This is a genomic window from Paenibacillus sp. JT22N7 (assembly GCF_059383875.1).
This window is the reverse complement of the sequence record NZ_JBXENY010000001.1, coordinates 806,712-864,382: the sequence shown is the minus strand read 5'-3', so window position 1 is coordinate 864,382 and position 57,671 is coordinate 806,712. Positions and strand designations below refer to the sequence as shown.

General features: G+C 47.8%; 46 protein-coding genes and 1 tRNA gene (2 of these 47 cut by a window edge). 11 read left to right on the top strand and 36 right to left on the bottom strand.

Annotated features, from left to right (window positions below; all coding sequences use genetic code 11):
* Positions 1–687: the 3' portion of a glycoside hydrolase family 88/105 protein gene (locus tag AC50Y5_RS03750; RefSeq protein WP_494858506.1), read on the top strand. It extends 411 nt beyond the left edge of the window; the window shows 687 of its 1,098 coding nt (coding positions 412–1,098); the start codon falls outside the window, past its left edge; the stop codon is at positions 685–687.
* A gap of 132 nt (positions 688–819) precedes the next feature.
* Here AC50Y5_RS03750 and AC50Y5_RS03745 read toward each other — a convergent pair whose 3' ends face one another.
* On the bottom strand, positions 820–1,380 hold the full coding sequence (locus tag AC50Y5_RS03745; RefSeq protein ID WP_494858503.1) for a methylated-DNA--[protein]-cysteine S-methyltransferase: 561 nt from the start codon (positions 1,378–1,380) through the stop codon (positions 820–822).
* A gap of 3 nt (positions 1,381–1,383) precedes the next feature.
* The gene (locus tag AC50Y5_RS03740; RefSeq protein ID WP_200931579.1) at positions 1,384–2,439 is read right to left on the bottom strand and encodes an LLM class oxidoreductase; all 1,056 of its coding nucleotides are present in this window, start codon (positions 2,437–2,439) and stop codon (positions 1,384–1,386) included.
* Between the two features lie 158 nt (positions 2,440–2,597).
* On the opposite strand from AC50Y5_RS03740, the gene pdxR reads away from it, so the two are divergent.
* Positions 2,598–4,031 (top strand): MocR-like pyridoxine biosynthesis transcription factor PdxR, encoded by a 1,434-nt coding sequence (gene pdxR, locus AC50Y5_RS03735; RefSeq protein ID WP_494858501.1) that lies wholly within the window; start codon positions 2,598–2,600, stop codon positions 4,029–4,031.
* Positions 4,032–4,160: 129 nt separating this feature from the next.
* Here the strand turns inward: pdxR and AC50Y5_RS03730 are convergent, their stop codons facing one another.
* The 3 genes from AC50Y5_RS03730 to AC50Y5_RS03720 form a co-directional block, all read right to left on the bottom strand.
* Positions 4,161–5,021: a TetR/AcrR family transcriptional regulator gene (locus AC50Y5_RS03730; RefSeq protein ID WP_494858500.1), complete on the bottom strand. Its 861-nt coding sequence runs from the start codon at positions 5,019–5,021 to the stop codon at positions 4,161–4,163.
* Positions 5,022–5,110: 89 nt separating this feature from the next.
* Positions 5,111–5,353, bottom strand: a complete 243-nt coding sequence (locus AC50Y5_RS03725; protein ID WP_494858499.1) for a ferredoxin — start codon at positions 5,351–5,353, stop codon at positions 5,111–5,113.
* Between the two features lie 29 nt (positions 5,354–5,382).
* On the bottom strand, positions 5,383–6,597 hold the full coding sequence (locus AC50Y5_RS03720) for a cytochrome P450 family protein (RefSeq protein WP_056029097.1): 1,215 nt from the start codon (positions 6,595–6,597) through the stop codon (positions 5,383–5,385).
* A gap of 560 nt (positions 6,598–7,157) precedes the next feature.
* Between AC50Y5_RS03720 and AC50Y5_RS03715 the strand changes: the two genes are divergently transcribed.
* Positions 7,158–7,529, top strand: a complete 372-nt coding sequence (locus tag AC50Y5_RS03715) for an iron chaperone (RefSeq protein WP_056029099.1) — start codon at positions 7,158–7,160, stop codon at positions 7,527–7,529.
* 172 nt (positions 7,530–7,701) lie between these two features.
* On the opposite strand, the gene AC50Y5_RS03710 is transcribed toward AC50Y5_RS03715, so the two are convergent.
* A complete protein-coding gene (locus tag AC50Y5_RS03710) occupies positions 7,702–7,959 on the bottom strand; it encodes an S-layer homology domain-containing protein (RefSeq protein ID WP_056029101.1) in 258 nt (85 codons plus the stop codon).
* Here AC50Y5_RS03710 and AC50Y5_RS03705 point away from each other — a divergent pair.
* Together AC50Y5_RS03705 and AC50Y5_RS03700 are read left to right on the top strand one after the other, a co-directional pair.
* Entirely contained in the window at positions 7,952–8,239 is a 288-nt protein-coding gene (locus AC50Y5_RS03705; RefSeq protein WP_494858802.1) for an FG-GAP repeat domain-containing protein, read from the top strand. The two genes, AC50Y5_RS03710 and AC50Y5_RS03705, sit on opposite strands and share 8 nt — an antisense overlap.
* Positions 8,240–8,392: 153 nt before the next feature.
* On the top strand, positions 8,393–9,259 hold the full coding sequence (locus AC50Y5_RS03700; RefSeq protein WP_056029105.1) for an S-layer homology domain-containing protein: 867 nt from the start codon (positions 8,393–8,395) through the stop codon (positions 9,257–9,259).
* Positions 9,260–9,512: 253 nt separating this feature from the next.
* On the opposite strand, the gene AC50Y5_RS03695 is transcribed toward AC50Y5_RS03700, so the two are convergent.
* Together AC50Y5_RS03695 and AC50Y5_RS03690 are read right to left on the bottom strand one after the other, a co-directional pair.
* A complete protein-coding gene (locus tag AC50Y5_RS03695; RefSeq protein WP_494858496.1) occupies positions 9,513–10,205 on the bottom strand; it encodes a DUF4367 domain-containing protein in 693 nt (230 codons plus the stop codon).
* Positions 10,186–10,746, bottom strand: coding sequence for an RNA polymerase sigma factor (locus AC50Y5_RS03690; RefSeq protein WP_056029109.1), 561 nt, complete (start codon positions 10,744–10,746; stop codon positions 10,186–10,188). The genes AC50Y5_RS03695 and AC50Y5_RS03690 overlap by 20 nt, the downstream gene beginning before the upstream one ends.
* Before the next feature lie 646 nt (positions 10,747–11,392).
* On the opposite strand from AC50Y5_RS03690, the gene AC50Y5_RS03685 reads away from it, so the two are divergent.
* A complete protein-coding gene (locus AC50Y5_RS03685; RefSeq protein WP_081418573.1) occupies positions 11,393–13,333 on the top strand; it encodes a S8 family serine peptidase in 1,941 nt (646 codons plus the stop codon).
* Positions 13,334–13,696: 363 nt separating this feature from the next.
* On the opposite strand, the gene AC50Y5_RS03680 is transcribed toward AC50Y5_RS03685, so the two are convergent.
* Positions 13,697–13,772: transfer RNA gene (locus AC50Y5_RS03680), tRNA-Ala, on the bottom strand.
* A 32-nt stretch (positions 13,773–13,804) separates the two neighbouring features.
* Entirely contained in the window at positions 13,805–14,983 is a 1,179-nt protein-coding gene (locus AC50Y5_RS03675) for an MFS transporter (RefSeq protein ID WP_494858494.1), read from the bottom strand.
* Positions 14,984–15,109: 126 nt separating this feature from the next.
* Between AC50Y5_RS03675 and AC50Y5_RS03670 the strand changes: the two genes are divergently transcribed.
* Positions 15,110–16,000, top strand: a complete 891-nt coding sequence (locus AC50Y5_RS03670; RefSeq protein ID WP_494858492.1) for a LysR family transcriptional regulator — start codon at positions 15,110–15,112, stop codon at positions 15,998–16,000.
* A gap of 134 nt (positions 16,001–16,134) precedes the next feature.
* Here AC50Y5_RS03670 and AC50Y5_RS03665 read toward each other — a convergent pair whose 3' ends face one another.
* Positions 16,135–16,515 (bottom strand): immunity protein PIM1 family protein, encoded by a 381-nt coding sequence (locus tag AC50Y5_RS03665; protein WP_056029116.1) that lies wholly within the window; start codon positions 16,513–16,515, stop codon positions 16,135–16,137.
* 425 nt (positions 16,516–16,940) lie between these two features.
* Between AC50Y5_RS03665 and AC50Y5_RS03660 the strand changes: the two genes are divergently transcribed.
* Positions 16,941–17,558 carry a TetR/AcrR family transcriptional regulator gene (locus tag AC50Y5_RS03660; RefSeq protein WP_235533021.1) on the top strand — a complete coding sequence of 206 codons (618 nt, stop codon included), beginning with the start codon at positions 16,941–16,943 and terminating at the stop codon, positions 17,556–17,558.
* A gap of 54 nt (positions 17,559–17,612) precedes the next feature.
* Positions 17,613–19,985: an MMPL family transporter gene (locus AC50Y5_RS03655; RefSeq protein WP_494858487.1), complete on the top strand. Its 2,373-nt coding sequence runs from the start codon at positions 17,613–17,615 to the stop codon at positions 19,983–19,985.
* A 132-nt stretch (positions 19,986–20,117) separates the two neighbouring features.
* Here the strand turns inward: AC50Y5_RS03655 and AC50Y5_RS03650 are convergent, their stop codons facing one another.
* The 11 genes from AC50Y5_RS03650 to AC50Y5_RS03600 form a co-directional block, all read right to left on the bottom strand.
* Positions 20,118–22,544: a glycosyl hydrolase family 95 catalytic domain-containing protein gene (locus AC50Y5_RS03650; protein WP_494858483.1), complete on the bottom strand. Its 2,427-nt coding sequence runs from the start codon at positions 22,542–22,544 to the stop codon at positions 20,118–20,120.
* Positions 22,545–22,587: 43 nt separating this feature from the next.
* Entirely contained in the window at positions 22,588–23,739 is a 1,152-nt protein-coding gene (locus AC50Y5_RS03645; protein ID WP_494858480.1) for a glycoside hydrolase family 88/105 protein, read from the bottom strand.
* Positions 23,740–23,758: 19 nt separating this feature from the next.
* Complete coding sequence (locus AC50Y5_RS03640; protein WP_494858478.1) at positions 23,759–24,901, bottom strand: oligogalacturonate lyase family protein; 1,143 nt, start codon at positions 24,899–24,901, stop codon at positions 23,759–23,761.
* A gap of 37 nt (positions 24,902–24,938) precedes the next feature.
* Positions 24,939–27,014: a glycoside hydrolase family 65 gene (locus tag AC50Y5_RS03635; protein ID WP_494858476.1), complete on the bottom strand. Its 2,076-nt coding sequence runs from the start codon at positions 27,012–27,014 to the stop codon at positions 24,939–24,941.
* A 45-nt stretch (positions 27,015–27,059) separates the two neighbouring features.
* Complete coding sequence (locus AC50Y5_RS03630; protein WP_056032700.1) at positions 27,060–29,339, bottom strand: helix-turn-helix domain-containing protein; 2,280 nt, start codon at positions 29,337–29,339, stop codon at positions 27,060–27,062.
* Positions 29,340–29,437: 98 nt separating this feature from the next.
* Complete coding sequence (locus AC50Y5_RS03625; RefSeq protein WP_494858474.1) at positions 29,438–31,633, bottom strand: glycoside hydrolase family 88/105 protein; 2,196 nt, start codon at positions 31,631–31,633, stop codon at positions 29,438–29,440.
* The gene (locus tag AC50Y5_RS03620) at positions 31,633–32,991 is read right to left on the bottom strand and encodes a Gfo/Idh/MocA family protein (RefSeq protein ID WP_056029128.1); all 1,359 of its coding nucleotides are present in this window, start codon (positions 32,989–32,991) and stop codon (positions 31,633–31,635) included. Before AC50Y5_RS03620 ends, AC50Y5_RS03625 begins: the two co-directional genes overlap by 1 nt.
* Before the next feature lie 53 nt (positions 32,992–33,044).
* A complete protein-coding gene (locus AC50Y5_RS03615) occupies positions 33,045–34,589 on the bottom strand; it encodes an extracellular solute-binding protein (RefSeq protein WP_056029130.1) in 1,545 nt (514 codons plus the stop codon).
* A gap of 89 nt (positions 34,590–34,678) precedes the next feature.
* A complete protein-coding gene (locus AC50Y5_RS03610) occupies positions 34,679–35,548 on the bottom strand; it encodes a carbohydrate ABC transporter permease (protein WP_056029131.1) in 870 nt (289 codons plus the stop codon).
* Positions 35,548–36,450 (bottom strand): ABC transporter permease, encoded by a 903-nt coding sequence (locus tag AC50Y5_RS03605; RefSeq protein ID WP_056032702.1) that lies wholly within the window; start codon positions 36,448–36,450, stop codon positions 35,548–35,550. Before AC50Y5_RS03605 ends, AC50Y5_RS03610 begins: the two co-directional genes overlap by 1 nt.
* A gap of 188 nt (positions 36,451–36,638) precedes the next feature.
* Positions 36,639–36,782, bottom strand: coding sequence for a hypothetical protein (locus tag AC50Y5_RS03600; RefSeq protein ID WP_155972725.1), 144 nt, complete (start codon positions 36,780–36,782; stop codon positions 36,639–36,641).
* Between the two features lie 265 nt (positions 36,783–37,047).
* On the opposite strand from AC50Y5_RS03600, the gene AC50Y5_RS03595 reads away from it, so the two are divergent.
* Both AC50Y5_RS03595 and AC50Y5_RS03590 read left to right on the top strand, forming a co-directional pair.
* The gene (locus AC50Y5_RS03595; protein ID WP_056029133.1) at positions 37,048–37,827 is read left to right on the top strand and encodes a copper amine oxidase N-terminal domain-containing protein; all 780 of its coding nucleotides are present in this window, start codon (positions 37,048–37,050) and stop codon (positions 37,825–37,827) included.
* 412 nt (positions 37,828–38,239) lie between these two features.
* A complete protein-coding gene (locus AC50Y5_RS03590) occupies positions 38,240–39,724 on the top strand; it encodes an Lsa family ABC-F type ribosomal protection protein (RefSeq protein ID WP_056029136.1) in 1,485 nt (494 codons plus the stop codon).
* A 121-nt stretch (positions 39,725–39,845) separates the two neighbouring features.
* On the opposite strand, the gene AC50Y5_RS03585 is transcribed toward AC50Y5_RS03590, so the two are convergent.
* The 14 genes from AC50Y5_RS03585 to AC50Y5_RS03520 form a co-directional block, all read right to left on the bottom strand.
* On the bottom strand, positions 39,846–40,625 hold the full coding sequence (locus AC50Y5_RS03585) for a metallophosphoesterase family protein (RefSeq protein ID WP_063892459.1): 780 nt from the start codon (positions 40,623–40,625) through the stop codon (positions 39,846–39,848).
* A 306-nt stretch (positions 40,626–40,931) separates the two neighbouring features.
* Positions 40,932–42,290 carry an FAD-binding oxidoreductase gene (locus AC50Y5_RS03580; protein ID WP_494858469.1) on the bottom strand — a complete coding sequence of 453 codons (1,359 nt, stop codon included), beginning with the start codon at positions 42,288–42,290 and terminating at the stop codon, positions 40,932–40,934.
* A 137-nt stretch (positions 42,291–42,427) separates the two neighbouring features.
* Positions 42,428–43,876: a serine hydrolase domain-containing protein gene (locus AC50Y5_RS03575; protein ID WP_494858467.1), complete on the bottom strand. Its 1,449-nt coding sequence runs from the start codon at positions 43,874–43,876 to the stop codon at positions 42,428–42,430.
* A 47-nt stretch (positions 43,877–43,923) separates the two neighbouring features.
* Positions 43,924–45,006, bottom strand: a complete 1,083-nt coding sequence (locus AC50Y5_RS03570; RefSeq protein ID WP_494858465.1) for a sensor histidine kinase — start codon at positions 45,004–45,006, stop codon at positions 43,924–43,926.
* Between the two features lie 11 nt (positions 45,007–45,017).
* On the bottom strand, positions 45,018–45,692 hold the full coding sequence (locus AC50Y5_RS03565) for a response regulator transcription factor (protein ID WP_494858463.1): 675 nt from the start codon (positions 45,690–45,692) through the stop codon (positions 45,018–45,020).
* 172 nt (positions 45,693–45,864) lie between these two features.
* Entirely contained in the window at positions 45,865–46,806 is a 942-nt protein-coding gene (locus tag AC50Y5_RS03560; protein ID WP_494858799.1) for a carbohydrate ABC transporter permease, read from the bottom strand.
* Between the two features lie 22 nt (positions 46,807–46,828).
* Positions 46,829–47,740, bottom strand: coding sequence for a carbohydrate ABC transporter permease (locus AC50Y5_RS03555; RefSeq protein ID WP_494858461.1), 912 nt, complete (start codon positions 47,738–47,740; stop codon positions 46,829–46,831).
* Entirely contained in the window at positions 47,737–50,289 is a 2,553-nt protein-coding gene (locus AC50Y5_RS03550) for a DUF5696 domain-containing protein (RefSeq protein ID WP_494858459.1), read from the bottom strand. The genes AC50Y5_RS03555 and AC50Y5_RS03550 overlap by 4 nt, the downstream gene beginning before the upstream one ends.
* A 16-nt stretch (positions 50,290–50,305) precedes the next feature.
* Positions 50,306–50,941: a YIP1 family protein gene (locus AC50Y5_RS03545; RefSeq protein ID WP_494858457.1), complete on the bottom strand. Its 636-nt coding sequence runs from the start codon at positions 50,939–50,941 to the stop codon at positions 50,306–50,308.
* On the bottom strand, positions 50,922–52,385 hold the full coding sequence (locus AC50Y5_RS03540) for a hypothetical protein (RefSeq protein WP_494858455.1): 1,464 nt from the start codon (positions 52,383–52,385) through the stop codon (positions 50,922–50,924). Before AC50Y5_RS03540 ends, AC50Y5_RS03545 begins: the two co-directional genes overlap by 20 nt.
* Positions 52,386–52,401: 16 nt before the next feature.
* On the bottom strand, positions 52,402–53,271 hold the full coding sequence (locus AC50Y5_RS03535) for a carbohydrate ABC transporter permease (RefSeq protein ID WP_056032706.1): 870 nt from the start codon (positions 53,269–53,271) through the stop codon (positions 52,402–52,404).
* A gap of 8 nt (positions 53,272–53,279) precedes the next feature.
* Positions 53,280–54,239, bottom strand: coding sequence for a carbohydrate ABC transporter permease (locus AC50Y5_RS03530; protein ID WP_056029162.1), 960 nt, complete (start codon positions 54,237–54,239; stop codon positions 53,280–53,282).
* A gap of 16 nt (positions 54,240–54,255) precedes the next feature.
* Positions 54,256–57,030 carry an extracellular solute-binding protein gene (locus AC50Y5_RS03525; protein ID WP_494858453.1) on the bottom strand — a complete coding sequence of 925 codons (2,775 nt, stop codon included), beginning with the start codon at positions 57,028–57,030 and terminating at the stop codon, positions 54,256–54,258.
* A gap of 210 nt (positions 57,031–57,240) precedes the next feature.
* Positions 57,241–57,671: the end of an extracellular solute-binding protein gene (locus AC50Y5_RS03520; RefSeq protein ID WP_494858451.1), read on the bottom strand. The gene runs 982 nt beyond the window's last position; only the last 431 of its 1,413 coding nucleotides appear in the window; its start codon lies off the right edge, out of view; it ends in the stop codon at positions 57,241–57,243.

Below are 57,671 nucleotides of genomic sequence, written 5' to 3'. Positions count from 1 at the left end.
GGCTTATACATGGCGGGCCCTATTGCCGTCCAGTTCGGCAAGACGTTCGGCGAAAGCGAATATTTTGACTTGATGACCTTCCAAGCGCTTATGATGGCAAAACACACCAAGGACCCGAAAACCGGCTTATTGTACCACGGGTGGGATGAAACGAAGGAAGCCGCTTGGGCTGATCCGGATACGGGGCTTGCTCCAGAGTTCTGGGGTAGAGCGATCGGCTGGTACCCTGTCGCCTTGCTGGAAATGTTCGAATACCTGCCTGAGGATCATAAGGATAAAGCAGCGCTAGTCCGTATTCTACAGGACCTGCTCCTTTCACTGACTAACTTCCAAGATGCTGCGACCGGTTTATGGTATCAGGTTGTCGACAAGCCAGAGCAGCCGGATAATTGGCTGGAAAATTCCTGTACCGCCCTGTTCGTTCATGCCATTGCCAAAGCGGTAAGATTCGGTTATCTGGATGCCAAGTATTTGCAATATGCTTCGAAGGGCTATCAGGGCGTTATTGATACGCTGAAGCTTGATGAGAATGGCAACGTCATCATTGGCCAAATCTGTATCGGCACAGGAATAGGTGATTACGCCCACTATATCGCCCGTCCTACCAGCGAAAATGATCTGCATGGCGCAGGCGCTTTTATTCTCATGTGCGTGGAAATGAGCTTGGCGGAAAAGATAGGTAAATAATACAAAAAAGCTGGAGCCTCTTTATGGGCTTCAGCTTTTTGCTGGATGAAAATCCTTTATACTTCCGCGGCATATTCATACCGTGCGAGGCATTGGATATCGATTTTCAGGAAATGGACTATGAAGATCCGTTCAAAAGTCAAAACGAGCATGGCCCGAAACCGTGTAATCAAAATAACCTTCTAAACGAAGCAGCTTTTCTTTCGCCTGCAAGCCTCCACTGTACCCCGTCAATGTGCCGTTCTTCCCGATAACACGGTGACATGGAATGACAATAGGAATCGGATTGGCCCCGTTGGCGCTTCCCACTGCGCGTGTGGCCTGGGGATTATTTATCATCTTCGCAATATCAAAATAACTGCGGCTTTGCCCATATGGAATTTTCATCAGCGCTGTCCAAACAGAAATCTGAAAATCAGTCCCCTGTAAATCAAGAGGGATCTCGAATGACGTGCTTTCCCCCTCACAATAGGACTGCAGCTGCTCCAGATATGGAGAAAGCCTGCTCTGATGTTCAATCAGCTTCGCATTAGGAAACTTCTTTCCTATCCATAACTTCAGGTTCATATGTGTGTCATCTGGCAACGCGATTAGACATAACCCTCGCTCGCTCGCCGCTACCTGCAGCGGCAAACCATTGAACAGGGAATGGGTAAATGTTGTCCAGTAAATTTCCGTTTGAGCCCCCATCATCCTCTACCACCCAGTAAACAGCGGCTTCGGCCCAGCATGCGTAGGGAAAAGCGGCAATACTTCCTCTGCCAACTCCTGAATGACTTCGGCAGGCGGCCGGCTCGAAAATTGGATGCCAAGCGCAGCATGATTGACGCCAACTGTCTGCCATTCCTCCAAAAGCTGGATCAGCCCTGCTCGCCCTGTACGCAATATGTATCCGCCACGAAGCGGCATTCGAGGATAATTAACATCTTCAACAAGATCAATCCATTCGTTGGTCATATGCGGCTTGAACATCCCGCCAGGGATTTTTTCCCGCCAAGCATTGATCTTACGTCCGAGCATTCGGGGACCTGTCTCATTTGCCGTAGCTTCGGGATAAGTGAGCCAGCCGTCACTGTGCTCTGCAATCCAATCTAAAGACTGCCTGCTTGAACCCGTCACGATAAGTGGAATACCGCCAGTTGCAGGCTTAGGCAGCAATTCAAGCCCTCCCATTCTACCAAGCGAAGATTGAATTTCAGAACTTCCCTGATGAATCAGCTCACGAAAAAATGCCACCGTCTCCCGAAAACGCACATCACGATTATCCGCATCTAGCCCATAAGCTGGAAACTCAGCAGGGCGGTCTCCGGAAGCAATCCCTAGCACAAGCCGTCCGCCAGAAAGTACATCTATGGATGCGGCGGCCTTGGCCAAATCAATGGGATGGCGAAGCGTGAAGATCGCGCTTCCTGTTACCAAGGATACGTTTTTTGTCCTTGCAGCAAGATAGGCCAGATAAACGAATGGATCGAATACTTGCCCAGCATCCCGGAAACCGGGATCAAATAGCGGAACATCACGCACCCAGACGGCTGCAAAATTATTTTGATCAATCTTCTCAACTAGATCAGCTTGGCCCTGTAAAACATCCATCTGACCTGTATAAAATTTAAGTGGTAAAAATATGCCGATTGTCAGTTTGTCTGGGGCAAACATCCGGCCGAAACCCGGGTGATCATGAAAGGTCTCCATTGCCAACGTTGACTGGTGACCTGTATCTATTTTTTCATTGGAATCTATTTGTTTGTTCAATTCATTCTCCTCCTCAAGCGATAGTGTTCCTGGCATCTGGCATTCATCCAAATTCGACTGACTGGAAGTGATATAATTGTATTAAGCAATTGACCCCATAAGTAGTGACAAAACTAAACTAGATTATAGGGTCAATTAAGGTTACAAGGAGGATATGAATGATCGATTTGACGATATTGTTGAACAGAGATTCTGGAGAGGCGTTATACTCCCAGCTTTATCAATATATTAAGCAAGAAATTTTGAGCGGAAAGCTGGCCGCTGAGACACGGCTGCCTTCTATTCGGTCGCTGGCTGCCCACCTCCATATTAGCCGCAATACGGTGGATTTGGCCTATCAACAGCTGTTAGCCGAAGGTTATGTTCAAAGCAGGCCAAGGAGCGGCTTATATGTTATTGATCTGGAGCTGGAGTCGCTGCCTTTGTCGCATCAAATGAATAAGAAAGGGTTGAAAAATAGTACACAGGTTAGCTCGGCGATTCGATATAATTTTCGCTATGGCGATGTTGATGCTGCGCATTTTCCGTTTGCCACTTGGCGAAAGCTAGCCAATCTAAGCTTGCATCAGGATCAACTGGACTTGTGTTCATATGGCGATCCGCTCGGAGAACCTGGACTTCGAGAAGAAATCGCCAAATATTTGCATGGCTCCAGGGGAGTAAATTGTACGCCTGAACAAATTATGATTGGAGCTGGTGTTCAGTATCTACTGGGCGTGCTATCCCGCTTAATAGGTGGGGCGAACAACGGCAATGGCATGGCGATGGAAGAGCCGGGATATGACGGGGTACGGACGATTTTTTCACATCATGGTTTTCACATCCACCCAATCCCGCTGGAAACGGATGGGCTGAATATACAGAAGCTTTTTGAAAGCCAATCTCGCATCGTGTACATCACCCCGTCCCACCAGTTCCCCTACGGGATGGTTATGCCGCTCCCCAAGAGAATGCAATTACTGAAATGGGCAGCAGAACAGAATGGGATCATTATCGAGGACGATTACGATAGCGAATTCAGATATATCGGCAAACCAATACCGTCCCTGCAGAGCCTCGATACTCATGATCGCACGGTTTATCTAGGGACATTTTCAAAATGCCTGCTCCCTTCCTTGCGCATTGCCTATATGGTTCTGCCTCAGAAGCTAATCGAACTGCACGATGAGCATGACTACCGATTATACGACCAAACGGTATCACATTTTCACCAAAAAACGTTGGAGCTGTTTATGAAAAATGGGCATTGGGAAGCCCACATTCGCCGGATGCGCAATGTCTACCGAGAGAAGCAATTCACGTTGATTTCAATGCTTCAGCAGCTGATGGGCGCTCAAGTATCCATAATCGGCCAGGATGCCGGACTTCATATTTTATTGCGTGTACATAATGGTATGGATGAACATCAGTTGATTGCCACTGCAGAGGAGGAAGGCGTCAGGGTCTACCCTGTATCTCCCTTCTGGGCACAGCGGGATGAGGCTGAGAAAACCATGGTGCAGATCGGTTTCGGTGGTTTGAGCAAGGAGGATATAACAGAGGGGGTTCGCATGCTATACCGCGCTTGGTTTGGGAAACGCCGCGACGTATGAATGCAACCGAAAATGAAACGCCATAACCGAAAAATTTATCGGCTATGGCGCATTGGAATGTGGTGTTATTAACCTATAATAGCTATTATACCTTCAAAGTAGTCACACTTTTATTTGTTCTAAAAACCATCAGCAGGATCGTGCTATTTGACTAGCCTCCGTACGATGCTTGCTGGATTCGAATTCCTTCTGAAGGGCCTTTACGACAACTTCAATAAGCGAGACATTCAACTCTTCCTGGGCTTGAAATAAAGCCAGAAGGCCTTTTGAGATTTCTTTTAATTTCGTTGATTCGTTTGATTTTTGAATCATTTTATTGAAATCGTGAAGCTCCTCTAGCAATGCCTCTTTATCTACATGACCCGTACGCGCAAATTCACTGGGATGAAAGAGGGCCAACGTTTGAGGATCAAGAATATGTTCTTTTCTTTCATGCATCGTGTGCAGCAATACCTCAACATAGGACAGCACCTTCGGTACAAGCTCGTTCCATACAGGCTTTTGCCCATGAAAGCTTCTCCACGCATTGGCGATTTGATGCAGCATACCGTAGAAAAAAATAGAACCTTCGCTTGCATAAGGCCGGATCTCTTCTCCATATAACTGAGTCAATCGTTCAGATAACCACTTCAACTGCATATTCGCTAGGTTTGATGAATTAATTTCTCCTGAATAGAAACCCGTCCAATACAGCTCCCAAACGCGCTCTCTCTCAGGCAATGTCATCGGTATCGAAATTTGATCCACTAGCAGATCATATTCAGAAGCATAATGATCGTTTTCCAAGTTTTTTCGAATAGCGATATCCTCTTGCATCCGCTGCTCTAAAATGGCTTGCAAGCAATCATCCTTCGAATTAAAAAATTTGTAAAATGTCCCTTTCGATACGACTGATTTGTCTAAAATCATCTGGATCGTTGTATTAGCAACGCCATGCTCAATAAATAGGGTAAGAGCGGATTCTAATAGCAATTGTTTGCGACTACTCATGTCTTGTCCCCACCAAATGTTTTTGCCCTTATTGTATCACGCTTCGGCTTCTCCGACATGGTTGCTATTGTGAGTACAGTTCTCCATAATTAGCTCAATGAGAATGGTTTATCCTCAGCTTTGATCGAATCGGTCGGACATCCGTCCTGCGCATCCTGAAAATCATTCATGAGTTCGTCATCTTCGATTGCAGTAACACCACGATTTCCATCTCCACCGTAGAACACCTCAGCAAGCCCATCTCCGTCATAATCAAAAATATCTGGAGCCGCAGAACCGCAAGCACCACAAGCGATACATGTCTCTTTATCCACCCATGTGTATATGGCCATGATCAGTCCTCCTTTCTTAATTGGCTAATTTAAAACACGAGCGGAATTTCTTTCAAGCCGCGAATAATGATGCCATGACGCCAATTCAGTGACTCGCGATTTGTTTTCAATCTAAGTTCAGGCATACGCCGAAGCAATGTGCTAATGGCAATTTCCCCTTCTAATCTTGCCAAAGGAGCGCCCATGCAGAAATGAATCCCTTTGCCGAAAGCAAGATGGTCGTTCACTTTTCGTGTAATGTCGAACGTATTGGGATCCGTAAAATGATTGTCATCTCGATTCGCCGAAGCTAGCGCAACAAACACCATTTCCCCCTTGCGGATTTGCTTGCCTTGAAGCTCGACGTCTTCCGTTGCCAATCTCATATTATTGACCTCAACGGGCCCGTCATAGCGCAAAATTTCTTCTATCGCCGAATGGATCAGCTCAGGCTCGTTTTTCAGCTTCTCCAGCTGCTCTGGATGCTCCAATAATGACAGCACGCCGTTGCCGATTAAATTCACCGTCGTTTCATGGCCGGCTATGATAAGCACGAATATCATCGCATACAGCTCATGCTCGCTAAGCATATCCCCATCTTCCTCGACACGAATGAGGTCGCTGATCAAATCCTGCTTGAGATCGCTTCGTCTTCTAGCAATTAAGTGCTGCAAATAATCGATGAATGCAATCAACGCTTGCTCGCTGCGTTCGGCATGCTTCGGATTATTAAAACCTTCCATGATGGCGCTCGACCAATCACTGAATTTATCCTGATCCTCAATCGGAACCCCTAGCATTTCGCAAATCACTTTGATCGGCAAAGGGAATGCAAAATCCTCAATCAAATTCATTTCTCCCTTTGCCTGAACTTGATCAAGAAGATCATTAGTCAGCTCCTCAATTCGCCCCCTAAGCTGATCCACCATTCTTGGGGTAAAGGCTTTTTGCACCAAACGCCTAAGTCTGCGGTGATCGGTTGCATCCACATTGCTTAGGTTTCGGGAAATAATCTCCACATGGGACGGAAGTTCTACTCCTTCCTCTACCGGATGGTTGGTCACAAATCGCGAATCGCTTAATACTGCTGCAACGTCCTCATACGCCGTAACAATCCACGCATAGTGACCACTGGGCAAAAGAAAACGGGATACTGATTCTTGCTCGCGTACCTCTGCATAGATGGGATGAGGATTTCGAATAAACGCTTCGTTCAAATAATCGATTTTCGACTGGGCGGGTTCCTTATGCTGATTTGTTGTCATTGGGAGTCTCCTTAGGCAATTAGAATTTATTTACAATTCAATTTTATACTATTCGTTCATTTTTTATCAATGATTCGTTGGAACTAATGTAACAAACCTATTAAAACGGGTAATTTTTAACTATACTACCAGTTCATTTTAACGAAGACCTCAAAGAATGATAATGGGAATTGAAAAAAGATGACTCCTATTCAAAAGTTCAAAACAGGAATCATCACTTATTAACTGGCTAATATTTTAATACGGTCAAGCCATTTAGGCAGATACCAAGCGGTTTTCCCCAATAGGCCCCATAAGTTTCATGGAATTCCTCTTGTTATTTTGGCAAGGACGGGTGGCCAGAAAGAATCTTCTGAAAACATTCCCTAATATCGCTACCATTGGCCCTGCCATAACAGGCCCATCTGGAAAAGTAGCATTGATTAGCGTCCTCCGCCTGTAAATCTGCTGCTCTGGAAAGTTGATTCTTTCATTGATATACTTAGTCTAAATTTGTTTATTCCTTTTGTTGTTTGGGAGAAGCTAGAACATTACTGGGGTTTGAGCCCGGAGGTAAAAACATGGAAGTTTTTGCAGAATATTTAGCGAATATAGATAACCCGATCCATCGGGCTAGAACCGAAGAGGTTTTGGCTTGGATAGCTGCGAAATTTCCAAATTTAATGCCAAAAATCGCTTGGAATCAGCCTATGTTTACCGATCACGACACCTTCATTATTGGCTTTAGCATAGCTAAGCAACATATGGCTGTGGCCCCTGAAAAGGCAGGCATTAATCATTTTTCTGATGCCATTGTGCAAGCTGGCTATGATCACACCAGTCAGTTGATGCGTATCAAATGGGATAGTCCTGTTGATTTCTCATTACTGGAGGAAATGATTGAGTTTAATATTTTGGATAAGGCGGATTGTTCGACTTTTTGGCGGAAATGAAAAATAGGGCCACCTCTGATACGGGTTCGTCTCGGGTACGTTTGCAAGCAAAATAAATGTCCAATGCAATTCAGGGCTGATGCCGCTTAACAACTTTTATTTATTGTTCGGTCTACTTGACGGGGTGCAGTTCACATTTCTGTTGTTGATAACCCTCTTTGAAAAACATGTATTAAATAAGATCAGATTTTTGAAGCAGTCGTTGAACGATTAAGGCAACTTCAGCTCTTGTAATGTCCTGCTTCGGTGCAAGCCTTGCACCCGGCATTCCAGTAACGATACCAGCCTGCAAGGAGTCTGCGATGCTGTTCAGCGCCCAATCGGAGGCTGCTGCTGCTGCATCTTTGTACGGATGAATGATCTCATCTGTCGACTTGGCAGCAAGTTTGTCTTTTAATTCAGTGATTTTCATCGCCTTGGCTATGATCACTGGATCAAACCATCTAAGCGTGTTGCTTGGAGACGGCAATGGGGAATTTCAGATAGAAGATCATTCAGTTGATGATAATCGAATCTCCTCACCCAATTCCATCGTTTCAGGTCATTTTAATGATGATGACAAGATCGATCTGGCTATAGCTAACAAGGGAACGAAGAAAGTATATATTTTGTATGGACAAGGGGATGGAACATTTACCACTGGTGACGAATATGGGGGCATCAACGAACCAAGCGCGCTTGCTACAGGTGATTTTAATCGTGATGGATAGGCTGATATAGCGGTTGCTAATAATGGTCCGTCAGAATATTCACTTCATATTCTCTTTGGTGATCAAACGGGCACATTTCGAGAGGAAACGATTTCTACATTTTCGAATCAGTTTTTTTCACTAGCAGTTGGTGATTTTAACGGTGATAAGAAGTTGCTTGATTCTGCCGCTACAATCCAAAATGTGACTTTGGCTGCTCCAGCGATTAATTTTGAAATTATAGCTATGTATGGAGATCGTACCATTAAGATCGATCGATTCGATCGTTATGTGTCACGTGAGATTGTATTGCCGAGTTTAATCGATCCCACTCAAATAACAACTGCCGTTGTATTAAATGAAGATGGAACAATATCCCACATCCCAACAAATGTCTTTACAAAAGACGGCAAACTACATGCCGTAATGAATAGCTTAACGATTAGTACCTATTCAATTATATGGAACTCGAAGAAATTCGCCGATGTGCAAGGACATTGGAGTCAAAATGATGTCAATAATATGGCTTCGCGCCTCATTGTTGATGGTGTTACAGCAACAACCTTTCAACCTGATCAAGATATCACCCGTGCAGAGTTTCTCGCGATTGTTGTTAGAGCCTTGGGCTTGAAGTCAGTTGAGAAAATTAACTTGCCACAGGATGTGAAGTCCTCAGATTGGTATGCATCTGTTGTACAAACGGCTTTAGCTTATCAACTTGTTCAAGGTTTTGAGGATAATACGTTCAGACCAGATCAGACGATTACAAGGCAAGAAGGAGCTGTGATCTTATCTAGAACGATGGCGATCACTTCGCTTGCGTCGACCGTGACGGATGCCGAAGCGAACCATGCATTAAGTTCGTTTGAGGACAGTCAACAAGTTTCTGGTTGGGCGAAGAAAGCCGTAGCACTTATGGTCATAAACAATATCATGCAAGGCCATAATCAACATCTTACAGCAGCAAGTCACCTATCACGTGCACAAACTGCTGCAATTGTAACAAGATTCTTACAGCAAGCAATGTTAATTAATGAGTAATGGCATAATGAGAGCCGCGGACTTTTCCCCGGCTTTTAATGGGACGGCGAAACGCCTTCTGAAGACATTCAACTAACAAAGAGAAACTGCCCAAACCTGGCTGTGGCCGGGTCTGGGCAGTTTCTCTTTGTTATAGTTGAAAACGGCTAATCTCATCTGCACGTCTCCTATGGGGATATTACATTACCCCAATTTATCTAGCATTCGACGGGTGGGGCGTTCCATTCATTCACGATATACACGCATCAACTCATTAAGGCTCCACCGATTCGGCTACCTTCATGGCCTCGTCGCCCGAAATCGGACCGGACACGCCATACTGAATGCCGTCAACCACCCAGAACAGCTCCGTGAACTCGGCTTGCTCGAAAATAAAGCCGTCCGCTCCGCCCACTTTGGTCTGTGTGAACAGGTCCGTCGGGAACGCCGCCGGCATGCGGCTCGCGCTGAACGTCACCGTCTTATCACCCGAGCCATATGTGAAGTTTAAATCTCTGAGCGGTTGGTCCTTCATTCCCACGCCGACGATCTCAGCCAGCTTGAAGCCTTCCGGGGCGACTTGAGGAACAAGCACACCGGAACCGAAAGCTGCTTTCGCTGCCTCCGCCGTTCCTAACGGAGTTGTAATCAATTGGGACAACTCCGAACCTGTGGCTCCTCCGTTTCCGGGCAGTACAATTCCGGGCGAATGATCCGCTGGGGTCAAAACTGCGGCGGGCTCTTGCAGCATCGGCAATGCCGTCACTATGACGACTGCCGCGACCAGCGCTGCCGATCCTGCAAGCCAGGCTTTCGGGAGAACGAATCGGCGGCGGCTCCTCTGCTCCGCGGCGGCTTGTTTCCTGATCTTCTGTTTAACGCTATCGCTCAATTCCATTTTAGAAAACAACATATCATCCGACTCCTTTTGCAAATGTTGTCGTAAATTACGCTCCATGTCCGTCATCGGTTGTCTCCTCCTTGCGCATTTCCCGAGCCAACGCCTCGCGCGCCCGGTGCAGTCTGTTTCTCACGGTGCCCTCGGGCGACGACGTCGCTTTCGCAATTTCCCGTGTGTCCAAGTCCAGATAATAATATAAATACAAAGCCTCCTGATACGGCAGAGGCAGACGCAGCATATGCCGCAAAATCTCGCTTTTCTGCAATCTTTTAAGCGCTTCTTCTTCCACGTTGAATATCCGTCCCCGCTCCATCCGGCTGGGATCGGTCGGCTGTTCCGTAAACATCCGCACGCCCATCTTGTCCCGGCAAACGTTGATAGCGATCGTCGTCAACCAGGTTTTAACCGCGCTATCTCCACGAAACGAGTTCCAGTTGCGATAAGCGCGAAGAAATACCTCCTGACTGATATCCTCGGCAAAATGCTGATCGCCGGTATAAAAATAAGCGGTGCGCATGATCGTCGAGCCAAAGCTTTCCATCAGCTGCTCTAGAGCTTGAGAGGGATCTTTCGGGAAATTTTCCTTGTTATTCGAGCCGGCCGGCATCACTGAATTATCACCTCCACCTATTAGACGGCCTGAGCGCATTTTTCGCTGCACTGCGCTTTAAATCTGACAGTCCAATAAAGATTTCGCGAATTTAAGCTTAATTCCCCAAACTCCTTCTAGCTTGAATTTCAAACGATAAAGGCCACATGAACAGTATGCCTGTTGATGCGGCTTTTCGACTTCATCTTTGGTTTAAAAGAACCCCAATATCCGTTTATACTAACACTATTTTCTCTAGATGACCTCTTCGCTGCCAGCGACGTGCTCTACCGGATTAGTCGGTTTCTTTTTCAAAATTAGGAGTTTAGACTCAGCTCACAACAATAAATTACATTAAAGTGGGAATTATTCGACATTATCTCCTACTGAACCTATGGGAAAGAGAGTAAATAGAAGTTTCAAGCTGATATCTGTATATTACTGTCTTTGTTTACGCTTACCTCAGATTTGATCCAATATTCGCCTTAACTTACACTGTAAATTGTTAGTCTATTCATCCAGATAGAAACAAAAAGTTAAATATATTGAATAAAAGGGGATGATAGACTTGTATTCGCATTTAATCAGAACGTAACCTATCGCACTCGTCTACCCTTTATTACTAGCGTTCAGCTTTTTGATTACTTTTAATTTCTAAACGGTAGTGCTTGGAACTAAAATAAAGAACGATTACAAAGGAGAGATTACTATTATACATACTTATTCCCAATTAAAAAAAACGTTGTCCGTCGCTCTAGCCTCGACCTTGCTTTTATCATTAGGTACTTTGTCAAATGGAGCATACGCTTCAGAGAGTGGACAGTCCTTTCCGACGAGTACATCATTCTCAAACCCTGCAACTTCAATATTCGAAGAAAAAATTGTTGTCAAACTTAAACAACAAGCCTTCCTTCCAAGTAAAGAAGGAAAACTTCAATTGCAACAAGAAGTATCGCCGCTATCAGCTGTCCCAGAATTATCGTTTGACCCGCTAATCTCGCAGCAATTCTTACCGTCAGCTAACAAAGGCATTACTGATAGTCCGTTTGAATCCGTATTTGATCGCTATTATTATTCCAAGATTCCTGCTGGCGCTGACGTCGAACAGTTGTTACAAAAGTTGCGAAGCTTGTCGCTCGTTGAGGAAGCGTATTTAAGCAAAAAACCAGAATTAGCCAATGCACCTTTTCCAAACACAACAACTGTCCTTCCAGATAACAATCCACGCTTCTCATTTCAAAGATATGCGCAAGCAGATCCTCTAGGTATTAACGCTCCGTATGCTTGGCAATTTGAAGGTGGCGATGGTAAAGGCACCCAGTGGGCCGATATCGAGTGGAGTTGGGCATTAAATCATGAAGATCTAGCTGCTCATAACATACAGCTTTTGCCAGGTGGCATTAATGATGGAGATGGTAGTCACGGTACGGCTGTACTCGGGGTTGTATCCGCGGTTGACAATGCTATCGGCAATATCGGGCTAGCTAACAAAGCAACGCCCATTGTATCCTCTTTAGTTCGTTCAGGTGGCGCAGCAGAAGCCATTTTAGCGGCCACACAAGTATTATCTCCGGGTGACGTTATTCTGCTTGAAATACAGATCGGTTTTGGCGGTCCTTGGTTACCTATCGAAACACAGCCAGCAGAGTTTGATGCCATCCAATATGCAACAAGCTTAGGTATTGTCGTTGTAGAAGCGGGAGCCAACGGTGGTGCTGATCTCGATCAGTACCAGCATTGGGATAATAAATACATCTACAATCGGGATCTCCCAGATTTCAAAGATTCTGGAGCAATACTTGTAGGAGCGGGATCATCAACTGCGCCTCACTACAGACTCGACTTTAGTAGCCATGGCAATCGAATCGACGTTTTCGGTATTGGTGAGAACGTTGCTACCTTAGGTGCAACAAGTACTGCTTCGACAACTGGTTATACCGACTATTTCAATGGAACATCTTCCGCTTCACCTGTCGTTGTAGGCGCGATTCTACAACTGCAAGGGATTGCTAAGGCTAATTTCGGCGAGCCGTATTCGCCAGCTGAAATTCGTAGAATACTGAGATGGTTACCGTTCAATACCCCGACTTCCGATATGGCTAATGATAGAATCGGCACCCTACCCAATTTGAAACAAATTATATCAAATTTACCTACGCCAGGTGCCGTACCTAACGACACAGAAGCACCACTAGCACCAACCAATCTAGTTGTTAGTACTATCACTGACACAGTTACCTTGAATTGGACAGCTTCTACGGACAATGTTGGATTGATCGGTTATGACATTTATGTGAATAACGATCCATTTGCTATAGCAAGAACGACTAGCAACTCCGCTACGATCAGTGGATTAACAAGTGGTTCATATACATTTACTGTCAAGGCTCGGGATGGCTTTAGTAATTTGTCTACGGAAAATAACTCGGTGACGGTTCAAGTTGACGCTTCCTTTACTCCATGGAGCGCTTCCTCCATTTATGTTCAAGATGACATTGTTTCTTATAACGGAGTGAAGTATAAAGCCAAATGGTGGACGCAAAATCAACCTCCAGATCTGAATAGTAATCTCTACGATGTTTGGACTGTGCTCGGTCCTTACTAAAAAGATTAAAAACTTGATTAAATAATAGAGAGGTAGGGGCATACCAATTCCCAACCTCTCTATTATTATCTTTGATAACCCCATACTTCTGCTCTGTAAGTAAACTCCTATTTTAAAAAATCAATTGTCTTAAATAAAATATTTACATATTCACAATTTACTTATAAAAAAAAGGATCAAGATGCGATGGCGATTACTTTCTATTAGGATGCCTGCCTTATAGCTACCCGGATTACGCATCGTTTTTAGCGTGTTTTTAACCGATACGTGGTCGATTTGTTCTCCCAACTCACCATCTGCCAAAACCTTCAATAGCAACTTGAACATTCGGTGAATTGTCGTACCACTTTGACATTTATATTATGGTGGAGCCTAGGGGGATCGAACTCTTGACCCCATCGCTGCCATCGACGCGCTCTTCCAGCCGAGCTAAGGCCCCTTATTAAATCTTTATGCTGGTACTCAGTATATTCAGGCACTTACCTCTCCCTCACTCTTCCCCCCCGTAATAACCACCTGCACCCCAATCATCACCACTATAACAGCAAGCATCGCAAGTAGCGCAGCCATAAAGCTCCCACTACGATCATAAATCGCCCCAATTAATAATGGCCCCATTGCTCCTATGATGTAGCCGCCACACTGAGACATTGCCGACCATGCTCCTGCTTCCTCTGGCGTATCCGTCTCGACAATCGGCAGCATAAGCGCCAGTGGAAACAACCCGCCCGCCCCAATGCCCAGCAATATTACAGCTGGCAGCATTGGCAGATGGAATAGCAGCATAACAATCCCGATTAGCTCAGACACACTGCAAAGGATCAGATAAAATCTCCGTTTCCCAGACCTAGCTACAAGAAAAGGAATCGTTAACGATACCGGAATTTGAATAATCGTAAAGACGGTAAGGAGCATAGCCGCGCTGGCTGCGCTGTACCCGAAGTTGAGGGCAATCGGTGAAATCCACGCCGTAACCGAATAAAAGACACTGGCCATTAATCCAAAAAATAAGGTCAACATAACCGCTTTTTTATTGCGGATTGGCAGCTTCGAACTAGATCGCACTAAGCCTTCTTTGCTCCCCTTGTTCTCCTTACTCCCCCTGTTTCCAAGAAAAGCCGACCAAACGATTAAGGCCGCCACGCCGAAAATAGCCCAGCATGACAAAGTCAGCGTTAAGCTGTGATTGCTGCGATTGTATAAAGGTATAGCAAAGGCAGAGGCAATGGCTGCCCCTACGGTCATCGAAGCGGAATAAACACTTACTATGCCGGGCTTTGTGGGGAAATACTTTTTAATAAAGCCAGACAGCAGCGGCCCTGCCAAGCTGATCCCGATTCCGCCAACTAGTGCACTTACAACCAATATAAAGACGGAGCTCACGATCCCCCGCAAAGCGGTTGCCCCTGTAATGAGAAATAATGCAATAAAAATAGTTCGCTCAAGCCCTATTCGATCACGCAATGCGGTTGCTGCTGGAGCAAAAATCCCCATGCATAATACAGGCAATGTCGTCAGCAAACTTGCGGTTAGCCCACTCATTGCCAGATCATTTTGCATCGTACGAAGCAAAGGGGCTACCGATGTAATAATCGGTCTTAGATTTAAAGCTGCGATAAATATAGCTAACAGTAAAAAATATTTTTTCATACGTGCTGCCTCTCTCTATTTAGCTTTGTAACACTTCATCAAGTATATGGCGCCACATTTCATTGATCAATCCTATAATTTATATTATTATGATAGTAAAAAACTATCATTCAAAGGAGCCTCTGCATGGACAATCGCAATATACAGTACTTTATGGCCGTATTTGAGCTGCTTCATTTTACGAAGGCTGCCGAAAGGCTTGGCATCTCACAGCCTACATTAAGCCAGCAAATTCGCATCCTTGAAGCTGAGCTCGGCACGCCGCTTTTTGACCGCATCGGTAAAAAGGTTGTGGCAACGGAAGCCGGCAAGCTCCTGTCGCATTACGGGGTTAAGATGCTGCAAGCAGAGCGAGATGCCAAAAATGCGATAAAGGAGCTTCTATCTGGAGAAGGCGGCACTGTCCGTCTGGCCGTGCTGCCCTCGGATTTGGATTTTCAGCTCGTCCCGCTGTTCGTTCCATTTAAGGCGAAGTATCCTCACATCCAGCTGCAGGTTTTCTCGACTATCCATGTCCAAGAAGAAGTGCTTAGCCATAAAGTCGATATCGGTATTGGCCTGCAAGGCCTGCCTGATAAAAGATTAATTCAAATCCCGCTTGGCTCGGAGCCCTATCAGCTCTTCGTTCATGCAGCAAGCGAGCTTGCTAAACGAAAGGAAATTACGCTGCAAGAGCTGGTGCAGCATGCATTAGTTATGTATCCGAAAGGCTTTCTCGGCCGTGATTTAGTGGATGAGGTTTGCATCAAAGAAGGCTTTGAAATAGCTACCGTTATGGAAACCAGTTCGGCCCATTCCTTGCTGCAATTAGTTTCTGCTGGGATAGGCGCTACTATACAGCCGAAAGGCTTGCTTCGTCAATTTCCAGAACGCCTGGACATTGTAGCTATACCCTTTAAAGGTCCTACACCTGTGCGCCATATGGAGCTGATGTATTGTACGGATCGCTTTATTAGCCGCTCGCATCAACAATTAACGGATGGGCTGATTGATTTTTTTCATGGAAAAAATGGCTAGAGCGACTATGCCTTCAGGCAGCCGCAATGATGCAAACAAAAAAGACAGCTGTGCACAAGGGTTGTCCCTTGTTCTAGCTACCTTAAATGAAACGGTTACGATTCGGCACATCACGATTATTCCATCTCCAGCATCTAGCTTAATAAAGGCAATTGGCCTTGCAAATAGGACGATAGCATATGTTTAATAACCGGATCTTCGCCCCCGTCCTGCCTTAAAGCCATACAGATCAAACGAATATCATCGCTTATATACCCGGCGAGATCATGGTTCCCTGTCAAGCGGAATGCTTGCTTAAACGCTTGTTCACGCCCCGCATGTATTTGTTCACTCTCTTCCACATCAGAACCATCAGCATCGAGCTCCCATCGCTTTGAAGCCGTAATCCATTCGTCATCGTTCGCATCACGTATATCTAAATATTGGTCAGCATCCAGTTCAGAAAATGTTTGTTCTGTAAGCAGGCTCCCTGCCTCCAAGCCCTCTAGCAATATATCCAATTGTGATTGACTCACCAAAATCCGCCTCCTAATTAAAGTTCATTCAAAAACTCATGTGAGATTGCAACAACATAAAATAACGGCAAAACAAGTAACAGCTTAACTATAGTAACGCAATTAAAAATCGATTTTGAATAAACCTTCTCGCAAAACACTTTACTTACTTAATATATATTAACCTAAATACTATATTCAAAGGAACACACCTAAGGTCGTGCTCCATACATTTGGCAGGTAGCGAGTATAAGATTATCTGTCAATATTTATAAAATTTGCAATAGTTGCTTCCTAGAGAAAATCACTACAATTCTCTAAGTAACGTTCACAATTTCGAAAAACTTGCCCATTGTGCATTTTTGCATATTGGGCAATAATATTTATGACAGTTGTATAAAATACGCTTTTTCCATGTATACGAATTTACAAAGGAGGTGTAGTCATTGATTGCTAAACAAACCTTGCGTGATAGGAAAAAAGAAGCCACCGCCTCTGCCCTGGCCGAAGCCGCATTCGAGCTCGCGCTTGAAAAAGGTTTGGATGGCTTCGTAGTCGACGACGTCGTGCAGCAGGCCGGATATTCGAGACGCACGTTCGCCAACTATTTTTCCTGCAAAGAAGAAGCCGTTGCTGCCGTCGCTGTCCCAACAACGAGTGTAGAGGAATATGAGAAATTACTTGCGGGCTTGCCACAAGGAGCAACACCGCTTGATGTGTTGTACAGCCTGATGCAGATGCAGTTTACTGCTGAGTTTCTGCTTAAAATACGCAAATTCATCTCCCTTTCGAAGCAGTACCCTACACTTGAGCCGTATATCTTGGGTGTGTTCCGCCGTTTGCAAATGGCAGCTCAGGAAGCATTGGAACCATTCGCCCGCGGACGTTATAAGGACGGTTATACCCATCTTCTAGTCGGCGCCGTTTATGGAGCGTTTGTACCAATACTTGACGGCAGTCTGAACGTCCTGCTTCTGGGCGAGACAGAAGCAGAACCGACAGCTGCGATCCCATTCGATCAATATTTAAATTCGATGTTTGAGTATTTGCGAAAGGGCTTCTAGCCACTACTGACCACTAACCACCATTCATCATGATATAAAGGAGATTAACATCACATGTCAACATTTTTGTACAAGTTAGGAAAATCCGCTTATGACAAGCCATGGCAGTTCCTCATCGGCTGGATCGCCATCCTTGGCGTCGTAATCGCTATGCTCGCAGTCAACGGCATCCATTCCAGCTCAGAAATGAAAATTGCCGGTACAGAATCGCAGAAGGTACTCGATCAACTAACGAAAGAGCTTCCCGAAGCTTCTGGCGGACAAGCCAGTATTGCCTTTACGGTACCAGTTGGTGAACGTTTGGATACACCAGAACGTTTAGCTTTAATCCAGAAGGCTGTTAATGACGTTTATAATGTAGACTATGTCATTAATCCTGCCAAATTGGCTGCGGAAGCTGGTCTTTCGGCTGCTGACAGCAGCCAAATGGGCGCCGCGGCTGCAGGGGCGAGCCAAGAAACACAAGCAGCCCAAGGAACACAAACGAACCAGCCAAGCGCCGCTGAAATACCTCCTTATGGCCCTTTGATGGTAGATGGCGTTCCGGTAATAGGAGTGATGCTCTCATCTGATGGCAGTCTCGCCCTGTTCCAGTTCCAATTCACCGAGCAGCAGGCTTCACTGCCCAAATCCGTACCAGACGCTGTAATCAACGCCGTCGCAGCTGTTGAGCAGAACAATTCCGGCATTACAGCTATACCTAGTGATTCGCTTAAGAGCACGCCAGCCATAGGCTCGACAGAAGCAATCGGGCTTCTCGTTGCAGCCGTTGTGCTCATTATTACGCTTGGCTCTGTTGTTGCTGCGGGTCTGCCGCTGCTTACCGCTCTTTTTGGCGTAGCGATCAGCATTGGAGGCGCGTATGCCCTCTCAAAATTCATTTCGATCAATGACATAACGCCTATTTTGGCGATCATGATTGGACTCGCTGTCGGTATCGACTATTCCCTGTTTATTGTGAATCGTCAGCGCCGCATGATTTTAGACCAAGGCTTAAGTGCGCGTGAAGCTGCGAGCAGAGCTGTAGGTACAGCTGGCAGCGCGGTATTTTTTGCAGGCTTAACGGTTATTATTGCTTTGTTCGGCATGCTCGTTATTGGCATTGAGTTCTTGTCTACGATGGCAATGGTCGCTGGTGTGACGGTTTTCGTCACTGTGCTGCTAGCCCTGACTCTGCTGCCTGCTCTGCTTGGATTCGTAGGTGAACGTATTTGCTCGCCTAAAGTCCGCATGAAAAACAACAGCTCTGACCAGAAAGCTAAGCATGGCTTCTCGATTCGCTGGGTTAAGGGAACGGTGAAATACCGCTGGCTTATTATTATCGGAGTGATCATCGTTCTAGGCACGGCAGCCATTCCGGTTACAAAAATGGAGCTCGGGATTCCCTCTGGCGCCTCGGCAAACCTCGATACGGCTGCAAGGCAAAGTTATGACGCGATTTCCAAAGGATTTGGAGAAGGCTTCAACGGTCCCCTGCTTCTGGTGGGCGAGCCGCAAAATGCCTCCGATACATTTACTCCTGAAAAACTCGGCAATCTCGTCCAAGAGCTTCAAAAGCATGACAATGTTTCACTCGTAACATTGATGGGTGTGAACAAAACGGGCGATATGGCGATTATTAGCCTGATTCCCAAAACAGGCCCAACGGACTTGGCAACGAAGGATCTAGTAAACGATCTGCGTGCCCCAGAATCAAGCATTGCGCAAAATACGGATATTAAGCTGGGCGTGACCGGATTCACCGCTATTAATATTGATATGTCGTCAAAGCTGTCGGAGGCGTTCCCTCTGTATGTGGGCATCATTGTCATTCTGTCCATCATTATTCTGCTGCTTGTGTTTCGCTCGATCATCGTTCCCATTAAAGCGACGGTCGGATTTATTCTCAGCATACTTGCGACGTTCGGCCTTACTACAGCCGTTTACCAGTGGGGATGGATGCATTCACTCTTCGGCTTTGACACAGGCGGCCCGCTGCTCAGCTTTATGCCTATTCTTGTCACTGGTATTCTTTACGGACTGGCGATGGATTATCAGGTCTTCCTAGTAAGCTCTATGCGTGAGTCTTACGTGCATGGTCATAGAGGAACCGACAGTGTCGTTCACGGCTATGATCTAGCAAGCCGCATCGTTCTAGCCGCTGCTGTCATTATGGTATCCGTCTTTGCCGGATTCATTTTCGCACCTGATGCCATGATCAAACAGATCGGCTTCGCGCTGGCTATAGGCATCCTTATCGATGCTTTCATTGTCCGTATGACACTGGTTCCAGCCGTCATGGCTGTCTTCGGAGACAAAGCTTGGTGGCTGCCAAAATGGTTAGACCGCATTCTGCCTAACCTCGATGTCGAGGGTGACAAGCTGATTACCGCACTGAATGCTCAGGGCAGCATCGACAGCAAAAAGAAGGCGAACAAGCCCGCATAACGTTCAACATTTTCACTCTATCTATATTGAAATTTCGTTTATAAAAGGAGGGTGAAGCTTGCGCCACACCCTCCCCACGGCATTCCGCCAATAAAGCAAAAGAACCACGTCATAGGATGTGGTTCTTTTGCTTTATTGATTTAATGATTCGGATTCAAAAACAACCGTTGGCGCCCCACTCTTCATTCGCAACGTAAAGTACGCGGGACCTAGCGGCGAAGGCTGGACTTCTCCGCCGGTTATGCTGCAGGCTCCCGCCCAATCCGGCAGCTTGACGATTATGTCGGTATCCCTATCTGCCGTCAACTCTGCTCTGAACGAACCCGTTTCTTGATTCCACGATAGCGCCACTTTGCCTGTGTGGAATCTCCAATCGGCCAGACGCCCCCGCTTCCAACGCTTCGGCAGCGCCGGCAGCAATTTAATGAGTTTGTCGGATACCTGAAGCAGCTGCTCCTGCACAGCATTCACCCACCCCATATTGGCATCCAATTGCACCGGAGCCGTAGGCATTTGCATCGATAAGCCCATTCCCCGCCAGTCGTTATGGAGCGTGAACAGATTAGGCAGCAGACTCGATCTGGAGAGGATATCCAGACAATTCAAGGAGCTGTCCCCATCTCCAAAACGAGCATAAATAGCAGCCATATGAGCTAGCGACCACCCGCTTTGGGCTCCAATCTCGCGCCGCTGCACAGCCTTTTCAAACGCGCCGAACAAGGTAGGATCACTCTCTTGCGTTAATTCCTGCCCAGGGAAAACGGGGTACAGATGAGATAGATGACGGTGCGCATACCGATCCTGAAAAGCAGGATGGAGCCACTCTCTGACCGCGCCATCCTTATTCAGCCGATACGCGGGTAATCGCTTCAGCATGCGGCTCCATTCCTTCTCTGCCTCCGGATCGCCGCCCACCTTCCGATTCGCTGCTATTAGGTGCTGCAAAAGCTCTTTCAGAATGGCAACATCCATCGTCGCATTGATCGCCGTAGGCATCGGGTGCGCAAGCGGTTTGCCATCAGCCGGCATGAAGTTGAGCGGAGTATTTTCCGGCGATACAGAGGGATATATTTTGTAAAAGCCGTCCGCGTCCGTAACCAAGAAGTCCTCGTAAAAAAGCAACGCCTCGAGCATGAACGGCAGCGCTGTCTCCTGCAGAAATTGAACATCTCCGGTAAAACGGAAATGCTCATAATAGTGCCGGGCCAGCCAACCAGCTGCGCCGATCCAATTCAGAATGACAGGCACTATCTGATTAGGAACGCCGATGCCCGGCGTGGAGCCTGCTGGGATATAAATACCGCGGCAGCCGTACAGCTTGCTTGCATTTTCACGAAAGTCTTCCATTAATCCCTCATAGTAACGGAATAAGGAAGGGACCAGTTCGCCCAGACCTCCAACATGCGCATGCCAATACATCATCTGGATGTTCTCGTTCGCCATGTTATGGCACCATACCAGCCTATAATCGCCTCCCCACAGCCCATACAGGCCGAAAGGCTCCGCCTCTTCCGCAGATGAGGTACCGCTTAAGAACAAATAACGGCCATAGGCCCACATCTTGCGAACAAGTGCCGGCGGCGCCTCCCCCTCATACGCATCCAACAGCAGCCGCTCATTAGATCGCAAATCATCTTCCGCGTCATTGAGCTCCAGCGAGGCTGAATGGTATAACGGCCGATGCAGGGCGATATGGCGCTCAAGCAGTATTTCGTAGGAGGAATCGACAACAAGCTCGGCCAGTTCCTGCTTCAGCCGCTCCCATTCCTTGGAGCGCTCGCCCAGGACGAACAGCTTCACAAGCACCAGCAGCCGCCTCGCTCCCTCGAAGCGGATGACGCTTCCCGCCGCTTCCATGCTGCCGCCCTCCGGAATGACCAACATGACCGCTCCGAAATCTGTTCCATCGTCATTCGTTCCGGCAAACCAGACGTAAGCATCGCCTGCTCCTGTTTCAATCGATTGCTCGAGCTCCTTGAATTCCGGCGTATCCGCCCAGCGATCACTCGGGTGAAGATCAAGACCGATCTCACCCGATACGCTCTCTTCCTCATATCCTCCAAGCTCATAGACAACCGAATCGTCAGCGCGCGAAACGAACAGCCTCCGACGATACTGGCTCGGCCCGTCCGTCCAGCCTACCGTTATTTCTCCGGTATCCAACTCAAGCATCCTGCTGTACCCGCGAAAGGCATTGCTGCAGGGCATGACAAGCCGGATCGCAGCCAGCGGAAATCTGGAAGCGAGCTTCGTCCCGTAACCGCGCTCCTTTAAAGCATCCGCGAGCTGCCAGCTTGCCTCTGCATATCGCTCTGCGTCCATCAGCCTGCGGGTCTGGGCTAGGGTATCGCTTACATCCGGCAGCTCATCCTTGCGCCCCCAATGCCATAGTCGGGCATGGTTAAGCAGCACCGTCTCCTCCTGTACGCCGCCGAATACGGATGCGCCAATGACGCCGTTGCCCGAGGGAAGCGCTTCGCGCCACATATTCCGCCACCATGACGCGGGATAACTCATCAAAAGCTTATCGGCGCTTCGCTTGTCTTTTTGCTGCCGCATCCGTATCCTTCCTCCTTCGCTTGATCCTCTTCCTGCCATCTCGTTAAATAATGGCAGTATCCGACTGCCTGCGAAGCCGCTCCAGCTCAACGCTTGCCAGCAGAAGCGGGGCAACGCCCATTAGTACATCGCTGACGACCTGCTCGCTCATATAATATTCATAGGAGCCGTCGCGATACTTGCGCCCGCCCAAGCCTGCCCCGTTACAAATGCTGTGGAGATGAACGCCATGCTCATCCTCGGTTACGAAGCGCTCAAGAATTCCATCATATGCGAGCTCCACTGCCTGCCTGTCAATCTCAGCCAAATAACCGAGCCGAATGCCCTTAGCCAGCGCATACGTCAACATACACGAGCCCGACGACTCCAAATAGTTTCCTTGGCGGCCGTTGCAGTCCAGCAACTGGTACCACACGCCGCTCTCCTGATCCTGAACGCGCAGCAAGGCATTCGCCATCCGCTCAAAAATCCCCATCAGCTGGCCGCGTTTCGGATGATGAACGGGAAAATGCTCAAGCGAGTCTACGAGCGCCATGGCGTACCAGCCCATCCCGCGTCCCCACACATGCCGGGAGCGGCCCGTGGCGGCATCGCACCAGCGCTGTTCCCTGCTCTCGTCCCATGCGTGATGCAGCAATCCCGTTTGGGGGTTGCGCGTGCGCCGTTCGATCAACAGCAGCTGATGCGCCGCTTCATCGAACCAACCGCTCTCGCCAAAGGTGTTGGCAAATTCCGCCATAAACGGAGAAGACATGTATAGACCATCCAGCCACATTTGGAAGGGATATATTTTTTTATGCCAATATCCGCCTTCATCCGTACGGGGCTGCCCAATCAATTGGGTAATGAGAAGCCGCGCCGCTTGCTCATACTTAGAATCTCCTCCCTCTCTCCATAGTCTCAGCAGGTTTTTGCCTTTATTAATATGGTCGAGATTGTAATCCTCCAGCGTATAGCCGCGAATGGAGCCGTCCACTTGGATGAAAACATCCATATGACGCTTCACTGTTGCTTGGTATTCAGATTCTTCGGTCCAATCGCCGAGCCTCCCGATCGCCGTCAGCGCCATCCCGGCCACATAGCCCCACTTATTAGCAATATTCGGGTGATAGCCGTCGTCGCTTTGGGACAATATCGTTCTGGCGACCCGAACGGATATACGTTCTGCATTAAGCATTTCAGTTGCAGCACTCATCAGCTTCTCCTCCTTTTGGTTACTTTGCCAGCAACGGTAAAGAACTAAAATCTTCTGGAATCTCGACTACATACAAATTGCCATATCCGTTCTTATCGCTTGTGAAGAGCAGCCTTTTTCCGTCCGCATTGAAACGCGGGTGGGCATGCACCTTCTGCGAATGAAAGCTGCAGCGCAGCTCGCACAGAATACGCGGGCCTTCGTACGCGCCGTCGATCTTGCGCCATAGGCTAAGCGTCTTGACCGCTCCCTTGCCATCAACGATGGCTTGCCCCAATCCGTCCGCGTAGCCATGCCAAGTATCGAAGCCGAACTCCGTCTCTTCCATGCCTGTATTGTCATAACGAATATTGCCAAAAAAATTGGTACCGTCCACTCGGAATCCATGATAGCCAACCGTTACGCCATCCGGATAAAAAAATTCATGCCCAACCTTCTCGCCTTCCTCCAGACGCTCCCTGATCTTCCAAGCATGACCCGTGCGCAGGTCCAGCCCCCAGATACGATGGTCTACCAAATGCCATGGGCCTTCGTGGCAAAAGGTCATCAGCCAAGGCTCCTTTGGGGATGTATTGATATGGGTAATGAATCGGTTCGCTTCATATACCTTCTCTCCGCCGCCGATCTGCGCATCAATACGTACGATCATGCTGTGGGGCGCGGCCTCCATCAACTCCCGATGGCCGACATAGCCGTTGCCTAGATCGAGCCGGATGCGAAACGACAGATCCTCCTGTACGCAGGTCATAATGAATCGGCCGTCGGCTGTCGCGTTCGCATTGCCCAGATGATAGCCCTCCGGTGCTTCGTAGATCAGCTTCTCTTCAAGCGATTCCAGGTCCAGACGAATAAGGCTTCGTCCCATCTTCACGAACGCCGCGCTCCCGTCAGGCAGCAGGCAAGCATCCAATTGATCCACATCGTTGTAATCCGTCAGCTGGGTTATCAAACCGCTCTCCACATGCAAGCTGTACAGGTTCGCGCAATTTTCCCTGTCCGAGATGAACAACAGCCGTTGTTCTCCGTCATACCAACCGTTTTCCGTAAAATATAAATGATAGCTATGCGCCTTATAATTGGTTAATTGCGTTACTTCAAGGCCTGTTAGCCGATCAGTTTCCGTCTTCCGTTCCGAGGGCCACACGATTCCTTTTGCAGACATGCTCTCGCCTCCTGAATTATAAAAGCTTTAGAAGCCTCTACAGCCAGGGCCTCAGCCCTTCCCATTTCACCGACCAGCTTCCATCCTGCGGGAAGCCCGGATTAAGGGCAGCCGGTGTAGCCGCCGATTGTCCGGCTTCGTTTTCCTTCCAGCCAGCAGCCATCATGGCAACGGCTGTCAGCAGCCCGCCGTTGCCCGGCAGATAAGCGGATAAGCCAGGACGCTGATAATTATGACCGTTGGTTAGGTACGTATTTTTGGACGCATCCATTAAAAGGAAATCAACGGCGAGATCCGCTTCTCCGAGTCTTGCTGCCGTCATTGCACACATCGGGAAATCCCAGCCCCATGCCGATTCCCAGATCCATACTTCCTTCACCTTCAGCAGTGTATTCAGCATGACCTTGCGGTCGATTAACGCGCCCGGCAAAACGCCGAGTGCTCCCAGCATGGACGGATGGTCGCGATTTTTCGTCAGAAATGTTTCAAGGCACTGCTCATGGGCAAGGTATACGCCCTCCGCCTGCGGAGGCTCAGCTAACGAACCGGCAACCTCTGCCCAAAGCGGGTTCACAGGCTGCTGCATGCGTTCTGCCCAACAAATCGCAATTTCCAAGCCATACTTCCAGTATTCCAGCTCGTAAGGCGGATTTTTGCTGTCCTGCATCGAATGGCATTCCTGTGCCGGAATAAGGGGCGGCCCCAGATCATAAACCCGCTTCTCATCATTCCAGTGAGCGAAGGAAACCATGAAATCAGCCGCTTCGAACACGATGCTGCGGAACCGCTCCAGAGTATCGCTCGACGGATCCGCCTGATAGCAGAGCTCGGCAAGCGTCATTGGATGCGGCTGCTGCCAGATTAGCCCGTTTGCAACCGGCGATGGGCATGGCTTGCCGTCGAAGCCTACCATCTTGGGCCAACGCGCCCCTTCATAGCCTTGAGACTGCGCCAATTCGCGCGCGACCGGTAAGATTTGCGCGTACCAATCCATGCTGTTCAGCAAATAATTCTCTCTGCCCCACAATGGAAAATGAGCCGCATGCCACCAATGCATCTCCAGATGCGACTTGCCAAACCAGCTATTGTACATCAGGCCTGTTTCTTGCGGCGGCAGCGAGCCTCCACTGTGCAGCGCAAGCAAAAATTGCGACAATACGACGCGTCTCTCCAGCTCATAGGCTCTTGGATCGGCGCTTCCGGAGAAGTCGATTGCCGCGCCGCTCATCCAGAACGATTCCCAATGACGCGCGCTCGCGGACTTGATCGCTTCGACCTCTTCCGTCTGCGCCGACTCCTGCGCGAAGCCGATGGAAAATTCCAGCAATTCTCCGCCCGGGTCCGGCAGCAGCGTAAATTCGTGTACACCGGTCCGCTTCAGTGCCCCGGCGCTCCAAGACCAGTTGACCTCATAGCGGTCCTCGTCCATGCTTCTCACGATATTTGCCCTATTCGCGCCTGACTCGCCCAGTTCCGTAAGATGCCTGTCATCATTGCCCAGATCCGGGAATACGGCCTTGGCCCATGTGGCAGATATCATATCAGGCGCTGGAAAACGGATGAAAACCTGCAGCCTTCCCTGTTCAATTAGCGGCGAAGCGACGCTTACCCCAATCGCATCAATCGTCGGATGGCAAGCGGTCATGACATGAACCGGCACGCCGCTCACTGCGAATTCGCTTGTCAAAATGCCTGTCCATAGATTCATTTTTTGGGTCATATTCGTTATATCCTCGGCCTTTGCTTCTTCACCCGATTCTGATAAAAATCGAAACGAAATGCGGCCAAGCTGAAGGCGATGGGGGTTTTGTCGCAGCCAGTGGTACGCCTCTGGCTTGTCGCCCGGTTTCATCGCATACCCAACCGCCCTGCCGTACGTATCGTAGGCCTGGTACGCGGCATCGCTCTCGGTGAATCGTCCCGAGCTGCCTGTATAATGCCATCCCCAATTGGACTGCGTGCCCAGCGGCACCTCATATTGATTCGGAAAAGTCTGCAGGCCGGTAATATCGGCGCTGAAGGCAAACTCGCCATTGCCTACGGAAAACGGGGACACCGGGTCCCATTTATTCAACTCCGGTTGATGGCGTTCCACGATCTGTCGTCTGTCCATTGGCTCCTCCTATTTGCTAGAACCCAGAGGCTGCGCAGCCTATAATCATTCGAACGGGAAATCCATCCGGGTTCTCATCATATCCCGGTACTTTCCCGGGGTAATATCCTTGAATTTGCGAAAGCTGCGAATAAAGCTATTCTCATGTTGATAGCCAACCATCAGCCCGATATCCGAAATACGGTCATCCGTCTTTAACAGCAGCTCACTCGCCCGCTCGATACGAAGACGAGTCAAATAGTTATAGATCGTTTCTCCCGTTTCTTGTTTGAACAGCTGGCTGGCAAGACTGCTGCTAACGCCAATCGCCTCAGCTACCTCCGGTATGCCTATGGGCTCGTTAAGATTTTGCTTCAAGTAGTCGACCATCCGTTGGCACATGATAAAGTCCTTGCTCTCGGCCAAACGGCGGAAGCGCTGCGCCAGCACGGCAGCCCTGCTCTCCAGTTTATCTTTGATATCCTCCAAGCGAAGGGTATCTATTCGAACATACGTTTGAAAATAAGAGCCTTCCGAGGCTGGGCGTATTTGCTCGATCCTCTCGATGGCCGACTGCAGGAAGGATACGGCCACCGATGGGTACCCGTATTGACAGCGGATATTATCGGTCATTCGAACGACTGCTTCCAGAGAACTCGGCTCATCGCCCATTTCTATAGCGCCAATCAATTCATCCAGCGCGCTTTCAAACTGCAGCGGTTCGTTCACTTCATGCCCGGACACCTCTTGGAACGTGATGACCTGTCCATAGCCTTGGTACAGCCGGTATGTAAGCGCATTCTCCGCTTCCAGCATCACTTGCTTTAATTTTGCAATATCCGTCTGCGTGTTGCTGACCCCAGCCGATACGCTGAATTTCAATAAGCGTGACACTACCTCTAGCGATTCAGCCAGCTTGCTCTCGCATCGCTGCCCTTCTACACGCGGCTGCAGCAAGATGGCTGTCTTATCCGTTCCGAAATCGGCGCATACGATTCGCCACTGCGGCTCGAACAGTTCAGCCACAATATTGGCCAATGCGAATTTTAACAGGGAATGATCGCCGCCGGTAAATGTGCGAGACCATTCCTCATAACGGTCAATCGATAGAACGGCCACCGTCACCGGCGCCTCCGTCCATTCGCCAAAATAACGGTTCCATTTCTCTTCAATGTCCCGCTTCCCGCTAAGATTGCCGGAATAAATATCAGTAAGCAGCTTCGAGGCAGCCTCCGACATCGACTCCCGGACAAGCTGAGCCAGATGCGCATGATTGGTAAGCAATTCACCAGCAAGCTTCTCTAGATCCATGCCCTCCGATCCGCTCTTTTTGCGGTCATACCTGCTGAACAGCTGCTTGAGCCTGCGCACGGGACGGAAAGCCGCCGCATTAATATAGAAAATCGTTAACCCACCAAGCCCGAGAGCCGCAATGGATACTAAAAGAACCACCTTCGCCACCCGCTTGGACTTAGCCAGCAGGCTGTCCTGCTCAACAATAGACACATAGCTCCATCCCGTTACAGGCGATTTGAGCTGATTAATAAGCAATTGGCGATTCTGAATGGTGATATCCCCGCCATCGTCCTCTTTCAACGACTCAATCGCATGGTTTACCGACTCTTGATTAAACTCATAGTTCGAAACGGAGTAGAGCAGCTCGTCATGCTCGTCAATAATATAGCGCATCCGGTTCAAATTGTTCATGATTGGCGGATTCAGCTTCGCGAATAACTCGTCATTTTTAAGATTGACAGCTACGATTCCTTTGAACTCTCCTTGAATCATGATCTTACGGAACAGCGTAACGCTTGAGCCTTTAGCTCCTGCCCCTTCAGGCACCATCCTTTTCTTAATGAGCGTCGTCCTCTCTCCGAATTCAGAAGCTACGCCGGTCCAGTCGGAATCGTCGAATGTCAGCCTATTGGAGCTGAAGCCCTGCGGAATGGCCAGGAAGCTTTCCCGGGTAAGATCATAAACATAAATGCTTTTAATATATTTGGAATTGCTGATTAATGTCGATAGAAACTGGTAGGCCTCCGTAATATTCGTATATGAGCCCTGTGATTTGCTGGTCAAAAACTTGTAAACATTATCATTCAAAGCGACTTGAATCGCGACCTTGTCGCTCTCGCTGATCAACTCGTCGATCACGTTCATATCGAGCTTCAGCATTTGGCGCTGCAATTCGCTGAGCTCTTCCTGCATCACCGATTTAGACGTGTTGTACGAGGTCAAGCTTACAGCCAGAATAATGAGAAAGACGGAAACGGTCAAAATCAGCACGAGCCTAACTTGGGTATGTGCCAGATTATATTTCAACCATTTCTTGATAGACTGCGTCACGATAAATCCCACCTTATGCCGAGGATCCTTCTATTATAACGTGATCCTGCTCTCGCAACATACTCAGCCCGATCTTCTTACTCACACTCCAAAGCCCCTCAAGCCTTTTCTTTCAACCATTCTTTCATTCGCTGCGTTTCAATGCCGGCAAGCAGTACGATGCCGATGCCATGCGTATCATTCAAATTCCAGCCTAATTCATGCTTATAGTAAGCATGGGAATAGGACCAGCTGGAGCCTTTGCATACCCCGTACAGATTCCCTCGTTTGTCGATGGCCCGCTCGCATAATCCCTGCCAGCCGGTCAGCGCCGCCCTGATGTACGGCTCCGGATTTTCGAGCCAGCTATGGCGAATCCCGAGCGCAAAGCCGTAAATGAACATCGAGGTACACGAGGATTCCTCATATGACTCCGCATCGACCAATACTTGATGCCATAGGCCATGCTTGCCCTGCAGCCTGCGGTATCCTTCGGCCAAATCCCGATAGAAAGCGAGTATGGACGGGTAGCTCTCATGCGTCCTTGGCAATACTTCGAGCAATACGGCCAGCGAGAAAAATACCCAGCCGTTGCCCCTGCCCCAGACCGTCCCAGACGGCTTGCTATTGCGAACATCATACACATGAGACATGACCTGCCGATCCGCCATGTACAAATACTTCTTATAAAGCAGAAGCTGCCCCGCGGCTTCATCCATATAGCTCGCATCGCCGGTAAGCTCGGCATACCTGCATAGGAAAGGAACGCTCATGTACATATCGTCGCACCACATCGTGTTATGCATACTCGGGGAGACGCCGACTTTGCGATATAGCGCGCCGTCTTCCATGCGGTCCTGCACGTTCATAATGTAATGGGCAATATCATCCGCCACCGCACGCGAGCCTTCAATCAAGCGGTCGCGTTCTGCCATAATGGCTAGCGCCCCAAAGGAGCCGCAGTCATCAAGACTGTCGATATGCGACAGCTGGTTGTTTAAGCCTGCTGCTCCGAAGCGCTCGCGGTCCCACAGCGAGTAGGCATAAGTCGATGTCGCGAACTCGACATGGCCCGCAACGTAATCCGCCAAATCTTCACGCTCAAGCAGCCGGCTTGAACCTAGCAGTCCTGACAGCGTAACGCCAAGCGGATAATTCCAACGGCCGTAAAGCTCATTTTCGAGAAATGGGCGTACATGCGCTCCCGGCTGATCCGTCGTCCAGAAAACGTTCGTGAAGCGGTCGGCCGACACCTTGCCCGGTGCCAGATAATCGGCCGAATCCATATTCGCTTCCGGTGAGAGCGGACCCAGCAGCAGCCATTTCCCTTTATAGCCATGCACGCGCCGCCCGAGAACCAGTTCAACGTTAGGCGATGCAATGTCCTCAAGCTGAAAACCCCATCCTTGCCCATCGCATCGGCAATGGGCGATTAGGTCGCCGCTCCCCGGGTCTGCACCCAATTCGAGGGAGAAGTCTCCCGCTTCTCGAACCGCGTATACTTCTTTTCCCTGCCATATAAACTGTAATGGACCGTATGCGGTTCCTGAGATCGTGACTGGCTGCTTAGAGACGGTACGGTTGGCGATCGTCGTCCATGCATAAGCGGAATAGCCAGGCTGCATGCCATATAAAAGATCCAACCGCCCTTTCCCCTCTTCTCGTGCAGGCAGCCATTCCGCTCCAGTAGCTGCTTCCGTCTGATTCGTGCCCGGGATGCGATTAATCGGATGGGCCGACGGCGCCGTATAGATCCAGCCTTCCTCCCCGTCCCGCTCATCGGATGGAGCCAGAAAGTGAAAAGGCTTATTTTTGCGGCTGCCTGTTCCGAACGCCGCTCCGCAGTTTCCTTCCTGTCCCACCCCCAGCTCCAGAACAAAGTGATTCCATCCCCGCAGCAGATTTATCTTTAGCTTTATCGGCAGTACGACTGAAGTCGGATCCGCTTCGGACATCTCCTCCTCCGGTGACGAGCCAAAGCGCTGATCCCCATTGTGATGCAGCTTCACTTGCCCGTAGCAGCGAAGATGGAAGATGAACTCCTGCGGCTGATCGATCCAGAGCTTTGCCCAAGCGTAAACCCGCAGGCCTGCTTCCATTTCCTTAAACATGCTTCTCAGCGGAAATTCATATAAGTGGTCCGCTCCCTTGCGGACCGCGCTGGCCCGAGTCACCCGGTACACAGGGCCATGAGGCGGATTATCGCCGACATACCGCTGCGCAATAACCTTGAGCACATGCGGAATGCTTCCGCCCTCCGTCTGCGCGGCCATGCTTTCCATCGAATCGACATACCCGCTTAGGTTAGCTGCCATTACCCTCCTCCTCTCTGGCCGTTTAGGCTCTTTGGACGCTCCTGCAATTCGCTGCCAGGGCTGCCGGTACCGCTTTCCAGCACTTCCTCGATCGTAACCAGGCGATGCTCCTTTACCGAGCGCCAGACCGCTTCGCCCGTCGCCACCGAATAAGCGCCGTCAACCGCACCCGATAAGATGCGGAACGGCCGTCTACGGTCCTCGCCCATGAATAAGTCTTCCAGCAGCAGCGGATCGCCCCCGCCATGTCCGCCTTCCCGGTGCACGACATGTATCGTTTCCTTTGAGCCGAACAATGGAAAGTAGTCGATCGTTTGGACAGGCGTAGGGAATGGCGTTCTGCCAGGCATATGATATTCCACCGTCTCGAGCCTTCCTTTCGTCCCGTTAATGGCTAGCCGATAACCTTCATAAGGCAGCGAGAAGTTGACGGAATAACTGAGCAGCGCGCCGCCGCTGTATTTCACGGTCGCGGCGTACGTATCTTCAATTTCTATTTCTGAATCGAAAATGCAGCGGTCCGGACGGTAATCCGAATAGGGAAACGCCGATGTCTTCCCTGTATCAAGAGACCCGAGATGATCATCCGGCACTTTAAGATTCCGGCTGCGGGCATTCCACCGCGAGTAATACGAGCAGTCCTCGGTATGAGAGCAGGTGCTGCAAAATCTGCCGTCCTCCTTCCTCGGATTCGCCTCGCCTTGGGCGCCATAATAATTCAAAGCACCAAAGGAAAATACTTCTACCGGCTTCTGATCAATCCACCAGTTGACCAAATCGAAATGATGTGTGCTCTTGTGTACGGACAAACCGCCCGACAGCTTGCGTTCCCGGTTCCACCTTTTGAAGTAGCTCGAGCCGTGATACGTATCCAAGTACCAGTTCAAGTCAATCGATGTTATTCTGCCAAGCTTCCCTTCCTGCACAATCTCCTTAATCTTCGTATGAATCGGGGCATAGCGGTAATTGAAGGTCACGATAACCGAGCCCTTGCTCGCCTTCTCTGCTTCAATAACGCGCTTGCTGTCTTCTCCCGTTGTCACCATTGGTTTCTCTGTAATGGCATCCAGATCATGCTTTAGAGCGGCAATCAGGTACTGCGCATGCGTGTCGTCGCGGCCTGCAACGATAATCACGTCAGGCTTCGTTTCAGCGACCATTCGATCAAACTCGTTCTCGCCGTAGGTTCTTATGTCGGCATGCTCCGGATATCTCGAACGGTACAGCTCAAAGCGCTTGGGATCTCGGTCAAGCAGGCCGACAAGCTCGCAGCCTCCAGCGAAAGTGGTCAGGATAGGCTTGGCGAACATGCCCAGCGCACGTCCGCTCACGCCGCAAATGGCGTATCGTTTTCTCATCTTATCCAGTCCTTTCTTGCATTTACGCGATCATGAAGACTTCCGCATACCGCTTATTCCTTCACTTTGGCATACCATTCTTGGACGCGCTTGGTGACGGCCTCGCCTCCGGCTTTATTCCAACGCTCCACGAACTCTTCAAATTTCTCTATTGGCCATTCGCCAATGACGATTTTCGTCAGATATTCTTGAAAAAGCTTATGAGATTGGATATCCGGGAAGCCTTCGTACACCGTATTCGGCAATCCGTCGCCGGCGATTCGACGCGCATCGGACGTGCTGACCGCGAAGACATCCTGCACCATCTTCTGCATGTCTTCTGGAATCGTCTCCTTGATCCTTACATCCATATCTTCCTTGGTCGTCAGATTGCGCATCCCAAGCGCGATAGGCCGGCTGTCCTCTGGCGGCAATATGACCTTCTTGCCGTTTACGACTTCATGCTGCTGGCCCTCTATGCCAAAGCGAATAAATTCATCGTTGCTTTGGTCATAGAAAAAATCGAGCAGCTTAAGAGAATATTCGGCTTTATCCTTTGCAGCAGTCGGAATCATCCACTCCGGCTCGCCCATGCTCTTCTGCGTCACAAAGCCTTCAAAACCTTCGGCCTTAGGTACCGGCATGCCGACTACGTAAGCATCGGGCGCTCCTTTGAGCATCGCAGTATAGCGTTCGCGGAGATTGGCTGGAAGGTGATACCAGCTGCCGACCAGGTTATTGTTGATTTTGGCCTGCCAAACATCGCCTTTGTTCAGAAACGTCTCATTGTCTAATAGCTTCTCTTCATATAACTCACGAATATATGCGATAGCAGCCTTCATATTTTTCGTAACGCCAGCGTATTGAATCTCTCCTTCATAGATATCCCATTCCGGTACGCCTTCCCACATCGCGACACCATACATGCCGAACAGGTGGTCCATCCACTTGCCAAACTCGCGGCCCGACGTAGGCAGCTCATCCGCCTTGCCATTGCCGTTCGGGTCCTTGTCCCGGAATGCCCGCAGAACCTCTTTATACTCCTCTGTTGTTTTCGGCATAGACAATCCCACCTTATCCAGCCAGTCCTGACGAATCATCGGCGCCCGCTCGGGTACGAGAAACACCTTAGGCACATAATAAATATGGCCGTCTGGGGAAGCTGACCGCACGATATCCCATGCTTCTTCCGGAATGTTCTTCCATACATTAGGTGCATACTTCGGCAGCAAATCATCGAGTGGCAGAGCGCCGCCCTGCTTGATTAACGTCTGCTCGATGCCTCCAATCGGACGGAGAATGTCCGGCAGATCATCGGACGCAATCATCAAATTCAGAAATTCCGTTGGCTCCGAGCCTGGTGCCGTCGTCAGCAGTTCGTATACGACCCCCGTCTTCTCCTCCACATATTTCACATGCTCATTATCTTTGCCCGGAATGGTTCCTACGCCCATATGGCTTTTGAATACTTTCACCGTAACGGGCGTATTCTTCTCCGCATCATTCACGGAAGCTGCAGGCTTCTCTCCATTATTGGAACAGCCCGAGAGAATCGAAACGACCAGCAGCGATACTAAAGCGGATACTCTGGCCGACTTTCCAAAAACATGTTTCATCATGTGTTCAGTTCCCCTTTTAATGGAATTAATGCTATATATCAAGCCGGAAATTCGGCTTCATACCTTCTTTTCTTCCGCCCTAAAACCCATCATTCTTTCAAGGAGCCCAGCATAGAGCCTTTCACAAAATATTTTTGCAAATAAGGATATACTAGAACAATCGGGATCGTAGCGAATAAAATTGTAGCCGCTTTCAACGTTGTCGTATTAAAATCGTAGTCACCCAAAACCAGATTGACTGCGGCAAGCTCCTCCGGAGAGGTCAAATAAGCGCGAAGCTTCGTTTGCAGCGGCCATTTCTCCGGATCGCGGATGAACAGCACCGCCCGCTGAAAGGTATTCCAATAGCCTACCGCATAAAACAGGCTTACGGTGGCAATTACCGGCTTCGAGAGCGGCAAATAAATTCGGAATAAGATGCCGGCCTCATTACAGCCGTCGATCCGTGCGGAATCATCAAGCTCTTTCGGAATACCTGTAAAGAAGGTACGAATAATAATCATGTTGAACGTACCGATCACCCCTGGCAAAATGAGCGACCATAGCGAGTTCATCATACCCAGCTCGCGCACCGTTAGAAAGAACGGGATCATCGGCGCATTGAAGATCATGGTAATGATAATACCGAGCATGATCGGCTTACGGATAAGAAATTGCTTATGCGATAACGGGTAAGCCGTCAGCACCGAGAATAGCATGCTCAGCAAAGTTCCAGCTACCGTTATATAAACGGTGATACCGAACGATCTCCACAGTCCAGTGTTCTGCAAAATATGTGACCAGGATGCCGTCGTGAATTCAACGGGGAACAGAAACACCTGCTTGGAATCCGCCGCGATCGGCGAGCTGAAGGAGACGGCCAGCAGTTGAAGGAGCGGAAGCAGCATCGTGGCAGCCGCAGCGATTAGAAACGCGTAATTGAAAAACTGGAATAATTGATCTCCTGTAGTCTTTCTCATCACCACAACCCCTGTTCTGTTTTTCGAGCCATGCGGTTAAATATCCACAATAACACGAATCCGATGACCGACTGGAATAATCCGATCGCTGTCGTGACGCTGTACTGCCCTTGCAGCACGCCTGCCCGGTATACGTACGTCTCGATGATATCACCGACCGAATACGTCATCGGCGTCAATAAATTATAAATCTGATCAAAGCCAAGCTCCAAAAAATTCCCAATATTCAATAGGAACAGTACCAGTATCGTCGGGAACATGGTAGGCAGCGTAATATGGATCGTCTGCTTCCACCGGTTTGCCCCGTCCATCACAGCCGCTTCATATAAACTTGGATTAATGCCTGCAATCGCGGCCAAGTAGATAATCGTTCCCCAGCCCACATCCTTCCAAATGCCGGAGATAACGACGATAGCTCGAAAATATCGCTGCTCCTGCATGAACAGAATCGTTTCCTGCCCGAACCATCCGCGAAGCATATTGAAGACGCCCTGACTGGACAGCAATTCGAATACGATGCCCCCAACGACGACCCAGGATAGAAAGTGCGGGAGATAAAATAAACTTTGCATGACCCGTTTGGCAAGCATCAGCCTGACTTCATTAAAGAGAAGAGCTAAAATAATCGGTGCCGGGAATCCAAAAACAAGTTGATAAAAGGCGATTGTCGCCGTATTCCTTAATACTAAATAGAAGTCTTCATACGTGAAAATAAATTTGAAGTTGTCGAGCCCAACCCACGAGCTGGACAGGATGCCTTTGAAAATCTGATAATCTTGAAACGCGATCACGCTGCCGGCCAGCGGTAAATATTTAAATACGAGATAATAGATGATGCCAGGCAGTATCATGACGTAAAGCATCCAATACTTTCGCATATTAACGAGATAACGATTCTCCATCAAGTTGAATCCTCCAGTCAATACGCGAGTGGAGCTAGGCTCCAAATGATCCTGCGTATTTGCCATCGTGAACCTCCTTCGCTTCTTGTAACGCCATCTTACCTGTTCAAGTGAAGTTTAAACAATTGATCAATTCAACATGGCACACACAAATCCGCGATCTCGCCCCAATTGGACGAATAGCGCACTCAGACCGCGATAGGTTGATGAACAATTGCGGCTGCCCCACCGTTCAGATGCGCTTCCTCCGGCATGAAAAAAAGCCGCAGCAGCAAGGCTTCAGCGGATTTGTTGATGCTGTGGCGGATTGGTTTGTTGACGCCTTGCGACAATTCCTCATCGTCCCTATGCTTGCTGGACTCAAAGAAGACTGCCGAGATTTTCTCAGCAGTCTTCGCGGATAGACAGCTATCCCTATCCTTTTTTTCTGGCTTGTTTAACGGTTTAAAGCGGGAATTTGCTGTAGTTGAATGATTTGTAAATGGCGAATCTTAATCATAGATCACCTTAAATATTTCAGTGTACCCTCAAAAAAGCTTTATGCCCTCCGAATAGTTGTAGCTGTTGCACACACTACATACTCACGGAGGTAATAAAATGAAAAAATCAGTAATTTTGGCTGGTGTAGTCTCACTTAGCCTAATGGCAACCACTGCTTTTGCCGCACCTGGAAATCAAGGCAAAAACGAAGCAACTATTAAAGTCGAAGCAAAAGGTGCTACTGTGAGCGATTCCGTTTATGGCGACGGAAAGAACGATGGCTCGAAAGGTCTTCAAAATGCGTATGGAAACGTCAAAGATAAACCCGCAGGCGTTCGAATTGCCGAGCTGCTTAAAACAAAATATAACATTGATGTGAATGCCGATACTAGTTTAGCTACACTGGTCAATACATTGGAGAAGGATGGAGAACTAAAAGCTGCAGAAGAAGTGCAAGCCGAGATTGTCTCGCAGGATCCTACCAATATTGAAGAATATAAGAAACTTAGTAAGATAAAAATAAAGCTCGGCAAAAAAAGTGTAAAGGTTTATGTAAATGGCAAAACGCTAAGTACTGAAGTATCTCCCGTTGTTGAGAGCGGACGCACGTTTGTTCCGTTTCGCGCAATCTCCGAGTCGCTGGACGCCGTAGTTACTTATGATAATGTTTCGAAAACGGTGACCGTTACGCGTGACGGTATCGTGGTCAAACTGACGCTAGGCAGTAAAATCGCTACGATTAATGGGAAAGCCGTTACGCTTGACGTTGCCGGTAAAGTTAAAAGCAACAGAGTTTTTGTACCACTAAGGTTTCTTAGCGAAGCACTGAACACCAATGTAACATGGGATAAAGAAACCTCCAGCGCAATTATCATCGATAAAAATACGGAAGCTTGATTATCTAAGCCCTTTAGCTGATTAGTAACCTTTTCAGGAGCCTTATATTCATGTACGAAACGAATCATGGAGTGCCTATGCATCTCTCTTTCGTACGAGAACCAGCGCGACTCCATTCTTAGAGTTACCCCCAAACTCCCGCTGCAGAGTTGCAACCAAACAAAGGATATGTTAAAATTCACTAAACTTAACGATAGGAGCTGAAGAGGATAATGTAGACTTTCTTGCTGAACGTTTGAAGAATAAAACATCATGTTTTGTTCTTTGCGTGCAAGAAAGTTACTTATTCTTTTCACTCAAATATATAGGCTTATTTGGCCCGTAATGGGCTAAATTTGCTGTATTTTTTTGAGCTACAAGAAGGGTAACTTTCTTGTAGCTCTTTTTATTTTTTCAAAAGGGGGAATTTGTCATGTCCTTAATTAAAGTGACGAATCTTACATTTGCCTATGAAGGCAGCTACGATAACATCTTCGATCAGGTTAGCTTTCAAATCGATACCGACTGGAAACTGGGCTTTACGGGAAGGAATGGCCGGGGAAAAACGACCTTTCTTCATTTGCTGCTCGGCAACTATGAATACAATGGCACTATTTCTGCCGATGTCAGCTTTGAATATTTTCCATTCCCTATCGAAAATAAGGAAAATAATACGGTGGATATCATCGACCACATATGCCCGGACTATCAGCATTGGGAGCTCCTGCGCGAGCTTTCCCTGCTCAAGGTGTCGGAGGACGTTTTATACAGGCCCTTCGACACTTTATCGAACGGCGAACAAACGAAAGTGCAGCTAGCTGCCCTGTTTCTAAAGGAAAACAGCTTTCTGCTCATCGATGAGCCGACGAACCATCTGGACATCCATGCCAGAAAGCTGGTCAGCGATTATTTGAAAGCCAAGAACGGCTTTATTCTCGTATCCCATGACCGGGCATTTCTTGACAACTGCGTGGACCATATTCTGTCGATCAACAAAACCAGCATTGAAATTCAGAGGGGACATTTTTCCGATTGGTGGGAAAACAAACAACGTCAGGACCACTTTGAGATGGCCGAGAACGAGAAGCTGCGCAAGGACGTCAAGCGGCTGAACGAAGCGGCAAAACGAACGAGCAGCTGGTCGCATGAGGTGGAAAAAACGAAAAATGGCACCCGTAATTCTGGCTCCAAGGTCGATAAAGGATACATCGGGCACAAGGCCGCGAAAATGATGAAGCGGTCCAAATCGCTTGAGCACAGGCAGCAATCGGCGATCGACGAAAAATCCCAGCTTCTGAAAAATGTTGAAAGCTCGGAAAGCCTTAAAATTTCGCAATTGGCTTATCACAAGTCCCAGCTAATTGAGCTGGATCACGTCTCGATTCAGTACGGCGAGAAGACGGTTTGCCGCGACGTCAGCTTCACAATCGAGCAAGGTGATCGCATTGCGCTTGCTGGCCTGAACGGCTCCGGAAAATCAAGTCTCCTTAAGCTGATTTATGGCGAGGAAATCCCCTTCTCCGGGACGCTCCGCAAAGGAAGCCAGTTGAAAATTTCCTATGTATCGCAGGACACTGCGCATTTGCGAGGCCATTTGTCAGCTTACGCCGAAGGCCAAGGAATCGACGAGAGCTTGTTCAAAGCGATTTTAAGGAAGCTTGATTTTTCTCGTGTCCAATTCGATAAGGACATAGCCTCCTTCAGCGGCGGCCAAAAGAAGAAGGTACTGATTGCAAAAAGCCTTTGCGAGCCCGCTCACCTGTACATTTGGGACGAACCGCTCAATTTTATTGACATCATTTCCCGGATGCAGATCGAGGAACTGCTGCAGGAGCATTCGCCGACCATCCTTTTTGTAGAGCATGACAGCGAGTTTTGCAAGCATGTTGCAACGAAGGTCGTGGAATTGAACGGCTAGCCAAGCTGGAACAGATCCTGCTGCTTGGTGTTAGGCTGATGCTGGCTCGGCTCTAAAGAAAAAAATCTTCCCCTATCGGTTAGACAACTAAAAAACCAGCTCAGTCAGCGCGTGCCGATACTCAATCGGTGCGCGCTGGTTGAGTTAGCCTTGTTGTTGCAAATGGCAGTATCTTTTGCACACCTACAGCTTTCGTGCTGTAAAATCGGCCGACTTTTCCATGGACCAGCTCTAGGCAATTGAGCTGTCCTCCAAAGGAACAACCACCGTCAATACCTATTTTGTCTCCGCCCAGCCAGATCTCACAGGAACCGTGAATATCCTTTGTAATCGTATGGCCAAAGACAACAACCTTTTCCATACGGGTTTTGTTCCTGTAAAACTCCTCCTTGATATAAAGCAAGTCATGAACATTCTGCTCAGATAATTGGGATACTGAAGGATTTAAACCTGCATGCACATAGATGTAATCATTATCTTCGTAAAGGCAAGGAAGATTTTTCAGAAAGTCCATATGAGAAGAAAGCTCCCCCATAATCACGTCTCTAACTTCCTTCAAATGATCTAAACCATTGCTTTTGGTGGTCTTACCGTAACTTTGTAAAGTTTCGCTGCCGCCTTTTTCAAAAAATGTAATGATTTCTTTTTCACTCGCCTGATTCTCTATCACCCTAACAAAACGATGGTCATGGTTGCCTTGTAATGCAATTGCCCCCTGCTCTTGGACTAAATGCATGACTAGGTCAACTACCTTTTTGCTTTCTGGCCCTCTGCTTACATAATCCCCCAGAAGAATCAATCTATCGTTTACTGAATGATAATCGACTTTTTCCAAGAGTTCTATAAACTCGCGGTAACAACCATGAATATCGCTGATTACCAATGTTCGATCAACATTCATAAGTTTTCTCCCTTATACGAATGGTTAGATTTCACCAAAGCGATCCATTTAAATTTGGATATATTATCCTGTATAGGATAACACGTAAAACCTTTCTCAAAAACATCACTAAATATAGGGTTTACTTTGAAAATTGAAGAACTTGTTACGACACTGGCTGGCTCCCACAAGCTCGTCCATCCATCAAGAGCTTGTGGGAGCCAGCCAGTGCATCCATATATTTATTCTCCTTCGTTGTCTGCATGCCTACAACGAAGGAGTTTTTAATTTTAGGAAAATCACTGAGCCAGCTAACCGGAAAAATAGTTATTTAACCGTTGCTCTGCGAGCCGGAGTAATACTTTGGGGATTTCTAAACACATTTTTAGGGTCATATTTAGCTTTTATTCTCCGCAGTCTAGGATAGTTCGCTCCATAGTATACCGGCCCGGAATTTTTTATTCCTTGGTCAGGAACGTTTATATAGGACCCTACGATATAAGGCTGCAGCTTCCGGCGTGTCCTGCGAACGATGGCGATATTTTTAGCGGCTTCCGATTTCTTGATCCATGAACTGTTCCACTCGACATAGAACTTCGCTTTACGCCAGTAAAATGCCGTTGATCGAGGCGCTTTACGGCTTACAGCCCCGCCCCAGTTGAGGAAAAAGAATCCCGCGAACTCCCCCTCTACGTTTTCCAAAAATTTGCGCATGGACCTTATCGCCTTATCAGGGAACGGCTTCCTTCCGAAACCAGAAGAGAATTGATTACTGTACCTTTGCGTCAGCACTGGATCGGGAGGCAATAAAAACTTCACGGCTTCCATGTACGGCAACAACCGGATGATGGTGCTCGTTGGCGTTCCGACGCTCGTAACGGGCTTTAATAGGCGGATGGCCTCCGTTTTTGATCCGAGGAACAGGCCTTCCATGGAGACATTGCCGCCCTTTTTCGGGCCGATCGATAATTCGCTGCCTAGCTTGTTATTGACGAAAGGCGCCCATTTTTGCCAGGCTTTGAGTACCGCTTCGAATTGATGCCATGGCCAGGTGATCCGATATACGGTCGCCTTAGCTGGCGCGCGATGTACTTTAAATTTGTATTTGGTGTATACGCCAAAGTTGCCGCCTCCGCCCCCGCGGGAAGCCCATAGCAGATCTGAATTGCACTTTTTGTTGGCACGAATAATTCTGCCCTTCGCGTCAACCATTTCGAGTTCGAGAAGATTATCGCTGATAAGGCCAATCGACCTTTGGAGCGGCCCGATTCCCCCACCGAGTGTGATTCCGCCAATGCCAACGGAAGGGCTGTCGCCAAAAGGAGCTATAAAGCCTTGCCGTGCAAGCGTGTTTGCGATTCTTCCCACTCTATTGCCCGTCTGGACAACAGCCGTTCCACATTTTTTATTTAATTTAATTTTCTTCATGTCGCTTACATCAATGACAATTCCTCCGTTGACCTGTGAAAGATTGACTTCAAGAGAATGTCTGCCACTTCTTGGACGAATGGGTACCTTATTCTCACGGGCCCATTTTATCGCATTGGCCACATCTCGTGTTCTTTGAGCAAAAACAAACACTTTAGGAAATTTGTCCGTATGGGGATCCCAATTTTTACGTGCCGCTTCATAACCCGTATCGCCTTTAAAAATAACGCGCCCGGTAAGCTTCGTTTTTGATCTCAATAACCGCATCTCCCTTTGAGTAGATGATTAACACTGCTATCCAACATAAGGCACCGTATATCGTATGAAGGACATTCGCATAGGGAATGGGCTAATATACTGAAATAAATTCACTCGGAAAAAGGCCTGGAATCCCCCTATCTAGTCTGGAAATACAATCGGTAACGGCATACCAGATTCGTTAAATTTACCAGCGATAATACAGCAAGCCATATCATTAGAGATGACATGGTGGTCCATAATCCAATCCAAGGCAGAACACGCCCAGCACCAATAAATGCAGCTAGCTGGGGCAGGGATAGAAGAATCAAGACAGGCAGCAGCCTCCCGACCGATGAAATAATCAATTTCCCAGCTGTTAAACTCTTCTTGCGCCTATTGATTCGGCTGATTGCATAGCCTCCCCAAAGGGCCGTTCCAATTACCAGCAGCACCATAACCGCCTCCATGGTTCTGCTGTTAAAGACAGAAGCTTCAGCTTTCTCACCCTTAATAATCCGTGCAATCCCGTCGACAAAAGCGGAGTAGTTAACAAAAGCATTTAAACCCGAATCAAACATAACCGTGATGCCAAGCTGTTGATCCAAATCTATCGTTTCTTCCGCTTTATATGTCCAAAAAATTCCGCTATGGGAAATCGTTCGGCCCCCAAGCTCATCTTCTTCTGCAAGCCACCCCATTCCATAAGGGCCGCTCTGCCCAGCTGTATGGAATTGCTTCATAAGCTCCGGTGCAAGAAGACGGGAATGATATTGAGCGAGCATCCATTTTGCCATGTCTTCTGCAGTTGAAACAATGCCGGCAGGACCGTCAATAAACCAAGAGGGCTCAGCCTTGCTTACTGGATAGCCAAACAATAGATAATGCCCCCGCGGTATGGCAGGATTCTCAATGAGTTGCCGTGTGCTGCTGACGTTGAAGGTATGACTCATCCCCAAGGGATCAAACACATTTTCTTTCAAATAAACAGAGAAGCTTTGTCCGCTTACTTTCTCCACAAGCAGGGCTAAATACTGATAATTAGGATTGTGGTAGCTAAAGGTTTTTCCTGGATCGTTGGCAAGCTTAACCGTGATTAATGATCTATTTATCTCTTCCAACGACTGATATTGAGGGAAGCGGGTCATGTCGGGCTCTACTTTGTCAGTAAGACCGCTTGTCTGATTCAGCAAATGCCGGATCGTAATGTCCCGGACACGCTCATCCTCTGGCAAAAGGTCCGGAAAGTAGGATGCGTATGGCGCGTCAAGCTCGATGAGTCCTTGTTCCACCAGCTGCAGAACGGCCAGCGCCGTAAAAGACTTGCTTAATGAGGCGATGGGAAAGGGGGTACTGCCGGTTATAGCCGGACCATCTGAAAACTCACCATAACCTCTTGTATAAAACACATCTTCGTTATGGGTTATGGCAAGCGATATACCCGAAATATGATTGTTTTTCATGTTTTTTATAACATAGTCATCCATTTTTCGGAGTATTTCTTCCTTATTTCGGGCTTCAATAGCGTAAGCTGGTGCAGCAAGGATTGACAGGGTCATCAGCAAGCAGCCCAAGCATAATAATAATTTCTTTTGCAAGACTAACATTTCAGCACTCCTTATTCCTGTGATAAGGAAATGCTAATGCATAATTTTCAACTATTTATCAACTCTGCAAAGAAACTTGCCATTACTTTTCCGCCACCGTCTGATCCATTTTCTACATGCAGACCTCCCTCATGCTTTTCACACAATACTTTACAAATATATAGTCCTAATCCATGATGCGCATGAGCATCCCCAATCTCTCCGCGATAAAAAGGAAGCTTAGCCTTCTGAAGTGCCTCATCGGAAAAACCAGTGCCGTCATCCGTAACCGTGATGGTGAAAAAGCCCTTGCAGAAGCGATAATGCACTTTTACACGGCTGGAAGCATAGCGCGCTGCATTAGCCAGCAAATTCTCAAAAACCTGCATGACCAAGTCGCTATCGACAGCTATTTTGTTCGAATCCACAGCAATGGACGAGTCGAACGACTTAGCATACTGTCCGGCAATTTGTCTGGCGCTCTCATTCAGCAAGGAGGTTAGATGATGCATATCTGTCTCACGGCTATTTACCGGCATATCCTCCAACCTCTGAATCGAATTCATCGCTTCCGTGTAGTTTTCAAGACGCACAATATGAACCTTCATCGTTTGAACCATCTCCAGAAGCTTTTCCTCGGATATCTTTTTTGCGGGCAAATAGGTGGTCAGAAAATCGGAATAGCCTTTTAGGACAGAAAGCGGCGTTCTCAGGTCATGGGCAAAAATAGCGTTGAGTTGTTGGCGTTCCTCTGCCGATCGCCAAAGAGCTTTATAATTTCTCTCCAATTGGCCGCGCATGTTTTCAAATACTCGGCAGAGCTCGCCCATCTCATCCTTGCTATCATAAGAAAGATGAAACCCCAAATCGTTTGCCGAAATTTTCTCCGATGCCTTCATCAGCATTCCAAGCGGCTCTTTCAGTTTCCATCTATAGAAGAGGATAGCCATCAAAACTATTCCTGCGGCAACCGTTAGCAGGACCATCGTAACGAGAGAAGGCAGCACCCAACCAATTACAGAGGAATCGTCAGCATACCGCAGCCGGATTCTTTCCGCCCATTCAAACTCCAAGGTGATGACGGCCATCACCGTGATTAACGTAAGGCAGCACAAAAAGATGAATGACTGCAGCAAGGTCATATTTTTCATTTGCAGCCAGCCTATGATTTTTGCCATTTGTAACCTACTCCCCAGACGGTAGCTATCGTGTTTTCACAGCCATGCTCTTTCAATTTGAAACGAATTCGCCGAATATGTTCAGCTATCACGCTGCTGTTGCCTTCATTGTCAAATCCCCATATTTTTCCAAAAATACGTTCTTTATCAAATACCATGCCGGGATTCATCGATAAAAGCTCTATAATATCAAACTCTTTTTTGGCCAGGGAAATTTGTACTCCATGAAAATAAAGCGTACGAGCCGAATAATCAATGACCAAATTTTCACTCAGCATAATCGATGTTTTATTTTGCGTTCGTATTTCCCTGCGTAAATGCGCCTCTACCCTTGCGCCCAATTCATGAATGCTGAACGGCTTGACAATATAATCATCTCCCCCTGCCTGAAAACCTGCTATTTTATCGGCCTCCTCGACGCGAGCGGTTAAAAATAAAATGGGACAGGACACAAAACTTCGGATTTTTCGGCATAATTCAAAACCATTCAGCTCAGGCATATTGATATCCAGCAAAACAAGGTCCGGTTGACTTTCCATTCGCTGCAACGCCTCCGAGCCGTTCTCCGCGGTCATAACGAAATATCCATTCATTTCAAAATAATCCGTCAGCAGCTTTCGAAGATCGGCTTCATCATCGATTATCAGAATTTTGTTCATTGGTTTTCCCTACTTCCTCATTTCAAATCAGCTATTTTCAGCATAGCAAAAAAGGCTTGGAATCCCAAGCGTGGTGAATGCCCTATTGATCAATAGAATAGAAAAGCACCTAGCGGGATATCCAGCAATGAGCCGCTCTCCCTAGGTGCTTGCCTTTCATTTGGTGCATCTCTTATCCAACAAGTCCTGTCCGCTCAATACTTTCGACAAAATAGCGCTGCACAAACAAATAAAGAATAATTAGCGGCAAAATCGCGAGCAAAATCCCCGTATCCTGTACCATGCTTAAGTAAAACGGGTCAGCTTTCGAGGATGCGCCGTCTTGGAGGAAAATGGATAAATTATATGGCAAAGAAGCCAATTGGGTAGACATCACTTTGCTTGACGTCAAGTAGGTTGTCGTAAAGAAGCTGTCGTTCCACTGCCATACGAACGAGAACAGCAACACGGTCACAATTGCCGGCAGCGCATTAGGCAGCATAATGCGTAAAAACGTCTGCCCGACACCTGCACCATCCATATAAGCGGCCTCCTCCACCTCCTTGGGCACCCCTCTGAAAAATTGGCGAAAAATAAAAATATACAGCCCTGCTCTCAAGGAATTGGCCGTTATGGAGGTTAAAATAAACGGCCAATACGTGTTCAGCAAATTCACAGATTTTCCGGTCAATAAAGGAATCAAGCCCATCAGGGTAAAGTCCTTCAAGTTTAAATACACGGGAATAAGTATGGTGGTAGGCGGAACCATGATCGTTAGAATGACGCCTCCAAAAAGCAGCTTGCTCCCTTTAAACTTAAGTCTTGCAAAAGCATAGCCCGCGAGCGCACAGGAGGCAGCCGTCAGGACGGTCGTTGTCGACGACAGCGCAAACGTGTTCAGCAGCGTCTGCCAATAATCCATAATGGCGATCGCCTGTTTTATATTATCCAGCGAATAATTTTGTGGAATCCATATCACAATCGGTGAGTATAGATCTGTCTTGGATTTTATCGCTGTAGAAATCTTTTGAAGAATGGGATAAAGAATAACGAAGGACAATCCTGCGATTAAAGTTAAACGAACGAACGACCACAGCCACCGCTTCCAGCTTTCTAGCGATAATAATCGGTCCATTATCAAGGCATTCACGCTCCTTTTAGTCTTGGTAGAACACCCTTTTAGATACAAAATACGAGCTGATCAGCAAAATAATCATGATTGCCAGAAAATAGAGCCATGCCATCGCCGAGCTGAGGCCAAAGTTAAAGGTGGTAAAGCCTGTCTCCCGAATCAATTCCGTCATGTCATTCCTTGAGAACGAATCGATAATCGTATAGATCATATTGACGAGAATGAGCGGGCTGACCATTGGAAACGTAATCTTCCAAAATGCTTCATAGCCGGTAGCTCCCTCCATCTTGGACGCCTCATATAACTGAGGAGATATCGTCTGGATGCCCGCTAGAAAGATCAAAAGCTGCACGCCCGATTGACTTACAATCTGGTAAATACGGTCGACTGCCCCTGTAAGATAGGAGACAATGTCTTCGTTAACTCCCGCATCAAGCATTAATCCGGCCAGCTCATAAGCGCCAAAGGCATTGATGATGCTGGAGCCCGCATTTTGATCATTGACAGCTTGGATCAAGCTTGTGCTCTCAAGCGTCATAATAACCCCCGAGGCCAAAATGACAGGCAGAAAAAAGATCGACCTTGCAACGGCTCTGCCGAAAAATTTCTGATTCAGCAATACAGCTAAAAACAAACTGAATATAACGATCAACGGTACATTTACGACCATATCCACAATCGCTTCCGTCAATATGCGATTAAAGCTCGTATTGATCGTCAAAGCCTCCACAAAGTTTGAAAATCCGATATATTGGATGCTCAGGCCCTCCGAATTAGCCGTTATAGAACTAAAGCTGTAGCGTAAGGAGGAGACCATCGGAATAAAAAAGAAAAAAACAAATCCAAGCAGCCAGGGCAGTACAAAAATAAAACCTAAAAAAGCCTTCTGCTGCGCATAAGTCTGCTGCTTCAACCCGAGCTTCGTTATAAGCTTCAAGAGCGCTCACCACCCGTAATATAGCTCTCGGCTTCTACCGTCCTGCCTTCAACCGTCACTTGAGTGCGGTTATAGTTCACAATTACGTATATTCCATTCCCATAAACCGTCTTAAATACGCCTTCATCCAGCTTTTCATGCGCGGTAATCCGCTTGTTTCGAACGTTCCTCAGAACGGCGTTCACTTCTTGATAGATCTCCGAGGCTTTATCAATCCATAGCTTGTAATTGACAGCATAGAGATGATTGTATTCACTATCCTTCACTTTATCGTTCGGCTCGTAAATCCATTCGAAATAAACGCCCGCTCCATATTCCAAATTTTTCAGCACATATTGCTTTTCATTCGTATAAGTAGAAAGATTATACGGTGCCCCCGCGTATTCGATAAATCCACGAATGACCATTTGATAGAAAGGGATTTCTTCATCCTCAAGCTTAAATCCGCTGCTCGACAACGGGGCATTCGTTATATCGGTCAAATAAGGCAGCGCATAGGCATTTCCGCCGTTAGCCATCACCTTCAACTTTTCATCCCGAATTTTGTCCAGCGCTTCGCCCGATATGGCTTCGGACACCGTTCGATCCATTTGCTTGTTTTTACGGAAATCACTATTTAATTGATCGGCCAAATCCTGCAGCGAGAGGCCTCCAGTCTGAAAATCACGAATGCCTTTGAGCAAGGAATCCGTATAGCCTACTACGAGCCGTGGGGATATGACATAGGACGGCGATTTGGTTACATCACGTCGATTCAATGCCAGATCAAGCGGATACAGCATAGCAGGAACCTCTCTTAGCGTTCTTGAAGCATCATCCGACTCATTGAACCCTTCTCCTGTAAGCGCAGTCAAAATGGCAACTTCCGGGAACAGAGAAATCCCTTTGCTCTGGGCAAACGAAACAAATTCCTGCAATCCCTTGCTCCCCCCAATCTCCTTATCGACCCTAACATGGTCCGGGACTTTATGATCGAGACCTTCATTGAACCAGCCCGAATACTTGAGCTTAATATCGCTTATCTCACGCTGCTGCAGCTGCTCGACAATGGTTTGCGCTTGCTCGAATGTCGTAAGCGGTTCAAGTGCCTGATAGGGAATGCCCACGAAGTGCTTCTGCTTGGATATGCTTCCAACTAGCTGCAAATAGAAGGGAGTATCCACTGTCGTATCGTCTGCTTCGTCCTTAACCAATCCATTATTTTTCTCCAAATATTGCTGATAATAACGAGCCATTCCTTGGTAAGAAGCTTGCTTGCCACTTAGGAATGCATAACGGATCGTATAATCGCTTTTCATCGGGTTTTCTTGAAACCTTGGGAGAGAACGCTGCTGCCCATTCCCATCCAGGCTTACTGTGCCCTTATTAATCACATAAAAATTCGGATAAACATAGTTATAGCTGTTTAACCTGCCTCCAATGTCCGCATGGATGGTAGCAACAGATGCGCCCTCCTCAATGATCCCGAGAAAAGCTCCGCCCTCCCGAATAATTCCAAACACGGGGAGCCTCACCTTCTGTTCTCTATCTGCATTCTCGGTTCTGTCTATCGTTTGATCCGCCCCATAGACAAGCTGCTGATAGGCCGGATATTTGGTTTTTCCATTGTTAAAGTGGATAAGTGCGCCTGAGCCGTCCGGAACGAACATCGAGCCGTCCTCATCCGTCCCTCCTGCGCCAAAAAAGCTGAGAAGTGAAATCGTGTTTACGGGATATTCATCGGGATAGCGAATGCTGGAAACGGGAATTTTGGCAACTAGGCTATCCGCATCCAGCGTATATTCAATCGATGCTTGAAAAATGCGCGCGGCGGGCTTCTCCTGCGTAAAATGAAGCTCGGCCATGTCCTCCTGCAGCTCCGCTTCTGTATACCCCGCTTCGTCCAATGCAGCGAGCGCCCGCTCCAATTGAAGCCCATTCAATGCGCTGTCATTTCTAGTATATACCGCTTTTTCCGTATCCTCTGTATAAGCGATGAGTAATGCCCTTCTCCCCGATTTGTCCAGCTTGCCCGACAATTCCTCGAAACGGGCCTTGCTTAACATTTGGGGTAAATCCTCTGCCGTTTTTGCGGTCGTACCAAATTGATAAGATACGCTGATCCCACTTGGAATTTTTGTGACATTGATCTGCTTATGGGCAACACTATCTGTATAGGAATTGATAGAGTTGATCTGGCCAAAGCTGTTATAAAAATCAATCTTTATTTGAGAGGACAATAGATCCTTGTTTACTCCCGTAGCAAGCGAATCCGAGCCTCGATCAAGCGGATTGCTGTTCCATATTTCACCCGTTTGTTTGATAAGAACGGCTATCGCCCCAGTCTGATCATCTACGAATAGCCGCAGTTGGTCGTTTTCAGCTACTCCCTTCATACCGGCGACACGAGAGTCCGTGAAAGCAGCGCTCAAGGCCTTCCCCTGCGAAAATACCGGCAAAGCCTGCCCCTCTTCCTCCCAATGATTGCCAGTTGGCGTATCGGAGCAGCCTGCAATGATAATCCCCACCAGGAAGCATGCGATCAACAGGGCATTTTTGGCTATATTCATCTATATGCCTCCTCCCTTAACTTCTCAAAACCATTTCTTGATAAATAACCGATATAAAAGCCAGCATCTGCTGAATTAAACTAAAGAACAGTAAGCTTAAGAAGGCCATGAATCCCATAGCTGCAATAGTCAAAATGATGGTCCCAATCGTCTTGGACGGCGTATATTGATGAACCGTCATATTGCCGACAAAGAGCAGAAACATACACCATATCATGGCGATGCTGCTGGAAAAATGATAAAACGTCGTCTCCTGCAGCGAAATTAAATTACTCAACCAGATCCATGGAAAATGAACAATAACGAGCGGAATTAAAGCAAAGCATGTTGAAGTAAAGATGTCGACAAATTTCCCTTCCCCATCCATTAAAGTCGTCAGCGACCAATTGGCCACGCACCAAAACAATACGGGAACAACGACATACAAAATCTCCATAAAGCTGTTCATTCCATTTGGGTTAACGAGATTGACCACAAACCCGCTGTACTGGCTCTGCATAATATTGGTCAAGGCCAGCAAAAACAGAATCACAAAAGAAATGACGATGTTCGCCTTTTGGCTGCGGTCATATTTCAGCTCCCAAAAGCCATTAAAGGGATGCAAAATGAGATAGAAAGGGTACTTATACAGCTCACTGTTCAATGGAGGCAACCTGATGTCCCCCTTTCTTTTTTCGATACTTTTTCATAAGCAAGGCAACTAACACAAGTCCAAGAATACCCGTCATAATCTCAGTAAAATGCTCCCGAAGCACTTGCTTGCGATAGAGCAGAAATGCCTTCGAATATCCTCGTTGATCCATGCTTTGTTTAAAATATTTCATGGCCTCGCCATAATCTCCCTGGCGAATCAGTGCCTTGCCAATTCCTGCATAAGCGAATTCCAGATTTGCATTCAAGTTGATCGTCTGTTGAAACAACGTAAAGGCCTGCTCTTCATCGCCTTTATAATAACTCCTGACCGCTTCATTCAATGTGCGGCCGTATTCCGTCGATTGAAATACCGTGATTTCACCAAGCGCCTTATCCAATATGAGGTAATCATCACCAACGCGCTCAATCGCCACGGGTGTATGGAATTCACCCAATTGATTGCCCAGCCCACCGAAAACATACATGAAGTGTCCGTCACCATTGTAAGTGAAGATTCGGCCTCTGTTGGCATCCAAAATGGCGTACATCTCGCTGTCCGCGACATCGATATCGACCAATCGGGTAGGGCCATCAGCCGTCATGAAACGAATGTCTCCTTCCGGAGGAAAATAACCTTCCTCCCTTAAAATGTCGCTCCCCTGCGCATTCAATTTTCTGACGTTGTTTTGCGATTGACTATTTGTCGCGTAAAGAAAGCCTTCATCGTTAATATCCAAATTCGAAAATTCCATCGGCGTGAACATCACCATCTGGCTCCGCTGGGCTTGGGTGGACAGCATTTTCCAGAAATACTCGACTGGGCTGAAAAACACACGGTTTGCACCGATAAACGATGTGAATTCGCCATTCGCATTAAACTCCATAAACCCGTCAAATACCCCAGCTGCCATCACATAAATTCGCTGCGCCTTATCCACGACAACTCTAATAGGTTCAAATTTGAAACCATCCTGCAGCAGCTCGGACTTCGGCGCTTCGATAACCTTCACCAGCTTGTCGTCCTGATCAAGATGAACCACCCTTTGATTTCCCGTATCAGCAACGAACACCTGCTTCTCATCCGTTACGAATAGACCTTGCGGGTTCTGGAACGCTTCCTCTTTGCCCTCATGGACGTATGAAGTAATCATTCGCACCAGCTCAAATTGCTGATTCAAAATGACGACACGATGATTGCCTGTGTCGAGCAAATAAATCTGCTTATCAGCCGTAACGTGCAAATCGCTCGGTTCCTTTAACGGTCCAATTCCCATGCTCTCGCCGTTCCATAAGCTTGTTGCTTTGTAGGCCGCAGGAGCGGCTACCGTATTGCCCCAAAATGAATAATTGTAAGAACCCGCATCCTCCGCCGCCTTGGCCATCGATCCTCCGATGCCCATGCTTATCAGGCAGCACAGGGCAATGAAAAGGTATACCTTCGTCTTTAATCTGCCTTTCAACATCCTGCACGACTCCCTTCTACTCTTTCATTCCGGAAGTTGCCATCGTCTGAATGACGCTGCTCTGGGAAATGATAAAGAGTGTGATCGGAACCACCATCAAGATCAGCGCGACTGCCGCTCCAACTCCTGCTCTGGCAATTCCCCCTTGCGTAATTTGACCCAAAGCATAATGCAGCGTCTTTAAATTCTCACTGTAGATAAAGCTGCCTCCATCGGTCCCCCATAACATAGGAAACTGTAAAATCATGAGCGTTAACCATGCAGGCTTCACATTCGGCATGACAATGCTCCAGTAAATCCGATATTCATTAGCACCATCAATTTTAGCCGCCTCCAGCAAGGCATCCGGTATTTGCTCCATAAATTGCTTCATAAGAAAGAGGCCTAACGGAAAGGCGAGTGATGGCACAATAATCGACGCATGCGTGTTAATCCATCCAAGCCAAGACATCACCATATAGTTGGGAATGGCCGTCACATGCCCGGAAAACATCAAGGACAGCACGACAATGGAGAAAAGCGTTTTAGCTCCCAAAAATCGGTATTTGGCCAGCGGATATGCCGCTGCCGAAGCAAGCAAAATATGCCCGGCCGTACCGACAATTGTAATAATTACCGTATTAGCGATATATCGCGTGAGCGGGACCCACGAATTGCCCATAATTGCCACCAGGTCAAAAAAGTTATCCAGCGTCGGGTTGTGCACAATTAGGCGTGGCGGGAAAATAAACAGCTCATCAAGCGGCTTAAACGCATTGTTCACTGCATAAATCAAGGGCATTGCCATAAACGTACCGAATAAGGCCAGAAGCGCGAATAGCAAAAAGCTGACTATAAAGGAACGATTGAGCTTTTTGGGCGTTCGCAGAACCGCGATCATTTTCATGGCCAACGTCACTCACCGACCTTTCGCAGCATTTTCTGTGTCAGCATATTTGTTCCAATCATAATGGCAAAAAGAACCGTCGCAATAGCCGACGCATAGCCCATCTCAAAGCGAATCGAGCCATAATCCATCAGGTGCGTAACCACCGTATGCGCAGCATAGTTGACACTTGGAAAGCCAGCAAGCGCAATGGAGATATCCGCAACCGCAAATGCTCCGGTAATCTGCAGGACGGCCCCGAATAACAGCTGCGGCCTCATGGAAGGCAGGGTGATGTACCATAATTCCTGCCAGCGGTTGTTAATGCCGTCGACGGCGCCCGCTTCAATCAACGTCTGATCAATCGTTTGCAGGCCCGCGATAAAGGCGAGAAAGCTCGTGCCCAGGCTAAGCCATAACTGGACGAGAATCACGATCGGCAAAATATATTTCTCATTCGTCAGCCATAAAATCGGTTCCAGCATAAATCCATATTTGATCAGAAATCCATTCAAATAGCCGTAGCTATCCCCGGAAAATACGATCAGCCATATAAAAAACACATTTCCGGAAATGGATGGCGCATAAAAAATCAAGGTCATGATCGCACGGATCTTCGGTGACAGCTCATTGATGATCCATGCAAATAGAAAACAAGCGATATAGCTGACCGGACCGGTAATGACCGCGAACATAAAAGTATTTTTCAAGGCAATCATGAATACATCGTCGTTAAGAAACAGCCTTGAATAGTTTTGCCAGCCAACAAAACGCGGAAATTCGAGCATATTAAAGTAAAAGAAGCTTAGACCTAAAGAGAATACGACTGGAATGACCGTAAATAAGAAGAAAATGAGCATATACGGACTCATCAAAATATAGTAATGCTTGTTTCTTTTTAACTCATTTAGCGTATGTGCCCATTTGGACATCTTCGTCGGCTGGACGAGTTTAGGAACGGCTTTATCTGTTGCTGCTTCAGCTTGCATCGGCTTTCACCCCAATCTAGTACGGTAAGTTGAATTCCTTCCGTTTGATCGCAATTTCATCGTTAATGTACAAAATATAATCGGATAACGCCTCGCGAGGATTCTCTTTTCCGTTGACAACTTTTCGGAAGGCATTATCCAGATGCCTGCCCGTGAAATAGCCGCCTGGCACCTGCGGGATTCCTCTCACCCACTGCCACTGGCTCTCCAAATTTTTATAGTCCTTAATCGGCCAAGGCAATTGCTGAAGCGCCTCCATATTAGCTGTCGGATAACGTGCGGCTTCACCCATAAGCCCTTCCATCTCGCGTCCGTATGCCACTTGGGTTTCCTTGTCCGTCCACCATTTCATAAATTCCCATGCCGAAGCCTTGTCACTCGCATTCTCAAGCATCATCACTGCGGTTGTATGGCTGGCGACTTCATGATTGATCGAGCCGTTCTGCTGCTCCATGCCGGGCACGATTGTAAAGTCCCATAGCCCTTTTATTTCCGGTGCCATGACCGTCAGTGCATTGTAGGTCGTATAATCCGCAATGCCGACTGGCATCTCACCCGTCCGAAAGCGATTAGGGAAGTCCGCCTGCAGCGGAAACTTATAGTTCGTATAAAACTTCGACCATGTCTTGAAGGCTTCCATCGATATCTCGGAATCCAAAGCGCTTTTTTTGTCCTCATCCCGATAGAACGCTCCGCCATTTTGATACAGCAGCATCGCGAAGGTCGCATTCGGAACGAGGTTCGCGTTATTTGTTGCCGCCTCAATAGGTAAATAAAATTCCATATTATGCTTTTGAAGAACGGAAATCATGTTGTATACATCCTGCCAGGTTTTAGGCGGCGTCAATTCCAGCTCCTCCAAAATATCCTTGCGATAAAACAGCATCGGGAACGTCTGCTGCTCCGGAAGGGCATACACCCCGTTGCTGTACGCATACGGTGCCAGTGCGCTATCGCGGAATCGGGACGCTACCTCCTTGAAATCAGCAAAGCTCGATAAGTCCGCCGAGGCGTTCCGCATCGCATAGTTGACGGGTACATCTTCGCCAATTTGCATAGCAACGTCCGGCCCCTCTTCGGCTAAAGTGGCTGGCAGAAGGATGTTGCCCGGGACGAGCCTGAGCTTCACCGAAATATTCGTTTCCGCTGTAAAGGAATCGTCAATCAAGCTTTTCAGCACCTGCGCTTGGTCACGTCCTGTCGTAATCCAGACGGTTAGATTTTCTCCTGTATTGCCAATGCTGTCATAGTCTTCGGTATAAGAGGCGATATAGCCGCCAAGCTCGTGCTTGATTCGCTCGATTGCTGTCGCCTCCGCCTGAGGAAGCTCCCGATCCGGCGAGGAGACGACCAAATAATCAAGCGTAAGCGGTTGTTCGCGTACGGTCAAAATCCATGTTCCAAGACCGCCGACATTGATTTTGAATGCATTCAAGCGCCTTGCGACGGTTTCCGGTTTGTCCACCATTTCTTCCAATTGACGAACCATCGTATGCAGAACAGCTACTTTGTCGCTTCGCTCCCCCGTCGCTAACTCCAAATAATCGGCCACACGTTGAATCGTTGCCGCTTGCTCCTTGAATACCTTCGTCATCTCCGGTATCCGCTTCTCCAATTGATAATCGCGATAGGGATCCGGCGTATTTGAGGTAATGATCAATATTTTCCTGAACATCTCATTAAGCTGCAGCACGCTGGACTCGACCGTCCGCAGCAGCGGTGCAATTTCGCCGAGAGTAACCGCCATCCGGATCCGATGCGTGCCTTTCGTCAGATGGAATAAATACGGCTGCGCTCCTCCGAGTACATTCATCTGCCAGTTCATATCGAATTTAAACGGGATTTGCTTCATTTCCTTAAACGGGTACTGCCCGTCAATCATCAGGCTGCGCGTGCTGTAAACGCCCCGGAGCTGATCCTGCTTGCGCTTCAAGGCAATTTGATAGAGGCCATCCTCCTTCACCTCTACTTCCCACTCTATCCACTGCCCGGGCAGCTTCCAGTTCAGTCCGCCAATCGTATTGATTCTGAGCTTGGAAACATCGTACGGGATAACAGACGAACTTGATCTGTCGGAAAGCGGGCTTAAGGTTGGAGATGACTTCAGCACGGCCTCTTCCGCCTGAATCGTTACGTATTGATCTTTAACAGGCGCTAAACCTGCGGCTTCATATTCTTTTTTGATTTCCGCATAAGCTTTTGCGGTTTTCTCCTGATACAGCTCGATATAATCGATAGCCATTGGCTCCCTTGATGACGTCAGCGATAAGGTTTGCTGGCCTTTGTCAAAAAAGAATAAGTAGGGCTCGTCATAATAACCGCCGCTATCCGTCAAAGCCTTGAGCTGCCATGCCGGCTTCTCGACCTGTCTCGGGCGCAGATCATTTCCTCTGTCGTCCCTTCTTACAGCCTCATCCAGATTGCCCCACAGCCGGTTGAACAACAGCATTTCCGCACCCTTGAATGGCACCTTCTCATTAATGGCAAGCTGCCTTTCAATCGCAGAGCTTTTTCCCTCTATTGGGTAATAATGAATTCTGACATTGTAAAGTCCCTGCTCCGCAATCTCCATATTCCAGCTAATGGTTCCGGCCTCTGGCGTAATGACCGCTTTTCCATCCAAGCCTTCAAACCGATCTGCCATTTCAAAGCCATCTCCAACCGTTTTTGAAAAGCTTTCCCCTTCGATTCGGATAACCTGAGCCGGACGCTCGGCAGTCGAATAGCTGTTCAAATAGTCGTCATAGCAGCCCTTGGCATAGGAATGCTCCCCCATCTCAAAATCACTCATGGCTAGAACCCTCCCACTATCAGATTGAGTTGGAGGATTAAAGCCCCAAATGGACAAAAAAAATAAGACGAGAGCAAGTATGGCAATTGCGTATTTCTTCGCTTTGCTGGTCAATTCTTCTCCCCTCCTGCTGCTAGAGATAAAATATTCTGAACAGCCCCCATTAATAGAATGGCTAAATAGGGACTGTTCGATAATCGAAAGGAAGCGTTATTTTTTATACACTTCGTCAATTGCAGCTTGCACCTTCGCCTTGTACTTGCTGATAACGGTAGATACCGAGTTTCCAGAAGTAAGCTCGCCTATAATATCGTAATAAGGCAATTTCGGGAACGTATTATGGTCGAGAACAAGCATGCCTTTTCCGGAATTTATCGCGTTCTCAATATCATCCTCATTCGTAAAGCTGCTCTCCAGCGTAGCTTGGTCTGGATAATCATAAATTGAATCGACATCGTTCATTTTTTCCCAAATATACATAAGCTGCTCTGGATGCTCGACCTTTTTAGGAATCGCCAGAGACTGGAAGAGAGCTTCTCCAGAATGATAGGCGGAAGCACTCGGGCCTTTAGGGAAGGGAACGAAACCAATGTCATAATCCTTCATATCATTGTTGAGTCCTCCGATCTCCCAAATGGCGC

Bases quoted from the DNA above. Each gene is read 5' to 3' on its own strand.
- AC50Y5_RS03745 (WP_494858503.1), bottom strand. From the start codon at position 1,380: ATGATGGGGGCTCAAACGGAAATTTACTGGACAACATTTACCCATTCC.
- pdxR (WP_494858501.1), top strand. From the start codon at position 2,598: ATGATCGATTTGACGATATTGTTGAACAGAGATTCTGGAGAGGCGTTA.
- AC50Y5_RS03730 (WP_494858500.1), bottom strand. From the start codon at position 5,021: ATGAGTAGTCGCAAACAATTGCTATTAGAATCCGCTCTTACCCTATTT.
- AC50Y5_RS03725 (WP_494858499.1), bottom strand. From the start codon at position 5,353: ATGGCCATATACACATGGGTGGATAAAGAGACATGTATCGCTTGTGGT.
- AC50Y5_RS03720 (WP_056029097.1), bottom strand. From the start codon at position 6,597: ATGACAACAAATCAGCATAAGGAACCCGCCCAGTCGAAAATCGATTAT.
- AC50Y5_RS03715 (WP_056029099.1), top strand. From the start codon at position 7,158: ATGGAAGTTTTTGCAGAATATTTAGCGAATATAGATAACCCGATCCAT.
- AC50Y5_RS03705 (WP_494858802.1), top strand. From the start codon at position 7,952: ATGATCACTGGATCAAACCATCTAAGCGTGTTGCTTGGAGACGGCAAT.
- AC50Y5_RS03695 (WP_494858496.1), bottom strand. From the start codon at position 10,205: ATGACGGACATGGAGCGTAATTTACGACAACATTTGCAAAAGGAGTCG.
- AC50Y5_RS03690 (WP_056029109.1), bottom strand. From the start codon at position 10,746: ATGCCGGCCGGCTCGAATAACAAGGAAAATTTCCCGAAAGATCCCTCT.
- AC50Y5_RS03675 (WP_494858494.1), bottom strand. From the start codon at position 14,983: ATGAAAAAATATTTTTTACTGTTAGCTATATTTATCGCAGCTTTAAAT.
- AC50Y5_RS03670 (WP_494858492.1), top strand. From the start codon at position 15,110: ATGGACAATCGCAATATACAGTACTTTATGGCCGTATTTGAGCTGCTT.
- AC50Y5_RS03655 (WP_494858487.1), top strand. From the start codon at position 17,613: ATGTCAACATTTTTGTACAAGTTAGGAAAATCCGCTTATGACAAGCCA.
- AC50Y5_RS03650 (WP_494858483.1), bottom strand. From the start codon at position 22,544: ATGCGGCAGCAAAAAGACAAGCGAAGCGCCGATAAGCTTTTGATGAGT.
- AC50Y5_RS03645 (WP_494858480.1), bottom strand. From the start codon at position 23,739: ATGAGTGCTGCAACTGAAATGCTTAATGCAGAACGTATATCCGTTCGG.
- AC50Y5_RS03640 (WP_494858478.1), bottom strand. From the start codon at position 24,901: ATGTCTGCAAAAGGAATCGTGTGGCCCTCGGAACGGAAGACGGAAACT.
- AC50Y5_RS03635 (WP_494858476.1), bottom strand. From the start codon at position 27,014: ATGGACAGACGACAGATCGTGGAACGCCATCAACCGGAGTTGAATAAA.
- AC50Y5_RS03625 (WP_494858474.1), bottom strand. From the start codon at position 31,633: ATGGCAGCTAACCTAAGCGGGTATGTCGATTCGATGGAAAGCATGGCC.
- AC50Y5_RS03620 (WP_056029128.1), bottom strand. From the start codon at position 32,991: ATGAGAAAACGATACGCCATTTGCGGCGTGAGCGGACGTGCGCTGGGC.
- AC50Y5_RS03615 (WP_056029130.1), bottom strand. From the start codon at position 34,589: ATGATGAAACATGTTTTTGGAAAGTCGGCCAGAGTATCCGCTTTAGTA.
- AC50Y5_RS03610 (WP_056029131.1), bottom strand. From the start codon at position 35,548: ATGAGAAAGACTACAGGAGATCAATTATTCCAGTTTTTCAATTACGCG.
- AC50Y5_RS03605 (WP_056032702.1), bottom strand. From the start codon at position 36,450: ATGGAGAATCGTTATCTCGTTAATATGCGAAAGTATTGGATGCTTTAC.
- AC50Y5_RS03595 (WP_056029133.1), top strand. From the start codon at position 37,048: ATGAAAAAATCAGTAATTTTGGCTGGTGTAGTCTCACTTAGCCTAATG.
- AC50Y5_RS03590 (WP_056029136.1), top strand. From the start codon at position 38,240: ATGTCCTTAATTAAAGTGACGAATCTTACATTTGCCTATGAAGGCAGC.
- AC50Y5_RS03585 (WP_063892459.1), bottom strand. From the start codon at position 40,625: ATGAATGTTGATCGAACATTGGTAATCAGCGATATTCATGGTTGTTAC.
- AC50Y5_RS03575 (WP_494858467.1), bottom strand. From the start codon at position 43,876: ATGTTAGTCTTGCAAAAGAAATTATTATTATGCTTGGGCTGCTTGCTG.
- AC50Y5_RS03570 (WP_494858465.1), bottom strand. From the start codon at position 45,006: ATGAAAAATATGACCTTGCTGCAGTCATTCATCTTTTTGTGCTGCCTT.
- AC50Y5_RS03565 (WP_494858463.1), bottom strand. From the start codon at position 45,692: ATGAACAAAATTCTGATAATCGATGATGAAGCCGATCTTCGAAAGCTG.
- AC50Y5_RS03560 (WP_494858799.1), bottom strand. From the start codon at position 46,806: ATGGACCGATTATTATCGCTAGAAAGCTGGAAGCGGTGGCTGTGGTCG.
- AC50Y5_RS03550 (WP_494858459.1), bottom strand. From the start codon at position 50,289: ATGAATATAGCCAAAAATGCCCTGTTGATCGCATGCTTCCTGGTGGGG.
- AC50Y5_RS03540 (WP_494858455.1), bottom strand. From the start codon at position 52,385: ATGTTGAAAGGCAGATTAAAGACGAAGGTATACCTTTTCATTGCCCTG.
- AC50Y5_RS03535 (WP_056032706.1), bottom strand. From the start codon at position 53,271: ATGAAAATGATCGCGGTTCTGCGAACGCCCAAAAAGCTCAATCGTTCC.
- AC50Y5_RS03530 (WP_056029162.1), bottom strand. From the start codon at position 54,239: ATGCAAGCTGAAGCAGCAACAGATAAAGCCGTTCCTAAACTCGTCCAG.
- AC50Y5_RS03525 (WP_494858453.1), bottom strand. From the start codon at position 57,030: ATGAGTGATTTTGAGATGGGGGAGCATTCCTATGCCAAGGGCTGCTAT.